At 47.2% G+C, this 57,671-nt stretch carries 53 protein-coding genes (2 of these 53 cut by a window edge); all 53 read left to right on the forward strand.

All coding sequences use genetic code 11. From position 1 onward, the window contains the following. Positions 1-960: the 3' portion of a chemotaxis protein CheA gene (locus tag MKX80_RS09150; RefSeq protein ID WP_154999838.1), read on the forward strand. 1,062 nt of this gene lie to the left of the window's left edge; the window shows 960 of its 2,022 coding nt (coding positions 1,063-2,022); the start codon falls outside the window, past its left edge; it ends in the stop codon at positions 958-960. 23 nt (positions 961-983) lie between these two features. Beyond that, complete coding sequence (locus tag MKX80_RS09155) at positions 984-1,460, forward strand: chemotaxis protein CheW (protein ID WP_003181816.1); 477 nt, start codon at positions 984-986, stop codon at positions 1,458-1,460. A gap of 10 nt (positions 1,461-1,470) precedes the next feature. Further along, positions 1,471-2,100 (forward strand): chemotaxis protein CheC, encoded by a 630-nt coding sequence (locus MKX80_RS09160; RefSeq protein ID WP_003181818.1) that lies wholly within the window; start codon positions 1,471-1,473, stop codon positions 2,098-2,100. Then, positions 2,097-2,603, forward strand: coding sequence for a chemotaxis protein CheD (locus tag MKX80_RS09165; protein WP_003181820.1), 507 nt, complete (start codon positions 2,097-2,099; stop codon positions 2,601-2,603). Before MKX80_RS09160 ends, MKX80_RS09165 begins: the two co-directional genes overlap by 4 nt. Before the next feature lie 22 nt (positions 2,604-2,625). Beyond that, positions 2,626-3,390, forward strand: a complete 765-nt coding sequence (locus tag MKX80_RS09170) for a FliA/WhiG family RNA polymerase sigma factor (RefSeq protein WP_003181822.1) — start codon at positions 2,626-2,628, stop codon at positions 3,388-3,390. A 95-nt stretch (positions 3,391-3,485) separates the two neighbouring features. Further along, on the forward strand, positions 3,486-3,998 hold the full coding sequence (locus MKX80_RS09175; protein ID WP_182070678.1) for a Swarming motility protein SwrB: 513 nt from the start codon (positions 3,486-3,488) through the stop codon (positions 3,996-3,998). Between the two features lie 151 nt (positions 3,999-4,149). Continuing rightward, positions 4,150-4,890, forward strand: coding sequence for a 30S ribosomal protein S2 (gene rpsB, locus MKX80_RS09180; protein WP_043926390.1), 741 nt, complete (start codon positions 4,150-4,152; stop codon positions 4,888-4,890). Positions 4,891-4,990: 100 nt separating this feature from the next. Further along, complete coding sequence (gene tsf / locus MKX80_RS09185) at positions 4,991-5,872, forward strand: translation elongation factor Ts (protein ID WP_075752805.1); 882 nt, start codon at positions 4,991-4,993, stop codon at positions 5,870-5,872. Between the two features lie 148 nt (positions 5,873-6,020). Then, positions 6,021-6,743 carry a UMP kinase gene (gene pyrH, locus MKX80_RS09190; protein WP_020451416.1) on the forward strand — a complete coding sequence of 241 codons (723 nt, stop codon included), beginning with the start codon at positions 6,021-6,023 and terminating at the stop codon, positions 6,741-6,743. Position 6,744: 1 nt separating this feature from the next. After that, complete coding sequence (frr, locus tag MKX80_RS09195) at positions 6,745-7,302, forward strand: ribosome recycling factor (protein ID WP_154999841.1); 558 nt, start codon at positions 6,745-6,747, stop codon at positions 7,300-7,302. A gap of 129 nt (positions 7,303-7,431) precedes the next feature. After that, on the forward strand, positions 7,432-8,214 hold the full coding sequence (locus tag MKX80_RS09200; protein WP_154999842.1) for an isoprenyl transferase: 783 nt from the start codon (positions 7,432-7,434) through the stop codon (positions 8,212-8,214). A gap of 12 nt (positions 8,215-8,226) precedes the next feature. Further along, positions 8,227-9,030, forward strand: a complete 804-nt coding sequence (locus tag MKX80_RS09205) for a phosphatidate cytidylyltransferase (RefSeq protein WP_043926394.1) — start codon at positions 8,227-8,229, stop codon at positions 9,028-9,030. A 46-nt stretch (positions 9,031-9,076) separates the two neighbouring features. Beyond that, the gene (gene dxr / locus MKX80_RS09210; protein ID WP_154999843.1) at positions 9,077-10,228 is read left to right on the forward strand and encodes a 1-deoxy-D-xylulose-5-phosphate reductoisomerase; all 1,152 of its coding nucleotides are present in this window, start codon (positions 9,077-9,079) and stop codon (positions 10,226-10,228) included. 6 nt (positions 10,229-10,234) lie between these two features. Continuing rightward, on the forward strand, positions 10,235-11,500 hold the full coding sequence (gene rseP, locus MKX80_RS09215) for an RIP metalloprotease RseP (protein WP_154999844.1): 1,266 nt from the start codon (positions 10,235-10,237) through the stop codon (positions 11,498-11,500). 108 nt (positions 11,501-11,608) lie between these two features. After that, on the forward strand, positions 11,609-13,327 hold the full coding sequence (locus MKX80_RS09220; protein ID WP_216928908.1) for a proline--tRNA ligase: 1,719 nt from the start codon (positions 11,609-11,611) through the stop codon (positions 13,325-13,327). Positions 13,328-13,414: 87 nt separating this feature from the next. Then, positions 13,415-17,731, forward strand: a complete 4,317-nt coding sequence (locus MKX80_RS09225; RefSeq protein ID WP_268363421.1) for a PolC-type DNA polymerase III — start codon at positions 13,415-13,417, stop codon at positions 17,729-17,731. Between the two features lie 405 nt (positions 17,732-18,136). Continuing rightward, positions 18,137-20,101, forward strand: a complete 1,965-nt coding sequence (locus MKX80_RS09230; protein ID WP_154999847.1) for a glycoside hydrolase family 9 protein — start codon at positions 18,137-18,139, stop codon at positions 20,099-20,101. Positions 20,102-20,133: 32 nt separating this feature from the next. Continuing rightward, positions 20,134-22,248 (forward strand): glycoside hydrolase family 48 protein, encoded by a 2,115-nt coding sequence (locus MKX80_RS09235; protein ID WP_339228392.1) that lies wholly within the window; start codon positions 20,134-20,136, stop codon positions 22,246-22,248. A gap of 141 nt (positions 22,249-22,389) precedes the next feature. Further along, positions 22,390-24,072: a cellulase family glycosylhydrolase gene (locus MKX80_RS09240; RefSeq protein WP_234113023.1), complete on the forward strand. Its 1,683-nt coding sequence runs from the start codon at positions 22,390-22,392 to the stop codon at positions 24,070-24,072. A gap of 63 nt (positions 24,073-24,135) precedes the next feature. Next, positions 24,136-25,323: a cellulase family glycosylhydrolase gene (locus MKX80_RS09245; protein ID WP_154997446.1), complete on the forward strand. Its 1,188-nt coding sequence runs from the start codon at positions 24,136-24,138 to the stop codon at positions 25,321-25,323. Between the two features lie 192 nt (positions 25,324-25,515). After that, positions 25,516-25,989 carry a ribosome maturation factor RimP gene (rimP, locus tag MKX80_RS09250; protein ID WP_152847969.1) on the forward strand — a complete coding sequence of 158 codons (474 nt, stop codon included), beginning with the start codon at positions 25,516-25,518 and terminating at the stop codon, positions 25,987-25,989. A 31-nt stretch (positions 25,990-26,020) separates the two neighbouring features. Then, positions 26,021-27,139, forward strand: coding sequence for a transcription termination factor NusA (gene nusA / locus MKX80_RS09255; RefSeq protein ID WP_152847968.1), 1,119 nt, complete (start codon positions 26,021-26,023; stop codon positions 27,137-27,139). A gap of 13 nt (positions 27,140-27,152) precedes the next feature. Continuing rightward, positions 27,153-27,428: a YlxR family protein gene (locus tag MKX80_RS09260; RefSeq protein WP_029327011.1), complete on the forward strand. Its 276-nt coding sequence runs from the start codon at positions 27,153-27,155 to the stop codon at positions 27,426-27,428. Beyond that, positions 27,429-27,731, forward strand: coding sequence for a YlxQ family RNA-binding protein (locus MKX80_RS09265; RefSeq protein ID WP_020451431.1), 303 nt, complete (start codon positions 27,429-27,431; stop codon positions 27,729-27,731). It abuts the gene before it with no gap. Positions 27,732-27,750: 19 nt separating this feature from the next. Beyond that, positions 27,751-29,904, forward strand: coding sequence for a translation initiation factor IF-2 (gene infB / locus MKX80_RS09270; protein ID WP_154997444.1), 2,154 nt, complete (start codon positions 27,751-27,753; stop codon positions 29,902-29,904). Beyond that, complete coding sequence (locus MKX80_RS09275; protein WP_154997441.1) at positions 29,901-30,179, forward strand: DUF503 domain-containing protein; 279 nt, start codon at positions 29,901-29,903, stop codon at positions 30,177-30,179. The genes infB and MKX80_RS09275 overlap by 4 nt, the downstream gene beginning before the upstream one ends. Before the next feature lie 18 nt (positions 30,180-30,197). Then, entirely contained in the window at positions 30,198-30,551 is a 354-nt protein-coding gene (rbfA, locus tag MKX80_RS09280; RefSeq protein ID WP_154997438.1) for a 30S ribosome-binding factor RbfA, read from the forward strand. Between the two features lie 71 nt (positions 30,552-30,622). Next, the gene (truB, locus tag MKX80_RS09285) at positions 30,623-31,552 is read left to right on the forward strand and encodes a tRNA pseudouridine(55) synthase TruB (protein WP_154997435.1); all 930 of its coding nucleotides are present in this window, start codon (positions 30,623-30,625) and stop codon (positions 31,550-31,552) included. Between the two features lie 15 nt (positions 31,553-31,567). After that, positions 31,568-32,527, forward strand: coding sequence for a bifunctional riboflavin kinase/FAD synthetase (ribF, locus tag MKX80_RS09290; RefSeq protein WP_003181877.1), 960 nt, complete (start codon positions 31,568-31,570; stop codon positions 32,525-32,527). Between the two features lie 184 nt (positions 32,528-32,711). Then, a complete protein-coding gene (gene rpsO, locus MKX80_RS09295; RefSeq protein WP_003181879.1) occupies positions 32,712-32,981 on the forward strand; it encodes a 30S ribosomal protein S15 in 270 nt (89 codons plus the stop codon). A gap of 201 nt (positions 32,982-33,182) precedes the next feature. Next, complete coding sequence (gene pnp, locus MKX80_RS09300) at positions 33,183-35,300, forward strand: polyribonucleotide nucleotidyltransferase (protein ID WP_154997432.1); 2,118 nt, start codon at positions 33,183-33,185, stop codon at positions 35,298-35,300. 192 nt (positions 35,301-35,492) lie between these two features. Continuing rightward, positions 35,493-36,407: a polysaccharide deacetylase family protein gene (locus tag MKX80_RS09305; RefSeq protein WP_234113195.1), complete on the forward strand. Its 915-nt coding sequence runs from the start codon at positions 35,493-35,495 to the stop codon at positions 36,405-36,407. Between the two features lie 36 nt (positions 36,408-36,443). Next, on the forward strand, positions 36,444-37,673 hold the full coding sequence (locus MKX80_RS09310; RefSeq protein ID WP_154997426.1) for a pitrilysin family protein: 1,230 nt from the start codon (positions 36,444-36,446) through the stop codon (positions 37,671-37,673). A gap of 84 nt (positions 37,674-37,757) precedes the next feature. Then, positions 37,758-38,018, forward strand: coding sequence for a YlmC/YmxH family sporulation protein (locus MKX80_RS09315; RefSeq protein WP_043926410.1), 261 nt, complete (start codon positions 37,758-37,760; stop codon positions 38,016-38,018). A 143-nt stretch (positions 38,019-38,161) separates the two neighbouring features. Then, positions 38,162-39,061, forward strand: coding sequence for a dipicolinic acid synthetase subunit A (gene dpaA / locus MKX80_RS09320; RefSeq protein WP_154997422.1), 900 nt, complete (start codon positions 38,162-38,164; stop codon positions 39,059-39,061). Continuing rightward, the gene (gene dpaB, locus MKX80_RS09325; RefSeq protein WP_094777404.1) at positions 39,058-39,651 is read left to right on the forward strand and encodes a dipicolinate synthase subunit B; all 594 of its coding nucleotides are present in this window, start codon (positions 39,058-39,060) and stop codon (positions 39,649-39,651) included. The genes dpaA and dpaB overlap by 4 nt, the downstream gene beginning before the upstream one ends. A 107-nt stretch (positions 39,652-39,758) precedes the next feature. After that, a complete protein-coding gene (gene asd / locus MKX80_RS09330; RefSeq protein WP_154997419.1) occupies positions 39,759-40,799 on the forward strand; it encodes an aspartate-semialdehyde dehydrogenase in 1,041 nt (346 codons plus the stop codon). 90 nt (positions 40,800-40,889) lie between these two features. Continuing rightward, positions 40,890-42,104, forward strand: a complete 1,215-nt coding sequence (dapG, locus tag MKX80_RS09335) for an aspartate kinase (RefSeq protein WP_154997416.1) — start codon at positions 40,890-40,892, stop codon at positions 42,102-42,104. Positions 42,105-42,134: 30 nt separating this feature from the next. Beyond that, the gene (dapA, locus tag MKX80_RS09340) at positions 42,135-43,004 is read left to right on the forward strand and encodes a 4-hydroxy-tetrahydrodipicolinate synthase (protein WP_154997413.1); all 870 of its coding nucleotides are present in this window, start codon (positions 42,135-42,137) and stop codon (positions 43,002-43,004) included. Between the two features lie 147 nt (positions 43,005-43,151). After that, a complete protein-coding gene (rnjB, locus tag MKX80_RS09345; RefSeq protein WP_154997410.1) occupies positions 43,152-44,816 on the forward strand; it encodes a ribonuclease J2 in 1,665 nt (554 codons plus the stop codon). Positions 44,817-44,918: 102 nt separating this feature from the next. Next, on the forward strand, positions 44,919-45,665 hold the full coding sequence (locus MKX80_RS09350; protein ID WP_154997406.1) for a ClpP family protease: 747 nt from the start codon (positions 44,919-44,921) through the stop codon (positions 45,663-45,665). After that, entirely contained in the window at positions 45,662-45,877 is a 216-nt protein-coding gene (locus MKX80_RS09355) for a YlzJ-like family protein (RefSeq protein ID WP_003181904.1), read from the forward strand. Before MKX80_RS09350 ends, MKX80_RS09355 begins: the two co-directional genes overlap by 4 nt. Positions 45,878-45,996: 119 nt before the next feature. Further along, the gene (locus MKX80_RS09360; RefSeq protein ID WP_154997404.1) at positions 45,997-48,339 is read left to right on the forward strand and encodes a DNA translocase FtsK; all 2,343 of its coding nucleotides are present in this window, start codon (positions 45,997-45,999) and stop codon (positions 48,337-48,339) included. Positions 48,340-48,470: 131 nt separating this feature from the next. Then, positions 48,471-49,196: a GntR family transcriptional regulator gene (locus MKX80_RS09365; RefSeq protein ID WP_003181905.1), complete on the forward strand. Its 726-nt coding sequence runs from the start codon at positions 48,471-48,473 to the stop codon at positions 49,194-49,196. 138 nt (positions 49,197-49,334) lie between these two features. Continuing rightward, the gene (locus MKX80_RS09370; protein WP_186807211.1) at positions 49,335-50,540 is read left to right on the forward strand and encodes an MFS transporter; all 1,206 of its coding nucleotides are present in this window, start codon (positions 49,335-49,337) and stop codon (positions 50,538-50,540) included. A 141-nt stretch (positions 50,541-50,681) separates the two neighbouring features. Next, positions 50,682-51,962, forward strand: a complete 1,281-nt coding sequence (locus tag MKX80_RS09375; RefSeq protein WP_154997398.1) for a pitrilysin family protein — start codon at positions 50,682-50,684, stop codon at positions 51,960-51,962. Continuing rightward, a complete protein-coding gene (locus MKX80_RS09380; RefSeq protein WP_154997395.1) occupies positions 51,959-53,245 on the forward strand; it encodes a pitrilysin family protein in 1,287 nt (428 codons plus the stop codon). The genes MKX80_RS09375 and MKX80_RS09380 overlap by 4 nt, the downstream gene beginning before the upstream one ends. Before the next feature lie 86 nt (positions 53,246-53,331). Then, positions 53,332-54,063, forward strand: coding sequence for an SDR family oxidoreductase (locus tag MKX80_RS09385; RefSeq protein WP_154997392.1), 732 nt, complete (start codon positions 53,332-53,334; stop codon positions 54,061-54,063). 70 nt (positions 54,064-54,133) lie between these two features. Continuing rightward, positions 54,134-54,391 (forward strand): DUF3243 domain-containing protein, encoded by a 258-nt coding sequence (locus tag MKX80_RS09390; protein ID WP_006638104.1) that lies wholly within the window; start codon positions 54,134-54,136, stop codon positions 54,389-54,391. 247 nt (positions 54,392-54,638) lie between these two features. Beyond that, the gene (locus MKX80_RS09395; protein WP_003181917.1) at positions 54,639-55,430 is read left to right on the forward strand and encodes a YmfK family protein; all 792 of its coding nucleotides are present in this window, start codon (positions 54,639-54,641) and stop codon (positions 55,428-55,430) included. 17 nt (positions 55,431-55,447) lie between these two features. Beyond that, positions 55,448-56,350 (forward strand): RodZ domain-containing protein, encoded by a 903-nt coding sequence (locus MKX80_RS09400; protein ID WP_043926424.1) that lies wholly within the window; start codon positions 55,448-55,450, stop codon positions 56,348-56,350. Between the two features lie 66 nt (positions 56,351-56,416). Next, complete coding sequence (gene pgsA, locus MKX80_RS09405; protein WP_043926425.1) at positions 56,417-56,998, forward strand: CDP-diacylglycerol--glycerol-3-phosphate 3-phosphatidyltransferase; 582 nt, start codon at positions 56,417-56,419, stop codon at positions 56,996-56,998. 19 nt (positions 56,999-57,017) lie between these two features. Further along, positions 57,018-57,671, forward strand: partial view of a competence/damage-inducible protein A gene (locus tag MKX80_RS09410; protein ID WP_234113025.1) — the 5' portion only. 597 nt of this gene lie beyond the right edge of the window; only the first 654 of its 1,251 coding nucleotides appear in the window; it begins with the start codon at positions 57,018-57,020; its stop codon lies beyond the right edge, outside the window.

The following is a 57,671-nucleotide window of genomic DNA, read 5'->3' on the forward strand; positions in this document are numbered from 1 at the left end:
ATGGTTCCGGTTGAAACGGTATTCAACCGCTTCCCGCGCATGGTCCGCCAGCTGACAAAAGAATTAAATAAAAAGATCGAGCTGTCGATTTTCGGGGCGGAAACAGAGCTTGACAGAACGGTAATAGACGAAATCGGCGACCCGCTTGTCCATCTCTTGAGAAACAGCCTTGATCACGGGATCGAGGCGCCTGAAGTCAGGGTGAAAAACGGTAAACCTGAAACGGGTCAAGTCCGCCTCAAAGCATACCACAGCGGGAACCACGTCTTTATCGAGGTGGAGGATGACGGCGCCGGCATCAACCGCAAAAAGGTGCTCGAAAAAGCGCTTGAGCGCAACGTTATTACTGAACGTGACGCCGAAACGATCGAAGATCATGAAATCGACGCACTCATTTTTGCGCCGGGATTCTCAACCGCAGATCAAATCTCGGATATTTCAGGACGCGGGGTCGGCTTGGACGTTGTCAAAAGCAAGCTGGAATCATTGGGCGGTTCTGTCAGCATCAAATCGAGCGAAGGCGAAGGTTCGCTTTTCTCCATTCAGCTTCCGCTTACACTGTCGATCATATCCGTGCTGCTAGTCAAACTTGAAAATGAAACGTTTGCGATTCCGATTTCTTCTATTATAGAAACGGCTGTCATCGATAAGAAAGATATTCTTCAGACGCACGATCGCGAAGTGATCGACTTCAGGGGCCATATCGTACCGGTGGTTTACCTGAAAGAACAGTTTAATGTTGAGGATTCTTCAGATGATCTTGATCAGCTTCACGCCATCGTCGTGAAAAAAGGAGACAAGCTGACGGCATTTGTTGTCGACTCCTTTATCGGCCAGCAGGAAGTCGTCTTAAAATCACTCGGCGATTATTTAACAAACGTCTTTGCCATTTCCGGCGCGACGATTTTGGGAGACGGACAAGTAGCCCTGATCATCGACTGCAACGCCCTTATTAAATAGAAAGCGAAAGGAGAGCGATCCTCTTGACCACACAGACTACCACCGGTGAAAAAATGATTGTGTTCAAAGTAAATCATAAAGAGTATGCCATCTCTGTATCCGAAGTGATGTCCATTGAAAAATGGCAGCAGCCAACAAGGGTGCCGGGAGTGGAACCGTATATTTGCGGCGTCATTAATTTGAGAGGTGTTGTCACACCTGTCATCGATTTAAGAAAGCGGATTGAAGCGCCTGGAGATACGATTACAGATGAAACGAGAATCATCATCATCACCCATCAGGACATTGAAGTCGGCTGGGTGGTGGATGAAGCGAACGATGTCATCACCGTCGAGGAAGAGGAAATTGAATCGGCTCCCGAAACGGTAGGAAAAGACGGCAGGCAATGGATTAAAGGCATCGTCAAGCAAGGGTCCAGACTTCTCAATCTGATTGACTCTGAAGCTGTTTTAAACCGGAAGTCGAGCCTTGCCGCCGCTTCTGAAAATGTGAAGAAATAAGGAGCCAATGATGAGCGTATTTAACGGAATTAGAGAAGAGCATCTTGATATATTGCGGGAAGTCGGGAATATCGGGGCGGGCCATTCCGCTTCCGCCCTGGCTCTGTTGCTGAACAGGAAAATCGAAATGGAAGTGCCGTTTGTCAAGCTGATGTCGTTTGATGAGCTTGTCAACCTATTCGGCGGTGCAGACCTTCCTGTCGCAAGCATCTTTTTGCGCATGGAAGGGGATTTTCCTGGTTCTATGTTCGTGATCATGCCTTTTTCAGAGGCCGAGCAGCTGATCAGGGAGCTTGTCGGCAATCCGGAATTCGAGATTGACAGCATGACGCCGAATGATATCGGAGCCTCTGCCCTGCACGAACTCGGAAACATTATGGCGGGATCTTATTTGACCGCTCTCGCTGATTTGACAAACCGGCAAATGTACCCGAGCGTCCCAGAACTGACGCTTGATATGTTTGGCGCCGTCATCAGCGAAGGGCTGATCGAGCTCAGCCAAGTCGGAGACCAGGTCATCGTCATCGACAACTCCATTTTTGACGAGGAGCACAACCGGAAAGTAAAAGCGCATTTGTTCCTTCTGCCGGACTATGATTCTTTTGAAAAGCTCTTTCATGCATTGGGTGCAGCGCTATGAAAATCTTAGAAAAAGAAACATCGATTATCAGAGTGGGAATTGCCGATGTAAAAATTGTCCGCACGCCCGACAAGATCAGGACATCGGGTCTCGGCTCATGCGTCGGACTCGTGCTTTATGATTTGGAAGCAAAGACGGCCGGTCTCGTCCACGTCATGCTTCCCGACTCTTCCTTATCCAAGACGCCTGACATCAACGTGGCAAAATACGCGGACACAGCCGTCGAAGCAACGGTCAAGATGCTGCTTGAAGCCGGATGCCGAAAATACGCTTTGAAAGCGAAAATGGCCGGAGGAGCCGAAATGTTTAAATTTAAGATGACAAATGATTTGATGAAAGTCGGGCCAAGAAATGTGCTTGCGATTAAAAAACATCTATCTCTCTTAAACATTCCGATTGTAAGCGAGGATACAGGCGGAAACAGCGGAAGGACGATCGAGTTCGATCCGCAATCAGCAGAACTTGTCATCCGGACAGTTAAACAAGGTGTAACGACGATTTAATATGCAATATAGGGGGATAAAGATGCAATCCTTGAACTATGAAGATCAGATGCTTTGGTCGCGGTGGAAAGAATGGAAAGATCCTCAGGCAGGCGATGATTTAATCCGCCGCTATATGCCGCTTGTGACATATCATGTCGGCCGGATAGCCGTCGGCTTGCCCAAGTCCGTTCATAAAGACGATTTGGTCAGCCTTGGCATGCTGGGTTTGTATGATGCCCTTGAAAAATTTGATCCGGGAAGGGATTTGAAGTTTGATACATACGCTTCCTTCAGAATCAGAGGCGCTATTATCGACGGCCTTCGCAAAGAAGACTGGCTTCCGAGAACATCCCGTGAAAAAACGAAGAAAGTGGAAGCTGCGATCGAAAAGCTCGAACAGCGTTACCTAAGAAATGTTTCGCCGAGCGAAATCGCCGCTGAGCTGGGAATGAGCGAACAAGACGTCGTGACCACAATCAATGAAGGTTTCTTTGCGAACCTCCTTTCAATTGATGAGAAGCTTCACGACCATGAAGACGGGGAGAATGTCCAGGTGATGATAAGGGACGACAAAACGAGCACGCCTGAAGAAAAAATGCTCAAAGACGAACTGATCTCCCAGCTTGCAGAAAAAATAAACGAGCTTTCAGAAAAAGAGCAGCTCGTGATCAGCTTATTCTATAAAGAAGAGCTGACGCTGACGGAAATCGGACAGGTTTTGAATTTGTCGACTTCCCGCATTTCACAGATTCACTCCAAGGCGCTTTTGAAATTGAAGCATCTGCTGGATAAAGTGGTACAATAACATGTAAGCTGTCGGCATAAAACCGGCAGCATTTTTTAAGGCGTCAGACGGGAAGTCTTTTTTTGATTAAATTTCATGGTTAGCGAGTGAAAAATATGTCAACAATATTATGGCTTGTGAGCTTTACGCTCCACGGTATTTTGATTTATTTCGTCATCATTCTGAATACGAGGCTCAGCGCTTTTAAGGCCGCGGAGAAAGAGCAAAAACAGCTTTTGGAAGAAACCGAGAATACATTGACCGCTTTTTTGATGGAGTTAAAAGACGAAAATGAAAAACTCGTTCAGGAGATTCGGGCGAATGCCGAAGAAAAGCCGCAAAGACCGCAAACACAGCCTGACATTCCTGCTCAACCCCCCGTCCTTCCGGAAGCGGACGAATCGCGCGATCTGCCGCTTCACATCGAAGCGATGATCAACGAGGTGGAGCAGGAAGAGGATGAGCTCAATCAAAAGGAGCAGGAAGCATCCATATCCTATGAAGAAGAAGCTCTCGCATTATATGAAAAGGGGCTCTCTCCGGAGGAAATCGCAAGACAGCTGAAAAGCGGGAAAACAGAAATCGAGCTTTTCTTAAAATTTCGCGGAAAGCTGAAAAACGATTCTTGATTGTCGAGAAAGCTTATGTTATATTATTTCTTGGTGTTAATTACACACGCTTAACGATTTATGCAAGCGGTGCTGTGCGCTTCTCGTGCAGTCCTGCATAAAAATGACCTAAGCGGAGGAAAAAAACCATTATATTAGGAGGAAATAACACATGTCAGTCATTTCTATGAAGCAATTGCTTGAAGCTGGTGTTCACTTCGGCCACCAAACGCGCCGCTGGAACCCAAAAATGAAGCGTTACATCTTCACGGAGCGTAACGGAATCTACATCATCGATCTTCAAAAAACAGTCAAAAAAGTTGAAGAAGCATACAACTTCACGAAAAACCTTGCAGCTGACGGAGGAAAAATCCTTTTCGTCGGTACGAAAAAGCAAGCTCAAGACTCTGTTAAAGAAGAAGCGGAACGTTCTGGAATGTACTATGTCAACCAACGCTGGCTTGGCGGTACATTAACAAACTTTGAAACGATCCAAAAGCGTATCAAACGCCTTAAAGATATCGAAAAAATGCAGGAAAACGGCACATTTGACGTACTTCCTAAAAAAGAAGTCGTTCAATTGAAAAAAGAATTAGAGCGTCTTGAAAAATTCCTCGGCGGAATCAAAGAAATGAAAGAGCTTCCTGACGCACTGTTCATCATCGATCCTCGCAAAGAGCGCATCGCGGTTGCAGAAGCGCGCAAGCTGAACATTCCGATCATCGGAATCGTTGACACAAACTGCGATCCAGATGAAATCGATGTTGTCATCCCTGCGAACGATGACGCCATCCGCGCTGTTAAATTGCTGACTTCTAAAATGGCAGATGCCATCCTTGAAGCAAAACAAGGCGAAGAAACAGCTGAAACAGAAGCGAAAGAAGCAGAAACAACTGAAACAACAACTGCTTAACCTGGTCAAAAGGTGATAAGGGGGTCTGCCTTTTATCACCTTTTTTTTCACCAGATCAACATTTACATATTTTGTTTGATATATAAGGAGGAAATCAAAAATGGCAATTACTGCACAAATGGTAAAAGAGCTTCGCGAAAAAACTGGCGCAGGCATGATGGACTGCAAGAAAGCGTTAACTGAAACTGACGGCAACATGGATAAAGCGATCGATCTTCTAAGAGAAAAAGGAATCGCAAAGGCTGCCAAAAAAGCTGACCGCATCGCAGCTGAAGGTTTGACTTTGATCAAAACCGACGGCAACACAGGCGTTATTCTTGAAGTGAACTCTGAAACGGACTTCGTTGCGAAAAACGAAGGCTTCAAAGAGCTTTTAAACGACCTGGCTGACCACATTCTTGCTGAAAAGCCTGAAAGCGTTGAGGCTGCTATGGCCCAAAAAATGGCTAACGGTTCAACTGTAGAAGAATACATCACAAGCGCGGTTGCTAAAATCGGAGAAAAAATCACGCTTCGCCGCTTCGCTGTCCTGACAAAAGGCGATGACGCTGCATTCGGCGCATACCTGCACATGGGCGGAAAAATCGGCGTATTGACTGTCCTTAACGGCACAACTGACGAAGAAACAGCAAGAGACATCGCGATGCACGTTGCGGCTGTTAACCCTCGCTTCATTTCCCGCGACCAAGTGTCAGAAGAAGAAGCGAACCGCGAGCGCGAAATCTTGACTCAGCAGGCGCTTCAAGAAGGCAAGCCTGAAAACATCGTCGCTAAAATGGTTGAAGGCCGCCTGAACAAATACTTCGAAGAAATCTGCCTGCTTGATCAAGCATTCGTTAAAAACCCGGATGAAAAAGTGAAACAGGTCGTTGCTGCGAAAAACGCAACAGTTGAAACATTCGTCCGCTACGAAGTTGGAGAAGGTATCGAAAAACGCCAAGAAAACTTTGCTGAAGAAGTTATGAACCAAGTGAAAAAATAAGATTGAAAAGCGCTTGCCTTAAAACACACGGCAAGGTCTTTTCAAGGAGAATAGGGGACACAATTTGTGTCCCTATTTTTAAAACAGTTTACAAACCTTTTTTTCTCTTGCATAATAAATAACGGCAAGCATGCACTTGGAGGTTATTATGGAAAAACCAAAGTATAATCGTATCGTATTAAAGCTTAGCGGAGAAGCCCTTGCGGGTGAACAGGGAAACGGCATCAACCCGACCGTGATCCAGTCCATCGCCAAACAGGTGAAAGAAATTGCCGAGCTTGATGTTGAAGTGGCGGTCGTCGTCGGCGGCGGCAATCTGTGGCGCGGAAAAACGGGCAGCGATCTCGGAATGGACCGCGCAACTGCGGACTACATGGGAATGCTTGCAACGGTCATGAATTCCCTTGCGCTGCAAGACAGCCTTGAAACGCTCGGGATTCAGTCAAGAGTTCAGACATCCATCGAAATGCGGCAGGTCGCTGAGCCATACATAAGAAGAAAAGCGATTCGCCATCTTGAAAAGAAGCGCGTCGTCATCTTCGCTGCCGGTACAGGCAATCCATACTTCTCAACGGATACGACAGCAGCGCTCAGAGCGGCTGAAATCGAAGCCGACGTCATCTTAATGGCCAAAAATAATGTCGACGGTGTATACAATGCCGATCCTAGAACTGACGAAACAGCCGTAAAATATGAAAAATTGTCTTATCTCGATGTGTTAAAAGACGGTTTGGCTGTCATGGATTCAACCGCTTCTTCACTTTGCATGGATAACGACATCCCGCTGATCGTCTTTTCTATTATGGAAGAAGGAAATATTAAAAAAGCCGTATTAGGCGAACAAATCGGTACAATCGTAAGGGGGAAATAACGTGTCAACTCAAGTGATGAATGAAACAAAAGAACGGATGGAAAAAGCGATAGGCGCTTATCAGCGCGAATTGGCTACTGTCCGTGCAGGACGTGCAAATCCGTCTTTGCTGGACAAAGTGACAGTTGAGTACTACGGAGCGCAAACGCCTTTAAACCAGATTGCGTCCATTACTGTTCCTGAAGCGCGCATGCTCGTCATCACACCATATGACAAAACGGCGCTCGGCGATATCGAAAAAGCGATTCAAAAAGCCGACCTCGGCGTAACTCCGTCAAACGACGGCAATATCATCCGGATCACGATCCCTCCTCTAACTGAGGAGCGCAGAAAAGAGCTTGCCAAGCTCGTGAAAAAATATTCGGAAGATGCTAAAGTCGCGGTCCGCAACATCCGCCGCGATGCGAATGACGATCTGAAAAAACTAGAGAAAAATGGTGAAATGACTGAGGATGAATTGCGCTCTTCAACGGAAGACGTACAAAAGCTGACAGATGAATATGTGTCAAAAATTGATGAGATCACAAAAGATAAAGAGAAAGAAATCATGGAAGTTTAATGAAAAACTCTGTACAATAGATAATAGTGAAAAGACCCTCTCATGTTTACAGGGGGTTTTTTTGTTAATACTGTTGTTATCTAGAACGATATAACAGGAAAGCAACCTTTTGGGTGATGGAGGACTCTCATGCTCAATATACTCAAAAATTGGAAGAATCAGCATTCAGCTGCTTCCAACATGGAATGTTACACAAAAGAAAATATTTTAAAAGGAGAAATTCCTGAACATATCGCCATTATTATGGACGGAAACGGCCGTTGGGCAAAGAAACGGGCGATGCCCCGCATCGCGGGTCATCACGAAGGCATGAAGGTGGTCAGACAGACGACAAAGCTTGCCAATGAGCTCGGTGTCAAAGCGTTGACGCTGTATGCCTTTTCGACGGAAAATTGGAAGCGTCCAAAGCTTGAGGTTGACTTTCTGATGAAGCTGCCTGAAGAGTTTCTGGGAACGTATCTCCCGGAGCTGGTCGAAGAAAATGTCCGGGTCCGCATGACAGGCGATAGGGAAGGACTGCCGCCCCACACGATCCGCGCGGTTGAAAAAGCCATCCGTGATACGGAGAACAATGACGGACTTATTCTTAATTTTGCATTGAATTACGGGGGACGTGCAGAAATCGTCAGAGCCGCAAAGAGAATTGCCGAAGAAGCGAAAAAAGGCACATTGAATACCGAGGAAATCGACGAAAAGCTATTTTCCGATTATTTGATGACAGAAGCTTTGCAGGACCCTGATTTGCTGATTCGCACAAGCGGCGAGATCAGGCTGAGCAACTTCATGCTTTGGCAGCTTGCCTACAGCGAATTTTTATTTACCGATGTATTGTGGCCTGATTTTAAAGAGGTTCACTTGCTTCAGGCTATCGGAGAATATCAGCGTCGCGGGAGAAGGTTTGGCGGAATTTAGAGGATGGTGCAGATGAAACAGAGAATATTGACGGGTGTGATCGCGGCAGCGGTTTTTCTGCCGCTCGTGATTTTCGGCGAGCTGCCGTTCACCCTGCTAGTTTATGCAATAGGTATACTCGCTCTATTTGAACTTTTAAGAATGAAAGGCCTGAAGCTTATCAGCGCTCCGGGTATCATCAGCCTGCTGCTTTTGGCGGTTTTGCTGTATCCAAGCCAATACGCGGAAAACGCGGGGCTGGGTATAACCAAAGGGGAGGTCGTCTTTTTGGCCGTCCTTTTGCTTTTGGCATATACGGTGCTCAGCAAAAACTCGTTTACTTTTGACGAAGCGGCATTCGTGGCGCTCGCAGCAGTTTATATCGGATTCGGGTTTTATTACTTTATTGAAATCAGAAACATCGGACTCAGTTATGTCTTTTTTGCGATCGGCGTCGTCTGGTCGACAGATTCCGGCGCTTATTTTATCGGAAAGGCGTTTGGAAAGCGGAAGCTCTGGCCTGAAATCAGTCCTAACAAAACGGTTGAAGGCTTTTGGGGCGGAATTTTAACAGCGGTCGTTTTTTCCGCGATTTATCAGGCTGCCACAGGTTTTCCGCACGCTTATCTGTTTGTGCTGATCATTACCGTGCTTTTATCAATCGTCGGTCAGATTGGCGATTTGGCCGAGTCTGCTTTCAAAAGGCATTACCAGGTGAAAGACTCGGGCCGGATCCTCCCGGGACACGGCGGAATGCTGGACCGCTTTGACAGCTTTTTATTTGTCATGCCGGTTCTATACTTCCTGCTTGTTCTTTTTCAGCCGTTCGGGCTATGATAGAAAAGGGTACTGATAGCTAGAAAGAAACAGAGGTGCGGCAATTTTGAAGAACATATGTCTATTGGGGGCGACAGGCTCCATAGGAGAACAGACGCTTGATGTGATCAAAGCGCATGACGATAAGTTTCGGCTGACCGCCATGACTTTCGGCAAAAACGCCGAAAAAGCGGCAGAAATCATTGAAACCTTTAAACCGAAGTATGTAGGCGTCGGGGATGAGCATACATATGAAACATTAAAACAGCATTCTTTCTCCTACACCTTTAACACAGGGATCGGGGAGGAAGCTTTAATCGAAGCGGCCGTTATCCCGGAAGCGGATATCGTCGTCAACGCTCTCGTCGGCAGCGTCGGCCTTCTGCCGACTTTAAAGGCGATGGAGCATAAAAAAACAATTGCGCTTGCAAATAAGGAAACTCTCGTAACAGCCGGTCATATAGTGAAAGAACACGCCCAAAAATACGATGTCCCGCTGCTGCCTGTCGACAGCGAACATTCCGCGATTTTCCAGGCCCTTCAAGGGGAAAATCCGAAGCATATCAAACGGCTGATCGTCACGGCATCAGGCGGCAGCTTCAGGGACAGAACAAGGCAGGAACTTGAAGGCGTCACAGTGGAAGAAGCCCTCAATCACCCAAATTGGTCGATGGGTGCAAAAATCACGGTCGATTCGGCTACAATGATGAATAAAGGGCTCGAGGTCATTGAAGCGCACTGGCTGTTTGATCTGCCTTATGACCAGATCGATGTCCTCCTTCACAAAGAAAGCATTATTCATTCAATGGTGGAATTCCACGACCGAAGCGTCATCGCTCAGCTTGGCACACCTGATATGAGAGTGCCGATTCAATATGCGCTCAGCTATCCGGAACGCCTGCCGTTTGATGAGGCCAAATCCCTTGAACTCTGGGAAGTCGGACAACTGAATTTTGCCCAAGCTGATTTTGAAAGGTTCCGCTGCTTACAATTCGCTTATGAATCAGGTAAAATAGGCGGTACAATGCCGACTGTTTTAAACGCGGCCAACGAGGAAGCCGTTGCGGCATTTCTTTCGGGCAGGATTTCCTTTCTCGGAATTGAAGACATCATCGAAAAAGCTTTGGAACGCCATCAGGTGATCGCAAAGCCGAGCCTTCAAGAGATCCGTGAAGTGGACAAAGACGCCAGAAAGTTTGTCCAAACATTACTCACATAAGGTGGTATGTTCGTGAATACTGTGATCGCGTTTATTCTTATTTTTGGAACGCTCGTATTTTTCCATGAGCTTGGTCATCTCATCCTTGCTCAAAGAGCCGGAATACTGTGCCGGGAGTTTGCTATCGGCTTCGGTCCGAAAATCTTTTCGTTTAAGAAAAATGAGACCGTTTATACGATCAGGCTTCTTCCGATCGGCGGCTTTGTCAGAATGGCCGGCGAAGATCCTGAGATGATTGAAGTGAAGCCCGGTTATACGGTCGGGCTGTTGTTCGACAGCGAAAACAAAGTCGAAAAGATCATTATCAACCAAAAAGAAAAGTATCCCGACGCATTGGTCATCGAAGTCGAGCAGGCCGATCTGGAGCACCAGATGCGAATTACGGGCTATGAGCACGGCAATGAAGATCATCTCTCTTCATTTTCTGTCAGTGAAACGTCCTTTTTCATCGTAGACGGGGAAGAAGTCCAGATCGCTCCTTACAACCGCCAATTCCATTCAAAAACGGTTTGGCAGCGTATAAAAGCGATTGCGGCCGGACCGATCATGAACTTTATTTTGGCTTATGTCATACTCGTGATGCTCGGACTGATGCAGGGAGTGCCGTCTGACGAGCCGGTGCTTGGCAAGTTGATAGACAACGGACGGGCGACGGAAGCAGGGCTCCAGGAAGGAGACCGCATTCAAACGATTAACGGCGAGAAGATGAGGTCGTGGACGGATATTGTCAACACGGTCAGAGAACATCCTGAAAAAGAACTGAAAATCGTTGTGATGCGCGACAATGTCAAGCTGACGAAATACGTAACACCTGAAGCAGTCAAGGCGGGGGATGAAACCGTTGGCAGATTCGGCGCTTACAACCCGGTGAAAACAGGAATCCTGACATCGATTTCCTACGGTGCGACCGAAACGGCGACAGTTGCGCAGAGCATCGTGACCAATCTCGGAAAGCTCGTTACGGGACAGTTCTCAATCGACATGCTGGCCGGTCCTGTCGGCATTTATGACATGACAGACCAAGTGGCTAAGACAGGCGTTATCAACCTGCTGAAGCTGGCCGCATTTTTAAGCATCAACCTCGGGATCGTCAACCTTCTGCCAATCCCTGCGCTGGACGGCGGAAGACTGTTGTTCCTGTTTATTGAAGCGATCCGCGGAAAGCCGATCAACCGCGAGAAAGAAGCGTTTGTCGTCTTCATCGGCGTCGCATTTTTGATGCTCTTAATGCTTGTCGTCACATGGAACGATATCCAGCGCTTATTTCTGTAAAACCAATTGCCTTTTTTAAGTGCAGCCAAGCCTTTTAAAAGGCTCTTTTTTAGGGACACCGTTCCCGACTCAAAAAGTAACCAACTGAAACAAATGAGGTGCGAACGAATGAGACAGAGCAGGACTTTAATTCCTACGCTCCGCGAAGTGCCGGCTGATGCTGAAGCGAAAAGCCATCAGCTTCTTCTCAGAGCGGGGTTTATCAGACAAAACACAAGCGGCGTATACAGCTATATGCCTCTTGCCAATAAAGTCATTCATAAAATCCAGAGCATTGTCCGCGAAGAAATGGAGAAAATCAATGCCGTCGAAATGCTGATGCCGGCACTCCAGCAGGCGGAAACTTGGCAGGAATCGGGAAGATGGTACACGTACGGTCCTGAGCTCATGAGGCTGAAAGACCGCCACGGCCGTGAATTTGCCCTTGGTGCGACACACGAAGAGGTCATCACAAGCATCGTCAGAGATGAAGTGAAATCGTACAAGCGCCTTCCGCTGACCCTTTACCAGATTCAATCGAAATTCCGCGATGAAAAGCGCCCGCGCTTCGGTCTATTGAGAGGCCGCGAATTCATCATGAAGGATGCGTATTCCTTCCATTCCTCCGCCGAAAGCCTTGATGAAACGTACAATGATATGTACCAGGCGTATACAAATGTGTTTACGCGCTGCGGCCTGAATTTCAGACCGGTCATTGCAGATTCAGGCGCGATGGGTGGAAAGGATACCCATGAATTTATGGCACTGTCAGATGTCGGTGAAGATACAATTGCGTACTCTGATCAGTCTTCATACGCTGCCAACATCGAAATGGCTGAAGTGAAAGAAACCGATGCTGGCGGGCAGGCTGAAATGAAAGAGCTGCAGGAAGTTCACACACCTTCGGTAAAAACGATCGAAGAAGTTGCCGCATTTCTTGGCATATCCCCGTCAGACTGCATGAAATCAATGCTGATGAAAGCAGACGGACGTTTTGTCCTCGTGTTGACGAGAGGGGATCATGAAGTCAACGATGTTAAGGTGAAGAACCTGCTTCAAGCAGAAACGATCGAATTCGCGAGCGCCGAAGAGGTTGCTGAGATAACAGGTACTGAGCCCGGTTTTGTCGGACCGGTTGGACTCGACCGCGAAATCGAAATCTTTGCAGACTTTGCTGTGAAGGCGATGGCAAACGCAGCAGCAGGAGCGAATAAAACAGATTACCATTATCAAAACGTGAATATCAGCCGGGATGTGCACAATGTAACATTCGCCGATCTCCGCTTTATCCAGGAAGGAGACCCTTCACCGGATGGAAACGGAACGATCCGTTTTGCAAAAGGAATCGAAGTCGGACAAGTCTTTAAGCTCGGCACCCGCTATTCTGAAGCGATGGACGCAACATACCTTGATGAAAACGGACGCGCTCAGCCGATGCTGATGGGCTGCTATGGAATCGGGATTTCCCGGACGCTTTCTGCCATCGTTGAGCAGCATCATGACGATAAAGGCTTGATCTGGCCGCTGGAAGTGACGCCGTATGACCTGCATATCCTCGCGCTTAATATGAAAAATGACGCGCAAGTTCAGCTTGCCGAAAAGCTGTATGAAGAATTTAAAGCGAACGGTTATGACGTACTGTTTGATGACCGTGCCGAACGGGCCGGCGTTAAATTTGCAGATTCCGATTTGATCGGTCTGCCGATCCGCATCACGGTCGGAAAGAGAGCTGATGAAGGCGTTGTTGAAGTGAAGATCCGCAAAACCGGAGAATCCTTTGAAGTCGCTGCTGATGAGCTTCCGGACTTCATCGAAAAACAAGTCAAGAGCTTATCTTCTCACTCTTAAGCATGTTAAACTAGAGTAAAGGAAGGTACCTCGGGCATCGTCCCAAGGTACCTTCAATTATGATTTTCTTTTAGGGAGGAATCTGTCTTGGAAGACCAGCTTTCTGTCAACAGAAGACAGTTTCAAATTCTTCTGCAGCAGCTGAATGTAACGGAAGATACGATGATCCGCCACCTTGAAGGCGGACAAATCATAAAGCTGACCGTTCATAAAAACAAGAAGACATGGCACTTTCACTTTAAACTGAAAAATGTGCTGCCTTATCAAATCTTCGAACGGTTTCACAGCCAGCTGACCCGCACCTTTTCCCATATCGCCCAGGTCACCTGTTCCATCGAGGCGGAAAACCCTTCGGTTGATGAGCAGCTTGTTCAGGATTACTGGACGCGCTGCATCCAAGAACTCGATGGTATTTCTCCGCCGATTTTGACGCTTTTGAACGACCAAAAGCCCAAGCTTACGGGGAACAAAATCCTGCTTAAAACGAAAACAGATACAGAAGCATCCGCTTTAAAAAAGAAATACAGCTCGCTCATCCAGTCAAGCTACCGCACATTCGGTTTTCCTGAGCTCCAGCTCGACACAGAAATCTTTGTGTCAGATCAAGAGATTCAGAAATTCAGAGAGCAAAAAATGGCCGAGGATCAAGAGAGAGCCCTTCAGGCTTTAATCGAAATGGAAAAGCAGGATAAGGAAGCCCAAGACGATGAAGCGCCGTCAGGCCCTCTTCAGATCGGCTACCAGATTAAAGACTCTGAAGAGATCAGAACGCTTGACAGCATTATGGATGAAGAGCGGAGAATTACGGTGCAAGGCTATGTATTCGACGCTGAAACAAGAGAGCTGAAAAGCGGCAGAACACTTTGCATCTTTAAAATAACCGACTATACAAACAGCATTCTCGTCAAAATGTTCGCGCGCGAAAAAGAGGACGCCGTTTTGATGAAGTCCCTGAAAAAAGGAATGTGGGTAAAGGCGAGAGGAAGCATACAAAACGATACGTTCGTCCGCGATTTGGTGATGATCGCCAACGATGTCAATGAATTCAAAGGGAAAACCCGTGAGGATACAGCACCTGAGGACGAAAAACGAGTCGAGCTCCACCTCCATTCACCGATGAGCCAGATGGATGCCGTATCAAGCATCGGCAAGCTTGTCGAACAGGCGAAAAAATGGGGGCATCCGGCTATCGCGCTCACTGACCACGCTGTTGTCCAATCGTTTCCTGATGCATTCGCGGCAAGCAAAAAGCATGGCGTGAAAATGATCTACGGACTTGAAGCCAACCTCGTCGACGACGGCGTGCCGATTGCCTACAATCCCGTACACCGTCTGCTTGAAGAGGAAACATATGTCGTGTTTGACGTCGAGACGACGGGGCTATCGGCCGTCTATGATACAATCATCGAGCTGGCCGCCGTAAAAGTAAAGGGCGGGGAAATCATCGAACGCTTTGAAAGGTTTGCCAACCCGCATCGCCCTTTATCGGCTACGATCATCGAGCTGACGGGGATTACCGATGATATGCTGAAAGATGCGCCTGAAGCCGAAGAGGTCATCCGAGATTTTAAAGAATGGGTCGGAGATCACACGCTTGTCGCTCACAATGCAAGCTTTGACATCGGCTTCATCAATGTCGCCTATAAGCGCCTGCTGAATTCGGAGAAAGTGCAGAACCCGGTCATTGACACACTTGAGCTGGGCCGTTTTCTTTATCCGGAATTTAAAAACCATAGGCTGAATACGCTTTGTAAAAAGTTTGACATCGAGCTCACCCAGCACCACAGGGCGATTTATGATACCGAAGCGACGGGCTATCTCCTTGTGAAAATGCTGAAAGACGCGGCCGAAAAAAATATACTGTACCACGATCAGCTGAATGAAAATATGGGGCAGTCCAATGCCTATCAGCGTTCAAGGCCATATCACGCAACCCTTTTGGCGGTCAATGAGACAGGCTTGAAAAACCTTTTCAAACTCGTTTCGCTGTCGCATATCCATTATTTTTACAGGGTACCGAGGATCCCAAGGTCACAGCTTGAAAAGTACAGAGAAGGTCTTTTAATCGGTTCGGCGTGCGACAAAGGCGAAGTATTCGAAGGCATGATGCAGAAATCGCCGGAAGAAGTCGAAGACATCGCTTCATTTTATGACTACCTTGAAGTCATGCCGCCTGAAGTCTACCGGCACCTGCTCCAGCTTGAACTCGTCAGGGATGAAAAAGCGTTAAAAGAAATCATCGCCAACATCACTAAGCTCGGCGAGAAGCTGAATATTCCAGTAGTAGCAACAGGAAATGTCCATTACTTGAACCCTGAGGACAAAATTTACCGGAAGATTCTGGTTTCCTCGCAAGGCGGCGCAAATCCGCTCAACAGGCACGAGCTGCCGAACGTTCATTTCCGTTCGACTGATGAAATGCTTGAAGCCTTTTCATTTTTGGGTGAGGAAAAAGCGAAAGAAATCGTTGTCAAGAACACCCGCATGATCAGCGAGCGAATCGATGAGATCAAGCCGATCAAAGACGATCTTTACACACCGAAGATCGAAGGCGCAGATGACGAAATCCGCCGCATGAGCTATGAGAAAGCAAGAAGCATTTACGGCGACGACCTGCCCGAAATCGTCGAAAAGCGGATCGAAAAAGAGCTGAAAAGCATTATCGGCCATGGATTCGCCGTCATCTATCTGATCTCTCATAAGCTTGTAAAACGCTCCCTTGATGACGGCTATCTCGTCGGTTCAAGGGGATCTGTCGGTTCTTCCCTTGTCGCAACATTGACGGAAATTACCGAGGTTAACCCGCTGCCGCCGCATTACGTCTGTCCGGATTGCCGCCATTCTGAGTTTTTCAACGACGGATCGGTCGGTTCGGGATTTGATTTGCCTGACAAAGACTGTCCGAAGTGCGGAGCGGCCTACCGAAAAGACGGCCACGACATTCCGTTTGAGACGTTCCTGGGATTTAAAGGGGACAAGGTCCCTGATATCGACTTGAACTTCTCAGGCGAATATCAGCCGCACGCCCACAACTATACGAAAGTCCTGTTCGGAGAGGATAACGTCTACCGTGCGGGAACGATCGGCACAGTCGCCGAAAAAACGGCTTACGGGTATGTTAAAGGGTATGCTAACGATAACAATTTGCATATGCGCGGGGCGGAAATCGACCGCCTTGTCCAAGGCTGTACAGGCGTCAAGCGGACGACAGGACAGCACCCGGGCGGAATCATCGTTGTGCCTGATTATATGGATATTTACGACTTTTCACCAATCCAGTTTCCGGCGGATGCCACCGATTCCGAATGGAAGACGACGCACTTTGACTTTCATTCCATCCACGACAACTTGCTGAAACTTGATATTCTCGGACACGATGATCCGACGGTCATCCGTATGCTCCAGGATCTGAGCGGGATTGATCCGAAGACGATTCCGACCGATGATCCTGAAGTGATGAAAATTTTCCAAGGGACAGAGTCTTTAGGGGTAACCGAGGAGCAGATCGGCTGTAAAACCGGTACACTTGGCATTCCTGAATTCGGAACCCGCTTTGTCAGACAGATGCTTGAGGACACCAAGCCGACGACATTTTCCGAACTCGTTCAGATTTCCGGCTTGTCACACGGTACGGACGTATGGCTCGGCAACGCGCAGGAGCTGATTCACAACAATATTTGTGAACTGAGCGAAGTAATCGGCTGCCGTGATGACATTATGGTGTACTTAATCTACCAGGGGCTTGAGCCATCCCTAGCCTTCAAGATTATGGAATTTGTCCGTAAAGGGAAGGGACTGACACCTGAGTGGGAAGAAGAAATGAAGAATAATAATGTTCCGGACTGGTATATCGATTCCTGCAAAAAAATCAAATACATGTTCCCGAAAGCCCACGCTGCGGCATATGTATTGATGGCGGTCAGAATCGCTTATTTTAAAGTCCATCATCCGCTGCTCTACTACGCAGCATACTTTACGGTGCGGGCCGACGACTTTGACATCGAAACGATGATCAAAGGGTCGACAGCGATCAGAGCCGTCATGGATGACATCAATTCTAAAGGTCTTGACGCTTCTCCGAAAGAGAAAAGTTTGCTCACAGTGCTTGAGCTGGCGCTTGAAATGTGCGAAAGGGGCTTCTCTTTCCAAAAAGTCGACTTATACAGATCGAGCGCTTCCGAATTCATCATTGACGGCAACAGCTTGATTCCGCCGTTTAATTCAATACCGGGGCTTGGAACAAACGCCGCCTTGAATATTGTCAAAGCGAGAGAAGAAGGCGAATTTCTTTCAAAAGAAGATTTGCAAAAAAGAGGCAAGGTGTCAAAAACGATCATGGAATACTTGGAGCGCCACGGCTGTCTCGAGTCGCTTCCAGATCAGAACCAGCTGTCATTGTTCTAGAAACTGCCTGCTTAAAGCAGGCAGTTTTTTTATATGTTTTACAGCATAAAGATCGTTTTCAGGATTAGATGCCAAATGCCGGAGGAAATGATTCCAAAAAAATAAAGGGCTGTCAGATCTGTTGACAATAAATAAACATTAATGTTAGAATTTCCAAAATATAACATTGATTTTAGAATGTATTGTCTATTTGATTTTTATTCTCACAACTTAGTTTATTGCATAAATAAACTAAGTTGCTTTTCAAATTCCTCGCTTGCAGCCGTGTGCTGATTTAATGTGCATTTCTTCGATTTTTCAACTTTGCCCTTGCTTTGTTCGCCGGTAAATCTAAAAGGAGGTGAGTATGATGTAGACAGATGGGGTTGCTTGATCTTAAAGAACATGATGGGGAGGAAGCAGTACGTGAAACAGAAAGCTTTTTTTAAAATGAAAGCGCTTTGTTTGGCTTTTTTAGTGATCTTCTCCATGAGCATAGCGTCGTTTTCAGAAAAGACCCGTGCGGCTTCTGCTGAAGAATATCCTCATAATTATGCTGAACTGGTGCAAAAGTCTTTGTTATTTTATGAAGCACAGCGCTCGGGAAGACTTCCGGAAAACAGCCGGCTGAATTGGAGAGGAGACTCCGGGCTTGAGGACGGAAAAGACGTCGGGCTCGATTTAACGGGAGGGTGGTATGATGCCGGCGACCATGTGAAGTTCGGTCTGCCGATGGCTTATTCTGCCGCAATCTTGTCATGGTCGGTCTATGAGTACCGAGATGCCTACAAAGAATCGGGTCAGCTTGATGCGGCGCTGGGCAATATTAAATGGGCGACAGACTACTTTCTTAAAGCCCATACAGCTCCTTATGAATTGTGGGGCCAAGTCGGAAATGGCGCTCAAGACCATGCATGGTGGGGGCCGGCCGAAGTAATGCCGATGGAGCGCCCTGCCTATAAGATCGATGCCAGCTGTCCGGGGTCAGACCTTGCCGGTGGTACAGCAGCAGCGCTAGCATCCGCATCAATCATTTTCAAGCCGACAGATTCTTCTTACTCTGAAAAATTACTGGCCCATGCCAAGCAATTGTATGATTTTGCCGACCGCTACCGCGGCAAATATTCAGACTGCATTACAGACGCACAGCAATATTATAATTCGTGGAGCGGGTATAAAGATGAACTGACATGGGGAGCTGTCTGGCTCTACTTGGCAACAGACGAACAACAATATTTGGATAAAGCGCTTGCTTCGGTCTCGGATTGGGGTGATCCCGCAAGCTGGCCTTACCGCTGGACGCTTTCGTGGGATGACGTCACTTACGGAGCACAGCTGCTGCTCGCTCGTCTGACGAACGATTCCCGTTTTACCGCATCTGTCGAACGCAATCTTGATTATTGGTCGACAGGTTACAAAAGTAATGGAAGCACAGAGCGGATCACTTATACACCAGGTGGGCTGGCATGGCTTGAGCAGTGGGGAGCATTGCGATACGCTTCGAATGCCGCTTTTCTCGCTTTCGTTTATTCCGATTGGGTGGACGATACAGAAAAAGCAAATAGATATCGGGATTTTGCTGTCCGGCAAATGCAGTATATGCTCGGGGATAATCCGCAGCAGAGAAGCTTTGTCGTCGGATACGGAAAAAATCCGCCGAAGCATCCGCATCACCGTACAGCACACGGTTCATGGGCCGATCAGATGAATGTGCCTGAAAACCATCGCCATACCCTATATGGCGCATTAGTCGGCGGTCCGGGAAGGGACGATTCCTACCGAGATGATATAACAGATTATGTGTCAAACGAAGTTGCGATCGATTATAATGCCGCTTTTACCGGCAACGTAGCGAAAATGTTTCAGCTGTTCGGGAAAGGCCATGTTCCGTTGCCTGACTTTCCGGAGAAGGAAATACCTGAGGACGAATATTTTGCAGAGGCATCAATCAACAGCTCCGGAAACAGCTATACCGAAATCCGGGCGCAGCTCAACAACCGTTCGGGATGGCCGGCAAAGAAAACCGATCAATTGTCTTTCCGCTACTACGTTGACTTGACGGAAGCTGTGGGAGCGGGGTATTCCGCCGAAGATATAAAAGTCACAGCCGGCTATAACGAAGGGGCCTCGGTATCACAGCTGAAGCCGTATGATGCATCAAAGCACATTTACTATACAGAAGTCAGCTTCACCGGGGTTTTGATTTATCCAGGCGGTCAATCCGCCCATAAAAAAGAAGTGCAGTTCCGCCTTTCGGCACCAGACGGAACGTCTTTTTGGAACCCGGAAAATGACCACTCTTATCAAGGGCTGTCACATGCGCTTCTGAAGACACGGTATATTCCTGTTTATGATGATGGACGGCTCGTTTTCGGACATGAGCCCGGTTAACTAGATATTCAACTTCAAGAGGAGGACACATCATGGACAATAAAACACGTTTTATGCAGCTGTATGAGCAAATTAAAAATCCGAACAACGGGTATTTCTCACCCGAAGGAATTCCCTATCATTCTGTTGAAACGCTCATATGTGAGGCCCCCGACTACGGTCATATGACGACATCTGAAGCATACAGCTATTGGCTGTGGCTTGAAGCGATGTATGGCCGGTACACACAGGACTGGTCAAAGCTAGAAGCCGCCTGGGACAATATGGAGAAATATATTATCCCGGTCAATGAAGGCGATGGAAACGAAGAACAGCCTACAATGAGCTACTATAACCCCTCAAGCCCTGCCACATATGCCGCAGAACACCGTTACCCTGATCTTTATCCTTCGGCTCTGACCGGACAATATCCGGCCGGAAACGATCCGCTTGACGGAGAACTTAGATCCACATACGGAAGCAATGAAACGTATTTAATGCACTGGCTGCTTGACGTCGACAACTGGTATGGATTCGGGAACCTGCTGAACCCATCGCACACCGCCGCTTATGTAAACACTTACCAGCGGGGCGAACAGGAATCCGTTTGGGAAACGGTTCCGCATCCGTCTCAGGATAATCAGACGTTTGGAAAACCGAATGAAGGTTTCATGAGCCTGTTTACAAAAGAAAATCAAGCTCCAGCACCGCAATGGCGTTATACGAATGCAACGGATGCAGATGCCCGCGCCGTTCAGGCGATGTTCTGGGCCAGACGATGGGGCTACAGCAACACAAAGTACTTGGAGAAAGCCAAAAAGATGGGGGATTTTCTCCGCTACGGCATGTACGACAAATACTTTCAGCAGATTGGAAGCGCCGCCGGCGGATCGCCTTCCCGCGGCTCCGGAAAAAACTCGTGCCATTTTTTAATGGCATGGTATACCGCTTGGGGAGGCGGATTAGGGCAATATGCGAACTGGGCATGGCGGATCGGTGCAAGCCATGTGCATCAAGGCTATCAAAACCCAGTCGCATCTTATGCGCTCTCTGCACCTGAAGGCGGTCTGATTCCGAACTCGCCTTCAGCACGCAGCGACTGGGAGACGGCGCTGAAAAGGCAGCTTGAGCTGTATACGTGGCTTTTATCTTCTGAAGGAGCTGTTGCCGGCGGCGCCACGAACAGCTGGAACGGCAGCTACAGCGCATATCCGCAGAATGTCAGCACATTTTACGGAATGGCCTACACAGAAGCGCCTGTATATCACGATCCGCCTTCTAACAATTGGTTCGGGATGCAAGTCTGGCCGCTGGAAAGGGTGGCGGAACTGTATTATATTTTCGCAGAGAAAGGTGACAAATCGTCTGAAAACTTCCAAATGGCAAAGCATGTGATTGAAAAATGGATCGCATATTCACTTGATTATGTGTTTGTGGGCAAACGGCCTGTTACTGATGAAGAAGGCTATTATTTAAATGATGCGGGCGAACGCGTCCTTGGCGGCCAAAACCCGCAGATCGCCGTACAATCCGACCCAGGCGAGTTTTGGATTCCGGCAAACCTTGAATGGAGCGGCCGGCCTGATCCGTGGAAGGGATTTGATTCATTTACCGGAAATCCGGGACTGCATGTCACGACGAAGAATCCTTCTCAAGATGTCGGCGTTCTCGGCAGCTATATTAAAACGCTTGTCTTCTTTGCAGCCGGAACAAAAGCCGAAACCGGCGGCTTTACCGCCCTTGGAAACAAAGCCAAAAATCTGGCAAAAGAACTGCTTGATGCAGCATGGAGTAAAAATGACGGAATCGGTATCGCAGCAGAGGAAGAACATGAAGATTATATCCGCTACTTTACGAAGGAAATCTACTTTCCGAATGGCTGGAGCGGCAGAAACGGGCAGGGCAATACCATCCCTGGTTCCAACACTGTACCGTCTGATCCGGCAAAAGGCGGTAACGGCGTCTATATCAGTCATGCGGAGCTCCGGCCGAAAATTAAAAACGATCCGAAGTGGCCTTATTTGGAAAATAAATATCAGACCTCGTGGAATCCGAATACGGGCAAATGGGAAAACGGACTGCCGACTTTTGTATATCACCGTTTCTGGTCTCAGGTCGATATGGCGACAGCTTATGCTGAGTATGACCGTTTAATCGGAAATGCATAACGATCAATAGGAGAATGTTAGATTGAGATGCGCTCGACCGTTTGGGCAAAGGCGGCGTTCAGCCGCCTTCTTTTTTTAAAAGGCAGGCTTTAGGATTTTAGCTTGTGTTTTACACGATTATCTAAAAAGGAGATCAAAAGTTTGAGAGAAAAATGGTTAGCCTTATGTTTAAAGTCGATCATTCTGTTCGTTTTGATCATGGGAACCGTTCTTTTATCCGCAGTTCCGAAAGCTTCGGGAACAAGCGGGCCAGCAAAGCAAGAAAAGGAGAGCATCATCACCCCGCCTGATCTTTTGGAAAACATGAGCCCAGGATGGAACCTTGGCAACACGCTGGATGCTGTTCCGACAGAAGGCTCTTGGAACAACCCGCCGGTTCGCGAACATACTTTTGATGATATTCTCGATGCGGGGTTTAAAAGCGTCCGGATTCCGGTGACATGGGATTCCCACATCGGCAGCGCTCCCGATTATCCGATCGACACCGCTTGGATGAACCGGGTGGAAGAAGTGACAGATTGGGCTTTGGAAAGAGAGTTTTACGTCGTGTTAAATATTCACCACGATTCTTGGCTATGGATCAGCCGGATGGGAAACAGCCAGCAGGAGACATTAGATAAGCTGGGGAAAGTCTGGAAGCAGATTGCCGAGCGCTTTAAAAACAAAAGTGAACGCCTCCTGTTTGAAATCGTCAATGAACCGACCGGAATGAGCGCATATCAAATGAATCTGCTTAACCGAGAGATGCTGAACATCATCCGATCGACCGGCGGCAAAAACAGCCAGCGGCTTGTGATCGTCGGGGGGCTTGAAGATAACAAAGACGAATTGCTTCATTCATTTGAACCGCCTGATGATGACCGGATTGTCCTCACATATCACTACTATTCTCCTTGGGATTATGTATCAAACTGGTGGGGCCGGACGACTTGGGGGTCGGCAGCCGAAATCTCCGAGATGGAGCTGGACATCAGACCGGTTTATGAAAAATTTGTTAGCAAAGGATATCCGGTTATCATCGGCGAATATGGTACCCTCGGCGCCAATGAAAATCATTCAAAGCGCCTCTATCATGATACGTTTGTCAGCCTTGCCCACAAATATCAAATGATCCCGATGTGGTGGGACAATGGGAATGACCAGTTTGACCGGAATATGAGACAGTGGCGCGATCCTGTTGTAAAAGACATTGTCATTCAGGCGGGACGCGGTGTTCCCAATGCGATCATCAAACCGGCAGATCTTTTTATCAAAAAAGGTCAAAGCATCAGCGATCAGACGGTGGATATTCAGCTGAACGGCAATACGCTGACTGGCATCTATCAGAAATCAGAACAATTAAAGGAAGGCAGCGATTATACAATCGGCAATGCCGGAAAAACGATCTCTATTAAAGCATCCTGCTTGGCAAAGCTGATAAAAGGGTCTGAGCAGCCGGGGGTAAAAGCGCAGCTCACTTTTACGTTTCATAAAGGAGCCAGCCAGGTTATGGATATTATCCTTTATGATGACCCGAAGCTTGAAAAAAGCGAATTCACCATCAGTCAATCGGCAATTAGCGGTGATCTCAAAATCCCGGCGTCATTGAACGGAACGAAGCTGGCTACGGTTAAAGGAGTCGTCGACTCTACCGGAAGGCCGGTTCTTGAAGAAGTATGGTCATGGACGCCCTACTTGAACTATGACGAAGATTTTTACGAAAAAGACGGGGATTTGTATTTGAGAGAGCGGGTTTTAAAGTATTTGAAAAGCGATTCCACCTTTACATTTGAACTGTGGCCGAAAGGCGTCGAAACGGTCGTGAAGGTGAAAGTCACGCCTTGAACTGCCGGCTATCCTCTCAATGACGCCGTCCATGCATCCTCTTTATGAAAGCAGGGAAAAATAATGATGACGAAAAAGGGTTTATTGACAGTGCTAACGCCGTTTTTGCTTGCACTCTCGGCTATCCAGTTTGGCAATCCCCGGCCTGCACTAGCCGCGTCTCCTTTTGTTGAGACATCCGGAACATCGTTCACTTTAAATGGAAAAGACTTTTATTTTGCCGGGACGAATAACTATTATTTTCATTATAAATCTAAAAAAATGGTCGATGATGTATTCGAAGATATGAAAGCGATGAATTTGAAAGTGATCCGCATCTGGGGATTTCTTGACGGCCAGCTGCAGGAAAATACCGTCATGCAGCCAAGGCCGGGCATATATGATGAATCAGGCTTTTCAAAGCTTGACTATGCCATTTATAAAGCGGGACAGTCAGGGATAAAACTTGTCATTCCTTTTGTGAACAACTGGGATGATTTTGGCGGAATGAATCAATATGTCAGGTGGTTTCAGGCGGATGGACATGACGCCTTTTACACTCATCCGGACATCAAAGAGGCGTATAAGAACTATGTATCCTATATGCTGAACCGAGTCAACACATATAATGGCGTCAAATATAAAGATGATCCCGCGATTATGGCATGGGAGCTTGCCAATGAACCGAGGGTCCAGTCTGACAGGACCGGAAATACACTTGTCGAATGGGCGGATGAGATGAGCGAATTTATTAAATCCATTGATCAGCACCATCTTGTAGCGGTTGGAGATGAAGGGTTTTATCATATAGAAGGGCACCCTGATTGGCATTACAACGGCGGAGAAGGTGTGGATTGGAAAAGGCTGACCGCTCTTATGCATATTGATTACGGCACATTTCACCTCTATCCGGATCATTGGGGCAAGACGGCCGAATGGGGGAACCAGTGGATCACAGACCATATTTGCGATGGAAAAGAAATCGGCAAACCGGTCGTTTTAGAAGAGTACGGCTATCAGGATAAGTCCAGAAGGGACGACGTCTACAGAACATGGCTTGAACTCATAGAAAAGCAGGGCGGGGCGGGCAGCCAATTTTGGATTTTGACCGGCATTCAGGATGACGGGACCCTTTATCCGGACTATGATGGTTTTCGGATCGTTTATCCGAGCTCTGCCGCTTCTGTCATTTCAGAACATGCGAAGCGGATGAATGAAAAATCATCCGCTTCCGAAATGCTTCAGACTGAACGCTGTCATGATTTGCAATAAAAATATGGTTATGGTATAGTTTTATTGGAAATGCTAACGATAGCCGAGGCGAAGAGTGGGGAAACCCGCTCTTTTGTATTGAACAGGCAATTTTGTCTCGACATGTTCATCGTTTTTTCTAAATCCCCTGCTTTTGAAGCAGGGTTTTTACGAGGGAGCTGATGAATGGGACCCTGCACAAGGAGGAAAAGTATGAGTAACAAAGTGATCGATACCGTCAGCGAAATGGTCCAGCCTATACTAGACAATCTTCAGCTTGAACTCGTTGACATCGAATTTGTCAAGGAAGGTCAGAGCTGGTTTCTTCGCGTGTTTATTGATTCAGATGACGGCGTAGACATCGAGGAATGTGCCAAGGTTAGCGAAGCTCTTAGTGAAAAGCTCGACGAGGCTGATCCGATCAAGCAAAACTATTTTCTTGAAGTATCGTCCCCGGGAGCTGAGAGGCCTTTAAAGAAAGAAGCCGATTTCATGAAAGCGCTCGGAAAAAACGTATATATTAAAACGTACGAACCTATTGAAGGCAATAAAGAGTTTGAAGGCGAGCTTTCCGCATTTGACGGTGAAAACGTGGAGGTCGCGGTGATGATCAAAACGCGCCGGAAAACGATCAATATTCCATATGATAAAGTAGCCAAAGCGAGGCTGGCTGTTTCGTTCAATTAATTTTTGACTGTTTAAGGGGGAAACCATAAACATGAGTAGTGAGTTGTTAGATGCCCTGACTGTTCTTGAAAAAGAAAAGGGAATCAGTAAGGACATTATTATTGAAGCAATTGAAGCTGCGCTCATTTCCGCTTATAAGCGGAACTTCAACCAGGCGCAGAATGTCAGGGTAGATTTGAATCGCGACACCGGTTCAATCCGCGTTTTCGCCCGCAAAGATGTCGTGGATGAAGTGTATGATCCGCGCCTTGAAATCTCGATTGAAGATGCCGTAAACATCAATCCGAACTACATTGTCGGGGATGTCGTGGAAATCGAAGTGACGCCGAAGGATTTCGGCCGCATCGCTGCCCAGACGGCAAAGCAGGTCGTGACTCAGCGCGTCCGCGAAGCGGAGCGCGGCGTTATCTATTCTGAATTCATCGATCGCGAAGAAGATATCATGACAGGCATCGTCCAGCGGATCGACAATAAGTTCATCTATGTCTCTTTAGGAAAAATCGAGGCGCTTCTGCCGGTTTCAGAACAGATGCCGAATGAAGTCTACAAGCCTCATGACCGGATCAAAGTGTTCATTACAAAAGTCGAAAAAACGACGAAGGGTCCGCAGATTTACGTTTCAAGAACTCATCCAGGTTTATTAAAACGGCTCTTTGAAATCGAAGTCCCGGAAATTTACGATGGAACGGTCGAGCTTAAATCCGTGGCGAGAGAAGCGGGAGACCGCTCGAAGATTTCTGTCCGCACGGATAATCCCGACATCGATCCCGTCGGCGCCTGCGTCGGACCGAAGGGTCAGCGCGTTCAGGCGATCGTCAATGAATTGAAAGGCGAGAAAATTGATATTGTTCACTGGTCAAACGACCCGGTTGAATTCGTCGCCAATGCGCTGAGCCCTTCAAAAGTGCTCGACGTCATCGTCAATGAAGAGGATAAGGCGACAACGGTTGTCGTTCCTGATTACCAGCTGTCGCTCGCCATCGGAAAAAGAGGTCAAAACGCCCGCCTGGCAGCCAAGTTGACAAGCTGGAAGATCGATATTAAAAGCGAAACAGATGCAAGAGAGCTTGGAATTTATCCAAGGGAGCTTGAAGAAGAGGAGCCGGAAGAGCTTTTCTTGGAAAGCGAAACTCCAGAATCGGATGAATAAGAGGTGACCTTTGGTGAAAAGCCGAAAGAAGATCCCGCTTAGAAAATGCGTCGTAACAGGGGAAATGAAGCCTAAAAAGGAGCTCATCCGCGTCGTCCGTTCGAAGGAAGGGGAAGTTTCCGTAGACCCGACCGGTAAGAAGAACGGCCGGGGAGCCTACCTTACACTTGATAAAGACGTCATTTTAACTGCAAAAAAGAAAAACAGCTTAGCAAATCAGCTTCAAGCACAGATTGATGATCAGATTTTTGATGAACTGCTGGAACTGGCGGAAAAGGAGAACAGATAAATGTCGGAATCAGAATGGTTTTCCTTGCTGGGTCTGGCGAATCGAGCTCGAAAGGTCGTGTCCGGAGAAGACCTGGTTGTGAAAGAAATCAGGCATTCGCGCGCAAAGCTTGTTTTGCTTGCAGACGACGCATCGGCTAACACGGAGAAAAAAGTAACCGACAAATGCAGACACTACGATGTACCGGTGAAAAAAGTCGGAGATCGTATGCTTTTGGGCCGTTCAATCGGCAAAGAATCCCGTGTGGTTGTTGCTGTCACTGATCAAGGTTTTGCGAATACGTTGCTCCGAAAGCTCGATTAATTTTTTTGGGGGTGAACGAATGGCTAAAATGAGAGTTTATGAATATGCAAAAGCCATAAATGTTTCAAGTAAGGATATTATCGCGGCATTGAAAGATATGAATATCGAAGTCAATAACCATATGGCGATGATCGAAGAAAATGCGATTAAACAGCTCGATCAAAAATTCAAGAAGGGCGCTAAACCTGCGGGAAATAAAAAGGATGCCGGTACAGGCGGACAAAAGCCGCAGCAAGAAGCCGCAAAACAGAATGCCGGAAGTAAGCCAAACAAAAATCGAGACGGAAAGAAGAATAACGTGCAGAATACTCAATTTAACAATAAAAACAAGAAGAAAAACAACAACAATAACAAAAAGAACAAGCGCGGTAAAAATCATCAATCTCCTCAGGAGAAGCAGTTCAAGCCGAAAAAAGAGCTGCCTGAAAAAATCGAATTCACCAACTCAATGTCGGTCGGGCAGCTTGCAGAAGAGCTCGGAAAAGAGCCGTCAGAAATCATTAAAAAATTAATGCTTCTTGGCACTATGGCAACGATCAACCAAGATCTTGACAAAGATACCGTGGAGCTGATCGCTTCAGAATACGGCGTCGAAGTCGAAGAAGTGATCGTCCATGAAGAAACCGAATTCGAAAAATACGAAGAGCCGGATAACGAAAAAGACCTCGAAATCCGTCCTCCTGTCGTAACGATCATGGGTCACGTCGACCACGGAAAAACAACGCTTCTCGACAGCATCAGAAAAACGAAGGTCGTCGAAGGCGAAGCCGGAGGCATCACTCAGCATATCGGCGCTTATCAGATCGAGGAAAACGGCAAGAAGATCACCTTCCTTGACACTCCGGGCCACGCCGCATTTACAACGATGCGCGCACGCGGTGCGGAAGTTACGGATATTACGATTCTCGTCGTAGCTGCAGATGACGGGGTCATGCCGCAGACGATCGAAGCGATCAACCATGCGAAAGCGGCTGAAGTGCCTATCATCGTCGCTGTCAACAAAATCGACAAACCGACGGCAAACCCTGACCGGGTGATGCAGGAGCTGACAGAGCACGGTCTTGTTCCTGAAGCATGGGGAGGCGAGACGATTTTCGTTCCTCTTTCCGCACTGTCAGGAGAGGGAATCGATGAGCTGATCGAAATGATCCTTCTCGTCAGCGAGGTCGAGGAGCTCAAAGCAAATCCGAACCGCAGGGCAAAAGGTACGGTCATCGAAGCCGAGCTTGATAAAGGAAAAGGTTCTGTCGCAACATTGCTCGTTCAAAACGGAACGCTTCACGTCGGAGATCCGATCGTCGTCGGGAACACATTCGGCCGCGTTCGCGCGATGGTCAATGATGTCGGCAGACGCGTTAAATCGGCGGGACCGTCAACACCTGTGGAAATCACCGGATTGAACGAAGTTCCGAACGCAGGGGATCAGTTCCTTGTGTTCAAAGATGAAAAAACAGCCCGTTCAGTCGGCGAAGCGCGCGCTACCAAACAGCTTGAAGAACAGCGCAGTGATAAGGCGAAGCTCAGCCTTGATGACTTGTTTGAACAGATTAAACAAGGCGATGTCAAAGACATTAATCTCGTTGTCAAAGCCGATGTTCAAGGCTCTGCTGAAGCTCTCGTTGCAGCACTGCAAAAAATAGAAGTCGAAGGCGTCAGAGTCAAAATTATCCACACAGGCGTAGGTGCGATTACCGAATCAGACATTATTTTAGCTTCTGCATCAAATGCAATCGTGATCGGGTTTAATGTCAGACCTGACGGAAATGCTAAGAGTACCGCCGAAGCCGAAAATGTGGATATCCGCCTTCACCGCATCATTTATAAAGTCATTGATGAGATCGAAGCAGCCATGAAAGGCATGCTTGATCCTGAGTATGAAGAAAAAGTGATCGGCATGGTTGAAGTCCGTCAAACATTCAAAGTCTCTAAAATCGGAACGATTGCCGGAGGCTATGTAACGGAAGGTACGATCACACGTGACAGCGGAATCCGCTTGATCCGCGACGGCGTCGTCATCTATGAAGGGGAAGTCGATGTGCTGAAACGCTTTAAAGATGACGTGAAAGAAGTTTCACAAGGATATGAATGTGGTATCACCATTAAGAAATACAACGACATACGTGAAGGCGATATGATCGAAGCGTATGTCATGCAAGAAATTGAAAGAAAGTGATCGGTTTCGTTGAATGCGAATGCATCATTTACGATGCATCATCACTCAAGGAAAAACGGGCGGTGCTGAAGCGGATTATCACAAGAATCCGCGCCAAGTTCAACGTTTCTGTTTCAGAAATTGACTATCAGGACACATGGCAGCGCACAAGCTTTGGTATTGCCGCCGTTTCTTCCTCTCGCGTGCAAACGGAAAAAGAGCTGCAGCGGGTTCTAAGCTTTATCGACTCTTTTCCGGAAATTGAACGGACGATCACGAGAACAGAGTGGTTTTAACGTAGAGGTGGTATGGTCATGACGATGAGAGCTACCCGTGTGGGTGAGCAGATGAAAAAAGAACTTGGTGACATTATCGGAAGAAAGCTGAAAGATCCGCGAATCGGGTTTTTAACAGTCACCGATGTCAGGGTCTCAGGTGATCTGCAAATTGCCAAAGTGTATATTTCCGTTTTAGGCGATGAAAAGAAACGGGAAGAAACGCTCAAAGGCCTGGCAAAAGCAAAGGGCTTTATTCGTTCCGAACTTGGAAACCGAATCAGGCTTCGCAAAACACCTGAAATCCATTTTGAGTTCGATGAATCGATCGATTACGGAAACCGTATCGAAACATTGATTCACGAGCTGAACGAAAACAAAGAAGAATCATAAGCTGAAAAAGGATAGGCGGGCGACTGCCTGTCCTTTTTAGCTCCAAATGAGAAAGGGGCGAAGAAACACGAATGTATAACGGAGTCCTTCTATTACATAAACCGGCCGGCATGACTTCGCACGACTGCGTCATGAAGATCCGCAAACTGCTGAAAACAAAAAAGGTCGGCCATACCGGTACACTGGATCCCGAGGTGTCGGGCGTTCTCCCGATCTGCGTCGGGAGGGCAACCAAAATCGTCGAGTATTTAACCGAAAAGTCCAAAACATATGATGCAGAGGTCACGCTTGGCTTTTCAACTGCGACAGAAGACCAGACGGGGGAAGTGACAGAAAAGAAACTCGTCTCAGTGCCGCCTGATGAACAGACCGTGCAGAGCGTCCTGCGATCTCTTGAAGGAACGATTGAGCAAGTCCCGCCGATGTATTCCGCTGTCAAGGTAGGCGGCAAAAAGCTGTATGAGTACGCGCGGGCTGGAATTGAGATTGAACGGCCGAAGCGGACCATCACCATCCACCATATCGAACTGACATCCGAGATTCGCCATGAGCAGGATAAAGCCCGCTTCCGGTTTGTTGTGACATGTTCAAAAGGCACATATGTTAGGACCTTGGCGGTAACAATCGGGGAGAAGCTCGGATATCCAGCGCATATGTCCCATCTGGTCAGGACCGCGTCAGGCCCTTTCACCCTTGATGAATGCTTGACCTTTGAAGACGTCGAAGGCTTGATCGCTGACGGAACATTGTCTGAAAAGCTCGTCCCCATCGAACGTGCGCTTGATCATTTGCCGAAATGGATAATTAGTGATACATTAGCTAAGAAAGTGGAAAATGGAGCGGTGCTTGAAACGCCTGGCAGCTTTTCTCATTTGACGAGCGAAGACCGCATTGCGGTCTTTACGGAAGCAGGCCGGTGCACAGCCGTCTATTATCCGCATCCGACCAAAACCGGCCTGTTGAAGCCGGCAAAAGTACTCGTGCAAAAAAGCGAACAATAGAAAAGGTGACCGTTCTTGAAGACGATACATATTTCCCACCCACACGACTTAAAACGTGAGGATTTTCCGACATCAGTTATGGCATTAGGCTATTTTGACGGTGTTCACCTGGGACATCAGCAAGTGATTCTTACAGCAAAAAACACCGCGGCAAGAGAAGGGGTCAAAACGTCCGTGATGACCTTTCATCCCCACCCTTCTGCCGTGCTCAAAAAAGGCCGGGAGCCAAAAGATTTAATCACGCCTTTGCAGGACAAAATCAGCATCATTGAAGACTTAGGGGTCGATTTTTTATACGTTGTCACATTTACCCCTGAATTCGCTTCTCTATCACCTGAGGAATTTATCGATCAATATATACTCGGCTTTCACGTTACTCATGTTGTAGCCGGATTTGACTTTACCTTCGGGAAATTCGGCAAAGGCACAATGGAAAACTTCCAGGAGTATGCGAAAGGCCGTGTCAAAAGCACGTCTGTCGCAAAATATTCCAACCAGGATCAAAAGGTAAGCTCCACGAGAATCCGCAGCGTCCTGGGAGCCGGCGACGTCGAGTATGCCGCTGAACTGCTCGGCAGGCCGTACCATGTGAAAGGCTTTGTGATCCACGGCGATAAAAGGGGCCGCACGATCGGATTTCCGACTGCCAATATCGGCCTTAAAGACACATACATCGTCCCGCCGACAGGTGTGTATGCCGTTAAAGCCGAAATCGGCGGCGCTGTCTACAACGGCGTCTGCAATGTCGGATACAAGCCGACGTTTTACGAAAAACGGCCGGGACAGCCTTCAATCGAAGTCAATTTATTCGATTTTGACCGTGACATATACGGGTCCGAAATCAAGGTTGAATGGTATAAGCGGTTGAGGAGCGAAAAAAAATTCGGCAGCGTTGACGAGCTTGTCGAACAGATTTCCAGAGACAAAGAAGAAGCGATCCGCTTCTTCAGAGAGCGGAAGCCGGCCGGAATCTAGATGTATGGAAACGGCAATCTGCGTCAACAATGGTGATAAAAGCTAAACTTCATCATAAATGGTTGCATTAGGCCCGTCTTTCTAGTATCATATTGTCTGTAGCTTTAAAACCGTTCACTTGGCAAATCGAATCACCGGCGTTTGCTAGGTAATCGGGGCTAATATTATATGGAGGTGAAACAGGATGGCAATTACTCAAGAGCGTAAAACACAACTCATCAATGAGTTCAAAACCCACGAATCTGACACGGGATCACCGGAAGTTCAGATCGCTATCCTAACAGATCAAATCAACAACTTGAACGAGCATTTACGCACTCACAAGAAAGACCATCACTCACGTCGCGGTCTTCTTAAAATGGTAGGTAAACGTCGTAATCTTCTTACGTATCTTCGTAACAAAGACGTAACTCGTTACCGTGAGTTGATCAACAAACTAGGATTACGTCGATAATCGTAAAAAGCGGGAGGATTCCCGCTTTTTTATCGTATAAGAACGAATATCCGGCAACTCCAAAACGCGTTGTTCATATAAATGATTTTAAATGACACCGATTCATTCCTTACATAGCACTTTGCCATTGATATGTTCAATTCATTTCGTTCATAATAGGAGTAACCTAAAAACTATCCGAAGAGAGGAGTTCATATAAGAATGGGACAAGAGAAACATGTCTTTTCCATAGATTGGGCCGGCCGCAAGCTGACAGTAGAAACCGGCCAGCTTGCAAAACAAGCAAACGGAGCTGTCATGGTGCGTTATGGAGACACTGCAGTGCTCAGCACCGCAACGGCTTCAAAAGAACCTAAAACCGTAGACTTTTTCCCGTTAACTGTGAATTATGAAGAAAGACTTTACGCCGTCGGAAAGATTCCGGGCGGGTTTATTAAAAGAGAGGGAAGACCGAGCGAAAAAGCGATTCTCGCCAGCCGGTTAATCGACCGACCGATCCGTCCGCTGTTCGCAGACGGCTTCCGGAATGAAGTTCAAGTCGTCAGCATCGTCATGAGCGTTGACCAGGATTGTTCGTCGGAAATGGCGGCAATGTTTGGATCATCTCTTGCGCTGTGCGTATCGGACATCCCGTTTGAAGGCCCGATCGCTGGAGTGACGGTAGGCCGGGTTGACAACGAATTCATTATCAATCCGACACTTGAACAGCTTGAAAAAAGCGACATTCACCTCGTCGTAGCGGGAACGAAGGATGCAATCAACATGGTTGAAGCAGGAGCAGACGAAGTTCCGGAAGAGATCATGCTTGAAGCGATCATGTTCGGTCACGAGGAGATCAAGCGGCTTATTGCGTTCCAGGAGGAAATCGTCGCCGCTGTCGGTAAAGAAAAATCAGAAATTACCCTGTATGAGATCGATTCCGATCTGAAAGAAAAAGTGCGGGGAATGGCCGAATCAAGCCTCTTAAAAGCCATTCAGGTTCATGAAAAGCACGCGCGCGAGAACGCGATCAGCGAAGTGAAAAATGAGGTTTTGGCCAAGTTTGAAGAAGAGGAACACGATGAAGAAACGCTGAAACAAGTGAAAGACATTTTGTCGCAGCTTGTTAAAAATGAAGTGCGCCGTCTGATCACGGAGGAAAAAGTTCGTCCTGACGGCCGGGCTGTCGATGAGATCCGCCCGCTTTCTTCAGAAGTCGGCCTCCTTCCGAGAACACACGGTTCAGGACTTTTTACAAGGGGTCAGACTCAGGCGCTCAGCATTTGTACGCTCGGTGCGCTTGGCGATGTGCAGATTTTAGACGGTCTCGGTGTCGAAGAATCAAAACGCTTTATGCACCATTACAACTTCCCGCAGTTCAGCGTCGGGGAAACAGGGCCGATGCGCGGGCCGGGACGACGCGAAATCGGACACGGAGCCCTCGGGGAACGTGCGCTTGAACCGATTGTTCCGTCTGAAAAAGACTTCCCGTACACGATCCGCCTCGTCTCTGAAGTGCTTGAATCAAACGGTTCCACTTCCCAGGCGAGCATTTGTGCAAGCACGCTTGCGATGATGGATGCAGGGGTGCCGATTAAAGCCCCGGTTGCCGGAATCGCGATGGGTCTTGTCAAATCAGGTGACAATTACACGGTCTTAACCGATATTCAAGGTATGGAAGACCATCTCGGGGATATGGACTTTAAAGTAGCAGGAACGTCCAAAGGCGTCACAGCTCTGCAAATGGATATTAAGATTGCAGGCTTATCGAGAGAGATTTTGGAAGAGGCTCTTCAACAGGCGAAAAAAGGCAGAATGGAGATCCTTGAAAGCATGCTGAGCACATTGGCTGAATCAAGAAAAGAGCTTTCTCCTTATGCGCCGAAAATCTTGACGATGTCGATCAATCCGGATAAAATCCGCGATGTCATCGGACCAAGCGGAAAACAAATCAATAAGATCATTGAAGATACAGGCGTTAAAATCGATATTGAACAAGACGGCACAATCTTCATTTCTTCTACCGATGAAAGCATGAACCAAAAAGCGAAGAAAATCATCGAAGACCTTGTCAGAGAAGTTGAGGTCGGACAGCTTTACTTAGGTAAAGTAAAGCGGATTGAAAAATTCGGAGCTTTCGTTGAACTATTCAGCGGAAAAGACGGTCTGGTCCATATTTCAGAGCTTGCGCTCGAACGGGTAGGAAAAGTCGAAGATGTCGTCAAAATCGGCGACGAGCTCCTTGTTAAGGTTACCGAAATCGATAAACAAGGACGCGTCAACTTATCAAGAAAAGCTGTACTGCGGGAACAGAAGGAAAAAGAAGAACAAAAATCGTAAAAACGGTGTCTATCTTGCTTCTGTCTTCGTCTTCAAAGCAAAAGGAAGCCTGGGTAACCCGGCTTCTTTGTTTTAAGCCGTGAAAACGGTCCGGTTCTATCTTGTCCTTTTCTCACATATTTTGTGGGGAAGGGAGGAATACAATTGAAAAGAACGATTGTTCGTGTTTCCGTTTTTTTCTTTCTTTTGCTGATGTCCTATCAGATGATGAACCGTCCGTATTCACAACATTACATAGATGCGATGAAAAAAGACGCGGTCACGGTTGCCGCTCAAAAGGATGAATTGTACCAGGAGCTTTTGCAAAAAGCGCCTGAATATGAAGTGAAGGCCCAGAATGCGAAAATTGATCACATATGGAAAGCGATGCCCGGCTATAACGGCTTAAAAGTAAACATCGAAAAATCGTACAAAAAAATGAAACGGGCAGGTGCATTTGATGAGAAGCTGCTCGTTTATGACCAAGTGAAACCTGACGTTCATTTGGAATCCTTAAAGCCTGAGCCGATCTACCGCGGACATCCGGATAAACCGATGGTATCGTTTATTATCAATGTCGCTTGGGGTAATGAATATTTAGAAGAGATGCTTCCCGTTTTGCAAAAGCATCGTGTCAAAGCCACCTTTTTTCTAGAGGGCAGATGGGTGAAACAGCACCCCGATCTGGCAAAGGCCATACAAAACGGCGGGCATGAAATCGGAAACCATTCATACAATCATCCGGATATGAGCAAACTGACGAGAGAACGTATTTCAGAACAGCTGCGGATGACAAATGAACAAATCGATGAAACGCTCGGCGTCAAGCCGAAGTGGTTCGCCCCGCCGAGCGGCAGCTTCCGCAAAGAGGTTGTGGATCAGGCTCACAAGATGGGGATGGGAACGATCATGTGGACAGTTGATACGATCGATTGGCAGAAACCGCAGCCGGCCGTCTTACAGCAACGGGTATTAAGCAAAGTACATAACGGCGCCATGATATTAATGCATCCGACAGATCCAACTGCAAAAAGTCTTGCCGTTTTGATACAGAACCTGCATGAAAAAGGCTATCAAATCGGAACTGTTTCACAGCTGATGAATGAAAAAAGGCTTGTTGAAGAATAGGATGTGCGGCCCGTTCTTTGAATAGGAGGAACAAATTTGATTAAACGGTATACTTGTCAAAATGGGGTAAGAATCGTATTCGAAAACAATCCCACTGTCAGGTCTGTGGCCATCGGAGTTTGGATTGGAACCGGATCAAGACATGAAACACCTGAAATTAACGGTATTTCGCACTTTCTTGAGCACATGTTTTTCAAGGGGACAAAAACGCGCACTGCAAGGGACATCGCAGAGTCTTTTGACAGAATCGGCGGACAGGTCAACGCGTTTACCTCAAAGGAATATACGTGCTACTACGCCAAAGTTCTCGATGAGCATGCAAGCTATGCTCTGGAAGTGCTTTCTGACATGTTCTTTCATTCATCATTTGACGAAGAAGAATTGAAAAAAGAGAAAAATGTCGTCTATGAAGAGATTAAAATGTATGAGGACACGCCTGATGACATCGTCCACGATCTCTTGAGCAAAGCGTCATACGGCAGCCATTCCCTCGGTTATCCGATCCTCGGCACAGAGGACACGCTTGCTGAATTTGACGGAGATTCGCTCAGAAAGTATATGGACGAATATTACACGCCTGACCGCGTCGTCATTTCGATAGCCGGAAATGTGCCGGAAGCTTTTATAAAAGAAGCTGAAAAGCATTTCGGCTCATATGAAGCCAAAGGCAAAAGAACCGGCATGACAAAACCGGATTTTCACCATGAGAAAATGACGCGCAAAAAAGAAACCGAACAGGCTCACCTCTGCCTCGGCTTCAACGGGCTGGAAGCAGGCCACCCGGAAATCTACGATTTGATCGTTCTCAATAATATTTTGGGAGGAAGCATGAGCAGCCGCCTCTTTCAGGATGTCCGCGAAGATAAAGGTCTTGCATATTCCGTGTTCAGCTACCACACTTCCTATGAAGACAGCGGCATGATGACCATCTACGCCGGAACCGGCGCAAATCAGCTTCAGCTCCTGTCAGAAACGATTCATGAAACACTGCGAGTGCTGAAAAGCGACGGTATTACACCGAAAGAGCTTGAAAACAGCAAAGAGCAAATGAAAGGCAGCCTGATGCTCAGTCTCGAAAGCACAAACAGCAAAATGAGCCGCAACGGCAAAAATGAGCTTTTGCTCGGTAAACACCGGACGCTTGATGAAATCATCGAAAAGTTGAATGCCGTCAGCCTAGAGCGTGTGAACAATCTTGCCAACCGGATTTTCACAGATGATTACTCATCTGCATTAATCAGCCCGTCGGGTGAGCTGCCGAAATAACGTCTCCTTTACACATGCTTGTCTTTTTAGGCAGGCATGTTTTTTGTTATCGGTTCATACATCATAACAAAAGGGGGTTTTTTCATGAGGCTGAGTGAACTTTCGGGAAAAGAAATCGTCGATGTAAAGCGGGCCGAACGGCTCGGCGTACTGGGTCAGACAGATCTTGAGATCAATGAGCAGGACGGACAGATTACGGCTCTTATCATCCCTTCTGTTAAATGGTTCGGACTTGGCAGAAAGCAGGGGAATGACATCAAGGTGCCCTGGTCGCAGATTCAAAAAATCGGATCGGATATGATCATTTTGGATGTTCCGGAAAGCAGCGTGACAAAAGATGAGTAAGAAAGGCTGGAACACCCGCCCGTCCCATGGGGCGGGCTTTTTGTTTTTCTGGATTTCAATTCACCGCTATTTCCTTTTTGTCATATGATGAAATTAGCTTATGAATTAGATCCTTGTCAAAAAAGAAGGTGAATGTTAGAGCCATGTTAACCGGATTGACGATTGCAATCATCGGCGGCGATGCAAGGCAGCTCGAGATCATCCGCAAGCTGACAGAACAGGATGCAAAGGTCTTTTTAATCGGTTTTGACCAGCTTGATCACGGGTTTACCGGAGCTACAAAACTAAAGCTGAACGAACTTGACTTTGGCACAATAGACAGCATTATTCTGCCTGTATCAGGCACATCGATGGAAGGAACGGTTGCGACTGTTTTTTCCAACGAAAAAGTGGTGTTAAAACAGGAACATTTAGAAAAAACCCAGCCTCACTGTGCGATTTATTCAGGGATTTCTAACCAGTATTTAGACGGGATGGCCAAAGGGGCGAACCGTCGCCTTGTCAAGCTCTTTGAAAGAGACGATATTGCGATTTACAACTCGATACCTACAGTCGAAGGTGCCATTATGATGGCCATACAGCATACAGACTTTACGATTCACGGCTCGAATGTGATGGTTCTCGGGCTCGGGCGGACGGGAATGAGTATCAGCCGGACGTTCTCGGCGCTCGGCGCACGCGTAAAAGTCGGAGCGCGCGACTCCGCCCACCTCGCCAGAATCATGGAGATGGGCCTCACTCCTTTCCACACAAACGAACTTGCAGAGCATGTTGAAAATATCGACATTTGCATCAATACCATTCCAAGCCTGATTCTCAATAAACATGTCCTCTCACGAATGACACCCAGAACATTAATTCTCGATTTAGCAACCCGTCCAGGAGGCACTGATTTTGATTTTGCCGAAAAGCAAGGCATTAAAGCGCTGCTTGCTCCAGGACTTCCCGGGATCGTCGCGCCTAAAACGGCGGGACAGATCATTGCCAACGTTTTGTGCAACCTTTTGTCTGAATTAACAACTGACCGAAAGGGGCTGTCATAATGTCGATCAAAGGAAAAAGAATCGGATTTGGCCTGACGGGTTCACATTGCACGTATGATGCCGTATTTCCGCAAATTGAAGCGCTGATCAACAAAGGAGCTGAAGTGAGACCGGTCGTCACGCATACTGTCAAGTCGACGGACACACGCTTTGGAGAAGGGGAAGAATGGGTCAGAAGAATAGAAGAACTGACTGGATTTAAAGTCATTGATTCCATTCCGAAAGCGGAGCCTCTCGGACCGAAAACACCGCTGGACTGCATGGTTGTTGCGCCACTGACGGGAAATTCGATGAGCAAGCTCGCAAACGCCCAGACGGACAGTCCGGTTCTCATGGCTGCCAAGGCGACGATGAGAAACTCCCGCCCCGTCGTTCTCGGCATTTCAACGAATGACGCGCTCGGCTTGAACGGCGTCAACTTGATGAGGCTGATGGCGGCAAAAAACGTTTACTTTATTCCGTTCGGCCAGGATGATCCTTACAAAAAGCCGAATTCACTCGTCGCCAAAATGGATCTTTTAGTGCCGGCGGTCGAAGAAGCCCTCTCCCATAAACAAATGCAGCCCATCCTGGTCCATAATGATCAATAAATCTTAAAAAATATCAATCACCCCGGCACACATCTATGTTAAAATAAAATGTAAAATGCATAGTCAACCAATCGTTTACGACGATTAGGGTGGAAGGAGTTTTACAATTGGGCAGAGGATTACATGTAGCAGTAGTTGGTGCGACAGGCGCTGTAGGACAGCAAATGTTAAAAACACTAGAAGACAGGAATTTTGAACTGGATAAACTGACTTTATTATCCTCAAAACGTTCAGCAGGTACGAAGCTGACTTTCAAAGGCGAAGAGTACACTGTAGAAGAAGCTCGTCCAGAGAGCTTTGAAGGCGTCAACATCGCGCTTTTCAGCGCCGGGGGAAGCGTTTCGCAGGCGCTTGCTCACGAGGCTGTCAAACGCGGGGCGATCGTCATTGACAACACGAGCGCGTTCCGGATGGACCAAAACACTCCGCTCGTCGTACCTGAGGTCAATGAGGAAGATTTGCACAAGCACAACGGGATTATTGCAAATCCGAACTGTTCAACAATCCAGATGGTTGTTGCGCTCGAACCGATCCGCAAGGCTTGCGGTTTAAACAAAATCATCGTGTCGACTTATCAGGCGGTGTCGGGAGCCGGAAACGAAGCAGTAAAAGAGCTCTACGGGCAAACCGAAGCCATTTTGAACGACAAACCGTTCGAGCCTGAGATCATGCCGGTGAAGAGTGATGAAAAACACTACCAAATCGCATTTAACGCTATTCCTCAAATCGATAAATTCCAGGAAAACGGCTTTACGTTTGAGGAAATGAAAATGATAAATGAAACGAAAAAAATCATGCACATGCCTGAGCTTCAAGTTTCAGCCACATGTGTCAGACTGCCGATTGCAACAGGGCATTCAGAATCCGTCTACATCGAAACAGACCGTGATGATGTAACAGCAGAAGATATTAAAAACCTGTTAAAAGAAGCTCCAGGCGTCGTTCTGCAGGATGATCCGGCTGAACAGGTCTATCCGATGCCTGCAGATGCAGTAGGGAAAAGAGACGTGTTTGTCGGCCGGGTGAGAAAAGACCTTGACCGCCCGAACGGTTTCCATCTGTGGATCGTTTCCGACAACCTGCTGAAAGGCGCGGCATGGAATTCCGTACAAATCGCAGAAAGCCTAAAAGCTTTAAAATTAGTTTAAGATTTCTAACGGGATGTGAGAAGAGAGTGAGGCAAAAATGAAAGCCTGCTCTCTTCTGTTACGTCCGAAATCAACTTGGAGTGAAATAAAGTGAAAATCATCGTTCAAAAATTCGGCGGAACGTCTGTAAAAGATGACCGCGGCAGAAAGCTTGCCTTAAACCATATTCAGGAAGCGGTCAATGAAGGATACAAAGCGGTTGTCGTCGTATCGGCCATGGGCCGGAAAGGCGATCCGTATGCGACTGATTCATTGCTTGATCTGCTTTACGGCGGACAGGATACAATTACCGAGCGCGAGCAGGATATGCTTTTATCATGCGGAGAAACGATTTCCTCTGTTGTGTTCGCCAGCATGCTTTTGGAAAACGGGATTAAAGCAGCTGCTTTAACCGGTGCGCAAGCGGGCTTTTTAACGGACAACAACCATACGAATGCAAAAATTCTCGAAATGAAGCCGGAGCGGCTTGTCAGCATGCTGGCCGACCATGATGCGGTCGTCGTCGCAGGCTTCCAAGGCGCGACTGCAAAAGGGGACATCACAACAATCGGCCGCGGCGGAAGCGATACATCGGCCGCTGCACTTGGCGCGGCACTGGACGCGGAATTTATCGATATTTATACAGATGTCGAAGGCGTCATGACCGCTGATCCGCGCATCGTTGAAAAAGCAAAGCCGCTGCCTGTGATTACCTATACAGAAATCTGTAATTTAGCCTACCAGGGGGCAAAGGTAATCCACCCGAGAGCCGTTGAAATTGCAATGCAGGCGAAAGTGCCGATCCGCGTGCGTTCAACCTATTCAAACGAGACAGGTACACTCGTCACAAGCCACCACAACTCAAAAGCCGGAAGCGACGTTTTTGAGCGGCTCATCACAGGCATCGCCCATGTGAAAGACGTGACACAGTTTAAAGTCCCGGCAAAAGAAGGACAATATAACGTACAGACTGAAGTGTTTAAAGCGATGGCGAATGCCGGCATCAGCGTCGATTTCTTCAATATTACACCAAGTGAAATTGTCTACACGGTGGCTGGAAATATGACAGACCGCGCCCACAGCATCCTGAAGGAATTGGGCTATGAACCGGCCGTGACGAGAAATTGCGCGAAAGTGTCAGCGGTTGGCGCGGGAATTATGGGCGTTCCGGGCGTCACCTCAAAAATCGTTACCGCTTTATCAGAAAAAGGCATTCCGATCTTGCAGTCTGCTGACAGCCATACGACGATATGGGTGCTCGTGCACGAGAAAAATATGGCGACAGCCGTGAATGCGCTGCATGAAGTGTTTGAACTGTCAAAATAAATATGATTGAATCATGATGAGGTGAAAAAAATGAATTTCGGAAATATCGCAACCGCAATGGTTACGCCCTTTGACAAAAATGAAAATATCGATTTTCAAAAACTGTCAAAGCTGATCGATTATTTACTAAACAATGGGACCGATTCCCTGGTCGTTGCCGGAACAACCGGAGAATCGCCGACGCTTTCCGAAGAAGAAAAGATAGCGCTCATTCAGTACTCTGTCAAGGAAGCGGCAGGCCGTGCTCCGATCATCGCCGGCACGGGAAGCAACAACACGAAGGCATCGATCAAGCTGACGAAAAAAGCTGAAGAAGCCGGCGCTGACGCCGTCATGCTCGTCACTCCGTACTACAACAAGCCTTCTCAGGAAGGCATGTACCGCCATTTCAGAGCGATTGCCGAAGAAACGTCACTGCCTGTCATGCTTTATAATGTGCCGGGAAGAACGGCTGCTTCGCTCGCACCGGAAACGACGATCCGCCTTGCGGAGATCCCGAACATCATTGCCATTAAAGAAGCGAGCGGCGACCTAGATGCGATTACAAAAATCGTAGCTGAAACCCCTGAGGACTTTGCAGTTTATTCAGGAGATGACAGCCTGACACTACCGGCCCTGTCCGTGGGAGCGAGAGGAATCGTTTCCGTTGCATCACACATCGTCGGACCGGAAATGCAGGAAATGATCAAACATTATACGGAGGGGAACACGGCTCAGGCTGCTTTGATCCATCAAAAGCTGCTTCCGCTGATGAAAGGGCTTTTTGCCGCACCGAACCCGTCTCCATTAAAGACGGCTCTTCAGCTGAAGGGTCTTGACGTCGGGTCCGTCCGGCTCCCTTTGATTCCGCTAAATGAAGATGAACGACTCCGTTTAAGCAGCCTGATGAACGGCCTGTAAAAAACAATACGGACGAAAACGGTCATTCTCTTTTGGAGGGGATGACCGTTTGTCATATACATAATGGTTCTTGTTTTCTAAATTTAGATTCAGGTATAATAGGGACAAGTGATGATGGACGGGTACTTAGATTAGGAGGATTACAATTTGAAAAAAAATACAGAAAATATTAGAATCATCGCCTTAGGAGGCGTCGGAGAGATCGGAAAAAACCTTTACGTCATTGAAATCGATTCTGACATATTCGTGGTTGACGCCGGTCTCATGCATCCAGAAAATGAAATGCTGGGTATCGATGTGGTCATCCCTGACATTTCGTATTTAATTGAACGATCTGACCGCGTAAAGGCGATTTTTCTCACACACGGGCATGAGGAAAACATCGGCGGCGTATTTTACTGCCTGAACAAACTGTCTGTGCCTGTTTACGGAACGAAGCTGACGCTTGCCCTTTTAAAGGAAACGCTGAAGCAGTACGGTGTAAACAAGAAGCCCGATTTAAGAGAAATCCATTCAAAATCCGTTATTACATTTGAATCGACAAAGGTGTCATTCTTCAATACAAATCACAGCATCCCGGATTCCGTCGGTGTCAGCTTTAAAACATCCCTCGGATCCATCGTGTGCACAGGCGATTTTAAATTTGACCAGACACCTGTTTTAAACCAGACAAGCGACATCGGCGAAATTGCGAAAATCGGCAACAGCGGTGTGCTGTGCCTGCTTTCCGACAGTGCCAATGCCGAGAAACAGGGCTATACGCCTTCAGAAGCACTCGTCGGCGGAGAGATATCCGATGTGATGTACAATGCCGAAAACCGCGTGATAATTGCCGTGTTCGCGTCTAACTTTAACCGGATTCAGCAGGTCATTGATGCCGCGCTCCAAAACGGCAGGAAGCTTGCGGTTTCAGGAAAAAATATTTCGGCGATACTCCAGCTGGCGATGAAACTCGGGTATGTCACGGCAGATGAAGATCTGTTCATTCCTGTTCAAGAAGTCAAAAAGTATCCGAAAAGAGAAGTCGCGATTTTGACAGGGGACAACCATGGAGAGCCGCTCGCCGCATTGACGAGGATCGCTAAACAAGGGCATAAGCAGCTTGACATTGAGAAAGGGGATACCGTCCTAATCGCATCCTCCCCTATCCCGGGTCAGGAGCTTATTTACTCCAAAGCGGTCGACCTCTTAACGAGAGCGGGCGCCCAGGTCGTATTCGCACAAAAACGCGTCCATGTATCAGGCCACGGCTGTCAGGAAGAACTGAAGCTGATGCTCAACCTGCTGAAGCCGAAGTATTTAATCCCAGTAAACGGTGAATACAGAATGCAAAAAGCGCATGCCAAGCTTGCCGAAGAAATCGGCATGAAACGGAGCGACATTTTCCTGATTGAAAAAGGAGACGTCGTGGAATTCCGTGGACAAAACGTCAAAATCGGCGATAAAGTACATTCAGGCAATATTTTGATCGACGGACTCGGTGTCGGCGATATCGGCAACATCGTGCTCAGAGACCGCCGTCTTCTATCTCAGGACGGAATCTTAATCGTTGTGATTACCCTTGATAAAAAGAAAAAACATCTTGTTTCAGGACCCGAAATTATCACGAGAGGTTTTGTCTATGTCAGAGAATCTGAGCAGCTGATCGTTGAAGCGACAGAGCTTGTCAGGGAACTCGTCACCGAAAGCACAGAAAACGCCGTCGTCGAATGGTCCGCTCTAAAACAGACGATGCGTGACGCGTTAAACCAGTTCCTATACGAAAAAACGAAACGAAAACCAATGATCATTCCAATCATCATGGAAGTATAAAACCAAGAGACTCCTCTTGGTTTTTTTTCATGCCTTTTGCGTTGAATGAAAAAAACGCCATTGTCCATAATACAAAAGAAACTCGAGAAAGAGGTGAGCCAGATGGACACAAACCGGATACAAAACGGGGACAGCCAAGGGGAGCAGCCGGCTAAGCAAGACGCAAAAGACAGTCTCGTCAACAAAATCCAGCAGCTAGGCGAAACGACACTCCCGCAAATGGGGCAGGATACCAACATTCACTGCCTGACCATTATCGGCCAAATTGAAGGTCACGTACAGCTTCCTCCCCAAAACAAAACAACAAAGTATGAACATGTGATTCCCCAGATCGTTGCCGTAGAGCAGAATCCTAAAATCGAAGGGCTGCTCATCATCTTAAACACTGTTGGAGGAGACGTTGAAGCGGGCCTTGCGATTGCGGAAATGCTGGCGTCTCTGTCAAAGCCGACGGTCTCTATCGTTCTGGGCGGCGGACATTCAATCGGAGTTCCAATCGCAGTGTCCTGCGACCACAGCTATATCGCTGAAACAGCTACGATGACGATCCATCCGGTCAGACTGACAGGGCTTGTCATCGGTGTGCCGCAGACATTTGAGTATCTCGATAAAATGCAGGAAAGGGTCATCAATTTCGTGACAAGTCATTCCAACATATCGGAAGAAAAATTTAAAGAACTGATGTTTTCAAAAGGCAATTTGACCCGTGATATCGGGACGAATGTCGTAGGAAACGATGCGGTGAAATACGGATTAATCGATGAAACCGGCGGAGTCGGACAGGCGATTCAAAAGCTGAATCAATTAATCGAACAAAACAAGGGCGCCCAGGAAGGGATGATCCAATGATTTTGTATACGACAATGCCGCAGGAAATCGTGTTCGCAGGGCAGGCGGAAAACTCGAACTTAAAACAGATCGATGTAAACGGCGTGCCCCTTTTAGTCGAAATGAACGGAGAGGAAGCAAGGGTCGTTCAGGTTCTCAGCACGAACCCGATGGATTTTTTAAAACAAGAAACAGCACCGGGGCAGACGCTTAAACTGACATTTTATAAATAGCTGAAGTGTCACAAGGATAAATATGCTATAATAGGGGAATCCAGAGGAAAATCGCAGCCGAAAAAAGGCTGCTTTCTCTTTGTTTTTACATTTTTTAACACGCAGTAAGGTGATGGAACATGGCAAAAAGAAAACGAAAATCAACAAAGAAGCAAAAACAAGGAAAAAAACGGATCCATCTTAAATTTGAATTGTACGGATTAATCTGTATAGCCATCTCGATTATTGCGGTTTTGCAGCTTGGCGTAGCAGGGCAAACGTTCATTTACATGTTCCGCTTTTTCGCCGGTGAATGGTTCATCCTTTGCCTTCTCGGCCTCTTTTTAACGGGCCTGTCTTTATTTTGGAAGAAGAAAACACCAAGTTTTTTGACGAGGAGAAAAGCGGGCCTTTACTGCATCATCGCAAGCATGCTGCTTCTTTCCCATGTCCAGCTGTTTCAGCATTTGACTGAAAGAGGAATGGTTCAGTCTCCGAGCGTGATTCAAAATACGTGGGAGCTGTTTTTAATGGATGTAAAAGGCGAGACAGGATCACCTGATCTTGGAGGCGGAATGATCGGAGCCCTTTTATTCGCGGCTTCATACTTTCTGTTTGCATCCGCAGGGTCTAAAATCATCGCCGTCTTCCTGATCTTGATCGGCCTTCTTTTGATTACGGACCGTTCGCTTCAGGAGACGCTGATCAAATGGATGACCCCGGTCGCGTCCTTCATTAAAAACCAGTGGCAAGCCTTTTTAGCAGACCTTAAACAAATGAAAAGCAGCTCGCCTAAAAAGAAATCAGGAAAAAAACAGAAGGTGCAGAGAAAACCGAAAGTGTCTGAAGAGCCTTTACAAGAAGCGGAGCTTGATCCAGATCCGGTTATTCAATCAGAACCGATTATTTCAAGCTTTTCCGACCGCGATGAAAAGCCCGAAGTTCAAGCGTACGAAGCTCCGGCGCCTGCCGAGCATCCTTCTGAGCCTGAAACCGGTGAGGAGATGAAGGCCTCCGGCGCGCCCGAGATCACGTTTACAGAGCTTGAAAATAAGGATTATCAGCTTCCGTCGATTCAATTGCTTGATGATCCGAAGCACACAGGGCAGCAGGCGGATAAAAAGAATATTTACGATAATGCCAGGAAGCTGGAAAAGACGTTTCAAAGCTTCGGAGTTAAGGCGAAAGTCACCCAGGTTCATCTCGGTCCGGCCGTAACGAAATATGAAGTCTATCCTGATGTGGGCGTCAAAGTCAGCAAAATTGTCAACTTAAGTGACGACTTGGCTCTTGCGCTCGCGGCCAAAGATATCCGCATCGAAGCTCCGATTCCCGGAAAATCGGCGATTGGAATCGAAGTGCCGAATGCGGAAGTCGCGATGGTTTCCTTGAAGGAAGTGCTCGAATCGAAACTGAATGACCGGCCGGATGCAAAGCTGATGATCGGCCTCGGCCGCAACATTTCCGGAGAAGCGGTATTGGCAGAACTCAACAAAATGCCCCATCTTCTTGTTGCAGGAGCGACAGGAAGCGGGAAAAGCGTATGTGTCAATGGGATCATTACAAGCATTTTGATGAGGGCAAAGCCCCATGAAGTGAAGATGATGATGATTGACCCGAAAATGGTCGAGCTCAACGTTTACAACGGGATTCCGCATTTGCTAGCACCCGTCGTGACTGATCCGAAAAAAGCATCGCAAGCTTTGAAGAAAGTCGTCAACGAAATGGAGCGGCGCTATGAATTGTTTTCTCACACGGGAACGAGAAATATCGAAGGGTACAACGACTATATTAAACGGATGAATGCCGCAGAAGAAGCAAAGCAGCCGGAGCTTCCATACATCATTGTGATTGTGGACGAGCTTGCCGACTTGATGATGGTCGCTTCCTCTGATGTAGAAGACTCGATCACAAGGCTTTCGCAAATGGCCAGGGCGGCGGGAATCCATCTGATCATCGCGACGCAGCGGCCTTCAGTCGATGTCATTACAGGGGTCATTAAAGCCAATATTCCGTCAAGGATCGCTTTCAGCGTATCGTCGCAGACCGACTCCAGGACGATTCTAGATATGGGAGGCGCTGAAAAACTTCTCGGCAGAGGGGACATGCTGTTTCTGCCTGTCGGCGCCAACAAACCGCTCCGCGTTCAAGGAGCCTTCCTGTCAGACGAAGAAGTTGAAAAAGTTGTCGATCACGTCATCAGCCAGCAAAAGGCCCAATACCAAGAAGAAATGATTCCAGAAGAGACGCAGGAAACGGTCAGCGAAGTGACAGACGACCTTTACGACGAAGCGGTCGCACTTGTCGTCAGCATGCAGACGGCTTCCGTGTCGATGCTGCAAAGGAGATTCCGTGTCGGCTATACAAGAGCGGCGCGGCTTATCGATGCCATGGAAGAGCGGGGGATCGTCGGCCCTTATGAAGGATCAAAACCCCGTGAAGTCCTCTTGTCAAAAGAGCAATACGAAGAACTCTCTTCTTGAGAAGAGAGTTCTTGTTTGACATAATTTCATTATGTAAACTAAAAACATCTGTTTATTTATTTGACAAAACATGATATAGTTATCCTCAATTAAAGGTAATTTGAATCTGATCTGTCAGACGGAGGGAAAACATGTCGATAAAAGCTGACAATCAACGGTTATGTTTAAAAGTGATTGATCGGATAAAAGATGATATTCAAAATGGGGTCTTTTGCGAGAATGAACGGCTCCCGTCTGAATTTGAGCTGTCAAAGATGCTTGGTGTGAGCAGAACGGCTTTGCGTGAAGCGCTTAGAATACTGGAAGAAGAAAACGTCATCATCAGAAGGCATGGGGTCGGACATTTTGTTAATGCCAGACCGTTATTTCTATCAGGTATTGAGCAGCTGAACAGCGTTACAAAAATGATCGAGCAGGCAAGCATGACGCCGGGAACCATTTTTATGTCCTCACAGGTTACCGCTCCGACCGAAGAAGATATGCTCCGGTTTCAATATGCTGAAGAAACGGAGATCTTTTTGCTTGAGCGGGTGAGAACGGCAAATGGAATGCCGGTTGTCTACTGCCTTGATAAAATACCTGTGGATATTCTCCCGGAAGGCTTTTCACACGAGCAGGAATCGATGTTTGAATGGCTTGAGAACAAATCCGGCGCCGTGATCAGCTACGCTGTTGCCGATATTGTGCCAATCGGGTATCACGACACCATTTCCCAAATCCTTGAATGCGATCCTGAAACGTCTTTGCTGCTGCTCAAACAGACTCATTATGACCAAAACGATAAGCCCGTTTTATATTCTTTAAACTATTTTCGGGCCGATAAATTCAGATTTCACGTCGTCAGAAAACGTTTTTGATATGCGGGCGCTCGATTAGGAGCGGCTGTTTTTTTTTGCCCGCCTTAGCGCCCATACATAAATAAGCCCGCATCATGGAACAATAACAGATGGAAATACTGATGAATTGGGTGAAAAAAGTTGAGCAGAAAAAAAGACATGAAAAGCATTTTTGCGCTGTCTTCGGTCCCGCTTGTGATGACGCTCGGCAATTCGATGCTGATTCCGGTTTTGCCGGTGATCGAAAAAAAATTAAACATTTCTTCGTTTCAAGTGTCGTTGATCATCACGGTATACTCAATTGTGGCGATAATATGCATCCCAATTACCGGCTATATGTCAGACCGGTTCGGAAGAAAAAAGATCATGCTCCCATGCCTTGTGATTGCGGGAGCTGGAGGAGCTCTAGCAGGTTTAGCTTCAACTTTTTTCAAAGATCCGTTTGCGATGATTTTAGCAGGGCGCGTCCTTCAAGGAATCGGCTCAGCCGGCGCAGCGCCGATCGTCATGCCGTTTATCGGTGACCTGTTCCAAAATGATGAAGAAATCAGCGCGGGACTCGGTGATATAGAGACGGCCAATACTGCCGGTAAAGTATTAAGCCCGATATTAGGGGCTTTTTTAGCATCTTGGGTTTGGTACATGCCGTTTTGGTTTATCCCGATCGTGTCTCTTGCAAGCTTTTTTCTCGTCTTGTTTTTTGTTCCCAAACCGAAGGACAAAGATGATGAAAAGCAAACATTAAAAAACTTTGCAAAAAACGTACAGGAAATTTTTAAACGGGAAGGACGGTGGCTTGTTTCCATTTTTATCATCGGCGGGATCATTATGTTTCTTTTATTCGGGGTTCTCTTCTACCTGTCGGATACTTTGGAGAAAAAGCATCAAATTGACGGGATTGCAAAAGGAGCGCTTCTCAGCATTCCGCTACTTTTCCTTTCCGTCAGTTCCTACCTTGCCGGGAAGCTGATCGGAAATGATAAGATCAGAATGAAGACCTGCGTGCTGATCGGCATGATCCTGCTGTCTCTGTCATTTGCCGGTTTGTGGTGGAACCACAGTTTTTACCCGTTATTTTTGTTCATGTCCATCGGCGGCATCGGCATCGGAATAGCGCTTCCTTCTTTGGATGCGCTGATTACCGAGGGAATTGAAAAAGAAGAGCGCGGCACGATATCTTCGTTTTACAACAGTATGCGGTTCATCGGTGTTGCGCTCGGACCGCCGGTTTTCGCTTATATGATGACAAATGCGGGGTGGCTGATTTTCATCGTATCGCTTTTGTGCGGTTTAGCCGCTTTAGCGCTTGTGCTGTTTAATATTGATCCGAAGGAAGACGAAAATGAAGCGGCAAAGACGGTGTAAATCTGCACCGTCTTTTTCATAAGGTTTTTTAGTTTCCTTAAATCTCCTCCAGTTGATATAATTACAACCATACAGCCCAAGCGCATATGCTGAAATGTGGTCATAATACATAATATAAACAAGGACGAAGGAGGTTCTAGTATGACATACCTTAACGAAATAAAAGGAAAGCACCGCGGATTGACAAGCCACATTGTCAAAACAGAAAAATTCAAAACCGTCTCGATTATTTTTAAAATGCTTGCTCCTTTAACAAAAGAAGATGTGACAGAGAGGGCGCTTATTCCGCATGTGCTTTTGCGGGGAACGAGCACCCGTCCCAAAACGGCCGAACTCAGAACGTATCTTGATGAACTTTACGGCACTTCCGTATCATGCGACCTCTCCAAAAAAGGGGAAATGCATGTTATTACATTCAGGCTCGATATCGCAAACGAAAAATTTTTAAAGGATCAGACACCGCTTCTGGAAAAAGGGCTCGAGCTTTTGTCAGAGATCATTTTTTCGCCGGCGCTTGAAGACGGGGCCTTTCTGCCGCTGTACGTATCTCAGGAAAAACGTACACTAAAGCAAAGAATACAGGCGGTATATAACGACAAAATGCGCTATTCAAATTTGAGGCTGATTCAGGTGATGTGCAAAGATGAGCCATACGCGCTTCACGTCAACGGTGAGCTTGATGATGTGGACGGCATCACGCCTCAAAGCCTGTATGAAGCTTATCAAAAAGCGGTCAGCGAAGACCAGCTCGACATTTATGTCGTTGGGGATGTGGATGAGCAGCAGGTGGATTCGTACATTTCCAAATACTTCGAAGCAAACGAGCGGGAGCTGAGACCTGTTCCCAAGCTTCAGCAAACCCGCACAAGGGAGCCTCAGGAAGTCGTCGAGGATGCTGATGTCAAGCAAGGTAAGCTGAACATGGGATTTCGGACGGGAACGCATTTTACGGATGATGATTATCCGGCGCTTCAGCTGTTTAACGGCTTGTTTGGCGGATTTTCACATTCAAAGCTGTTTATTAATGTCAGGGAAAAGGCCAGCCTTGCCTATTATGCGGCTTCCAGAATCGAAAGCTTTAAAGGGCTGTTGATGGTGATGTCGGGAATTGAAGTCGGCAATTATCAAAAAGCTGTCGACATCATCAAGGAGCAGTTTCAGGAAATGAAAAAAGGCAGCTTCACAGAAGAGGCGATCGACCAGACGAAAGCCGTCATTAAAAACCAGATTCTTGAAACGCTTGATACACCGTACGGTTTAGTCGAATTTATTTATCAGCAGGCTGCGGCCCAAACCGAATTTTCCCTGGAAGACTGGCTGGGACGAATCGACAATGTCACAAAAGACGACATCATCGAAGTCGGGAAGAAAATCGATTTGGATACAACGTACTTTCTCAAAGGGACGGAGGGAGCATCTTGACGAAAACGATCGAATTTGAACAGTTAAAGGAAACACTATATTACGAAAAAATGCCTGGCGGCCTTGATGTCTATGTTCTTCCGAAAGAAGGATTTAACAAGACATATGCGGTCTTTACGACAAAATACGGATCGATTGACAATCAGTTTGTCCCGCTCGGAAAAGAGGAAATGGTCCGCGTGCCTGACGGAATCGCACACTTTTTGGAGCATAAGCTCTTCGAAAAAGAAGACGGCGATGTTTTTCAGCAATTCAGCAGGCAGGGAGCTTCAGCAAATGCGTTTACCTCCTTCACAAGAACGGCCTACCTGTTTTCGAGCACGTCAAATGTGGAAGAAAACTTGGAAACGCTCGTCGATTTTGTGCAGGACCCTTACTTTACGGAAAAAACGGTTGAGAAGGAAAAAGGCATCATCGGACAGGAAATCAACATGTATGACGACAACCCCGACTGGCGCCTGTTTTTCGGCCTGATCGAAAACATGTACCAGGAGCACCCTGTCCGGATCGATATCGCGGGCACGATCGAAAGCATCTCACATATTACAAAAGACCTTTTGTACGAATGCTATGAGACGTTCTATCACCCGAGCAATATGCTGCTCTTTGTCGTCGGTCCGGTCGATCCCGAAGCGATCATTCGCCAGGTCCGCGAAAACCAGCAGAAAAAACCGTATACAGACCAGCCTGAAATTGTCCGCAAAGAAGTTAAGGAGCCTGGGGCCGTATTCAAAAAAGAACAGGAAATTAAAATGAATGTTCAAAGCTCAAAATGCCTCGTCGGTTTAAAAAGCGCTCATCCGATGAACACGGGAGAAGCCTTGCTGAAGCATGAGCTGACCATCAATCTCATCCTCGAGTGCCTGTTCGGCAAAAGCTCCAGCGATTATGAAAGAATTTATGAAAAAGGGTATATCGATGAGACATTCAGCTATGACTATACTGAAGAACACGGATTTGGCTTCGTCTCTGTCGGCGGCGATACGCCTGAGCCTGACAAGCTTGCCGAGGAGCTGAAACAAGTGCTGTTCAAAGCGAAAGAAACGATAACAGCCGAAAAGCTGGAACTGGCAAGAAAGAAAAAAATCGGCAATTTCCTAAAATCAATGAATTCGCCTGAGTACATCGCCAACCAGTTTACACGGTACGCTTTTCTGGAGACGAGTCTGTTTGATATCGTCACCGTACTCGAATCAATTACGCTTGAGGACGTTCACCGCGTCATCCAGGAAGAAATCGAGGAAGACAGGATCACCGTCTGCAAAGTCGTTCCAAAATCATAAAGCAAGGCCTGAAAGTTCAGCGTGTCAGGACATTTCCGATGCACGCTGAACCTTTCTTCTTTTTAACGGAAAGGTGGAAACATGGTATGACAAAACTCGCTCTTATCACCGGCGCAAGCGGCGGGATCGGGCAAAGCATCAGCGAAAAGCTGGCGCAAAACGGGTATGATCTTCTCCTCCATTACCATACAAATGAGAAGGCAGCCGCTGCACTTGCAGAAAGGCTGGCACATACATACGGCATTCACGCCGAAATCATTCACGGCGATCTGTCCGACCCCGGCGGCGCAAAAGCTGTTTCCGCTTCAATCGGCGGGCGGGCGCTTGACGGCATCGTCTTAAACAGCGGACAAAGCTTCCGCGGGCTTGTGACAGACATGTCCGATGAGGCTGTACAGGACATGGTGCAGCTCCATGTCTCAAGCCCGTTTTTATTGACGAGGAATCTGCTGCCGGCGATGATCAGGAAAAAATCCGGCGCCATTGTAGCCGTCAGCTCCATTTGGGGTGAAACAGGGGCGTCGTGCGAAGTTTTATACAGCATGACAAAAGGTGCACAAAATGTGTTTGTCAAAGCTCTTGCAAAAGAGCTTGCGCCTAGCGGCATCAGAGTCAACGCCGTTTCTCCGGGCGCTGTGAAAACAAAGATGATGAGCTCGTTTTCAAAAGAGGAAGAAGAGATGATCGCCGATGAGATTCCAATGGGAAGGCTTGCCGAAGCCGAAGAGGTTGCAGACGCCGTCCTGTTTCTGCTCTCGGCAAAGGCATCTTATATCACGGGTCAAATTTTGTCAGTTAATGGCGGCTGGCATTGTTAAAAACATGTATAGTTTACGGTCCCCCAGTTCATAATAAGGCTGTAACTTCAAGAGAATGGAGGGGCCTGATATGTCCGTACTGGATAATTGGGATCAGTGGAAAAACTTTTTGGGCGACCGTTTGAACTATGCCCAAGAAAAAGGAATGTCAAACGAAACCATCTCAGATCTCGCATATGAGATCGGCGATTATTTGGCTGGTGAGGTTGATTCAAAAAACCATCAAGAACGAGTGCTCGCAGACCTTTGGAGCGTGGCTTCCGAAGAAGAGCAGCGCGCCATTGCGAACGTGATGGTTAAGCTTGTTGAAAACAACAGCTCACATTAAGGAGAGAGTGTGTTCACTCTCTCTTTTTTATAGGCGCGGCTTTGTCAGCGGCAACGCTTTTGTTGTTTGCTTTTCGTCCCGACAGGGTAAACAGCATGCAGGCGCCGTTACAGCAGTTTTTTCCCGATTTTGGGAAACGGACGTTTTTCTTATTTAATCACAACATTCTGCTTTCTAATTGAGACAAAATGCTTTATGATAAAGGAAGGTAAATTTTTGCCACGATGATGGGTAGGGAGGTTATCATTTGGCAAAGCTCGAATGGTACTTAGAATATGAAATCCAAGTCAACCGTCCCGGACTTCTGGGAGATATATCCTCTTTATTGGGGATGCTTTCAATTAATATTGTGACCATTAACGGCGTCGATACTCAAAGAAGAGGCCTCTTGTTAAAATGCCGTCATATAGATCAGATCAAGCGACTGGAATCGATTCTGAACACGATGGATACGATTAAAGTGACGAAGCTCCGCGAGCCGAAGCTTCGCGACCGTCTCGCTGTAAGGCACGGCCGCTATATCCAGCGGGATGCAGACGATAAAAAAACGTTCAGGTTTGAACGCGACGAGCTCGGCCTGCTTGTCGATTTTATGGCTGAACTGTTTAAAAAAGACGGGCACAAGCTGATCGGGATCAGGGGAATGCCCCGCGTCGGCAAGACGGAATCAATTGTTGCTTCAAGCGTCTGTGCGAGCAAAAGGTGGCTTTTTGTTTCTTCTACACTGCTGAAGCAAACGATCAGAAGCCAGCTTATTGCTGATGAATACAGTCCGGAGAATGTTTTCATTTTGGACGGTATTGTGTCGACGAGAAGGGGATCTGAACGCCATTTGCAGCTCGTCAGTGAGATCATGCGGCTGCCGGCGACCAAAGTTGTCGAGCATCCGGACATTTTCGTGCAAAATACGGAATATACGATGGACGATTTTGATTACATCATCGAATTGCGTAACAGCCCCGATGAGGTGATTACATATGAACATGCTGAAGAACCGCAGATGTTTGACCATTCGGGTTTTTCCGGCTTTGATTTTTAAAATGGAAGGTGTTTGTTGTGACTGAACTAGGAAATCGGCTGAAAGAAGCCAGAGAGGAAAAAGGGATGTCATTGGACGACCTTCAGGCGGCCACAAAGATCCAAAAAAGGTATTTAACGGCCCTTGAAGAAGGAAACTATGATATCATTCCGGGGAAATTTTATGTGAGGGCTTTTATCAAGCAGTATGCCGAAGCTGTCGGCCTCGACTCGGAGCTCTTGTTTGAAGAGTTTAAAAAAGATATCCCTAATTCTTACAATGATGAGGTTTCTGAGAAGCTTTCTTCAATCAAGCCGCAGAGGGAGCTGCCCAAGTCCGCCTCAAAAGCGCTTGAACTTTTGCCTACTCTGCTTGTGGCAGCCGGCGTTATCGTTGTGATCGCGATCATTTACGTCATCGTTCAGGCTGTAAACGGCGGAGGGAATCAGCAGGCTGAAGAGCCTAAGACAGAGGAATCGCAAAGCAAGTATGACGTCTCGAAAGATTCCCCTCTGACAAAGGAAAATCAACAGAACACGGATGCGCAGAAAGACAGCGCTGAAGACGACAAAGAAAAAAAGGATCAGCAGTCTGATGAGAACGACAAGCTGACCATTAAAGCGACCGCAAGCGAAGGCTCTTCCACAACCTATGAAGTATCAGGATCCGACAAGCTGGAGCTTGAAGTAAAGGCAAACGAAAACTCATGGGTCAGGGTGCGTGACGAGAAAGGGAGCTCTCTTAAAGAAGGAATGATGAAAAAAGGAGAAACCTTTCAAAAGAATATCACCGATCAATCGCAAATTGATTTACGGATCGGATATGCGCCGGGCGTTGAAATTAAAATCAACGGAGAAGTTCTTTCTTACAAGCTCGATCCTAAGACTGTGATGACACAAAACATAACGATTCAAAATAAAAAGGAGGAAAAGTCATCTTAATTGCACAGATGACTTTTTCTTGCGTTCATCATCATTAGTAAAACATACATATATGGAGGAACCTTTATGTTTAATTTACCGAATAAAATCACGCTTTCTAGAATCGCATTAATTCCTGTTTTTATGGTCATCATGCTTGTGCCGTTTCAGTGGGGGTCTGTCTCCTTCGGCAGCGAGTCGATTCCGGTCACCCATTTGATCGGCGCACTGCTGTTTATTTTTGCTTCCGTCACAGATTGGGTTGACGGCTATTATGCAAGAAAACTGAACCTTGTGACAAACTTTGGGAAATTCCTTGACCCGCTTGCAGACAAGCTGCTCGTGTCTTCCGCTTTGATTATTCTGGTGCATTACCATCTTGCTCCGGCCTGGATGGCCATTGTCATTATCAGCCGGGAATTTGCCGTAACGGGATTGCGGCTCGTCCTTGCGGGAACGGGGGAAGTCGTCGCAGCCAACATGCTTGGAAAAGTGAAAACATGGGCTCAAATTATCGCCATCTCTGCCCTTTTGCTTCACAATCTTCCATTTGAGCTTGTATCCTTCCCGTTCGGCTCTCTTGCTTTATGGGTGGCTGTCTTTTTCACAGTCGTATCAGGATGGGATTATTTCGCTAAAAACTGGGATGCTTTAAAAACATCGAACTAAACGTGGGGAAGTGGAAACAATGAAGTTGGAAAGAAAAGCGGAAATTATCGCTGTCGGTTCTGAGCTTCTGCTCGGACAAATCGCTAATACAAATGCTCAGTTTATCAGCAGGCATTTGGCTGAAATCGGCATTAACGTCTTTTATCACACGGCGGTGGGAGACAATCCGGAACGCCTTAAACAAGTTATTCAGACAGCACAGCAAAGGTCTGACTTCATCATTTTTTCAGGAGGCCTCGGACCGACGAAAGACGATTTGACAAAAGAAACGATCGCTGAAGTTGTCGGGCGCCCTCTTAAGCTTGACGATGAAGCCTTCGAATCGATTCAGGACTACTTCAAAAAAACGAACCGGGAGATGTCGCCGAACAACCGCAAACAGGCGCTGATCCTAGAAGGCTCCGACGTTCTGCCGAACCGCTTCGGGATGGCTCCGGGAATGCTGCTTGAGCATGAAGCGCGCTTTTATATGCTTCTGCCGGGACCTCCGAAAGAGCTGGAGCCGATGTTTGAAAACGAAGCGAAGCCGCTCATTTTGGAAAAGCTCGGTTCGAGGGAAAAGATCGTGTCAAGGGTGCTGCGGTTCTTCGGCATCGGGGAATCCCAGCTTGAAACCGATTTGGAAGATCTCATTGATGCGCAGACTAATCCGACAATCGCCCCGCTTGCGGCA

Source organism: Bacillus sp. FSL K6-0972 (assembly GCF_037976035.1).
GTDB classification, from domain to species: Bacteria; Bacillota; Bacilli; order Bacillales; family Bacillaceae; genus Bacillus; species Bacillus haynesii.

Bases quoted from the DNA above. Each gene is read 5' to 3' on its own strand.
- MKX80_RS09160 (WP_003181818.1), top strand. From the start codon at position 1,471: ATGAGCGTATTTAACGGAATTAGAGAAGAGCATCTTGATATATTGCGG.
- MKX80_RS09165 (WP_003181820.1), top strand. From the start codon at position 2,097: ATGAAAATCTTAGAAAAAGAAACATCGATTATCAGAGTGGGAATTGCC.
- MKX80_RS09170 (WP_003181822.1), top strand. From the start codon at position 2,626: ATGCAATCCTTGAACTATGAAGATCAGATGCTTTGGTCGCGGTGGAAA.
- MKX80_RS09175 (WP_182070678.1), top strand. From the start codon at position 3,486: ATGTCAACAATATTATGGCTTGTGAGCTTTACGCTCCACGGTATTTTG.
- rpsB (WP_043926390.1), top strand. From the start codon at position 4,150: ATGTCAGTCATTTCTATGAAGCAATTGCTTGAAGCTGGTGTTCACTTC.
- tsf (WP_075752805.1), top strand. From the start codon at position 4,991: ATGGCAATTACTGCACAAATGGTAAAAGAGCTTCGCGAAAAAACTGGC.
- pyrH (WP_020451416.1), top strand. From the start codon at position 6,021: ATGGAAAAACCAAAGTATAATCGTATCGTATTAAAGCTTAGCGGAGAA.
- MKX80_RS09200 (WP_154999842.1), top strand. From the start codon at position 7,432: ATGCTCAATATACTCAAAAATTGGAAGAATCAGCATTCAGCTGCTTCC.
- MKX80_RS09205 (WP_043926394.1), top strand. From the start codon at position 8,227: ATGAAACAGAGAATATTGACGGGTGTGATCGCGGCAGCGGTTTTTCTG.
- rseP (WP_154999844.1), top strand. From the start codon at position 10,235: ATGTTCGTGAATACTGTGATCGCGTTTATTCTTATTTTTGGAACGCTC.
- MKX80_RS09220 (WP_216928908.1), top strand. From the start codon at position 11,609: ATGAGACAGAGCAGGACTTTAATTCCTACGCTCCGCGAAGTGCCGGCT.
- MKX80_RS09235 (WP_339228392.1), top strand. From the start codon at position 20,134: ATGGACAATAAAACACGTTTTATGCAGCTGTATGAGCAAATTAAAAAT.
- MKX80_RS09245 (WP_154997446.1), top strand. From the start codon at position 24,136: ATGATGACGAAAAAGGGTTTATTGACAGTGCTAACGCCGTTTTTGCTT.
- rimP (WP_152847969.1), top strand. From the start codon at position 25,516: ATGAGTAACAAAGTGATCGATACCGTCAGCGAAATGGTCCAGCCTATA.
- nusA (WP_152847968.1), top strand. From the start codon at position 26,021: ATGAGTAGTGAGTTGTTAGATGCCCTGACTGTTCTTGAAAAAGAAAAG.
- MKX80_RS09265 (WP_020451431.1), top strand. From the start codon at position 27,429: ATGTCGGAATCAGAATGGTTTTCCTTGCTGGGTCTGGCGAATCGAGCT.
- infB (WP_154997444.1), top strand. From the start codon at position 27,751: ATGGCTAAAATGAGAGTTTATGAATATGCAAAAGCCATAAATGTTTCA.
- rbfA (WP_154997438.1), top strand. From the start codon at position 30,198: ATGACGATGAGAGCTACCCGTGTGGGTGAGCAGATGAAAAAAGAACTT.
- truB (WP_154997435.1), top strand. From the start codon at position 30,623: ATGTATAACGGAGTCCTTCTATTACATAAACCGGCCGGCATGACTTCG.
- rpsO (WP_003181879.1), top strand. From the start codon at position 32,712: ATGGCAATTACTCAAGAGCGTAAAACACAACTCATCAATGAGTTCAAA.
- pnp (WP_154997432.1), top strand. From the start codon at position 33,183: ATGGGACAAGAGAAACATGTCTTTTCCATAGATTGGGCCGGCCGCAAG.
- MKX80_RS09305 (WP_234113195.1), top strand. From the start codon at position 35,493: ATGTCCTATCAGATGATGAACCGTCCGTATTCACAACATTACATAGAT.
- MKX80_RS09315 (WP_043926410.1), top strand. From the start codon at position 37,758: ATGAGGCTGAGTGAACTTTCGGGAAAAGAAATCGTCGATGTAAAGCGG.
- dpaA (WP_154997422.1), top strand. From the start codon at position 38,162: ATGTTAACCGGATTGACGATTGCAATCATCGGCGGCGATGCAAGGCAG.
- dapA (WP_154997413.1), top strand. From the start codon at position 42,135: ATGAATTTCGGAAATATCGCAACCGCAATGGTTACGCCCTTTGACAAA.
- MKX80_RS09350 (WP_154997406.1), top strand. From the start codon at position 44,919: ATGGACACAAACCGGATACAAAACGGGGACAGCCAAGGGGAGCAGCCG.
- MKX80_RS09355 (WP_003181904.1), top strand. From the start codon at position 45,662: ATGATTTTGTATACGACAATGCCGCAGGAAATCGTGTTCGCAGGGCAG.
- MKX80_RS09360 (WP_154997404.1), top strand. From the start codon at position 45,997: ATGGCAAAAAGAAAACGAAAATCAACAAAGAAGCAAAAACAAGGAAAA.
- MKX80_RS09365 (WP_003181905.1), top strand. From the start codon at position 48,471: ATGTCGATAAAAGCTGACAATCAACGGTTATGTTTAAAAGTGATTGAT.
- MKX80_RS09370 (WP_186807211.1), top strand. From the start codon at position 49,335: ATGAAAAGCATTTTTGCGCTGTCTTCGGTCCCGCTTGTGATGACGCTC.
- MKX80_RS09375 (WP_154997398.1), top strand. From the start codon at position 50,682: ATGACATACCTTAACGAAATAAAAGGAAAGCACCGCGGATTGACAAGC.
- MKX80_RS09385 (WP_154997392.1), top strand. From the start codon at position 53,332: ATGACAAAACTCGCTCTTATCACCGGCGCAAGCGGCGGGATCGGGCAA.
- MKX80_RS09390 (WP_006638104.1), top strand. From the start codon at position 54,134: ATGTCCGTACTGGATAATTGGGATCAGTGGAAAAACTTTTTGGGCGAC.
- pgsA (WP_043926425.1), top strand. From the start codon at position 56,417: ATGTTTAATTTACCGAATAAAATCACGCTTTCTAGAATCGCATTAATT.